This window comes from Rhodanobacter geophilus (assembly GCF_040812275.1).
In the GTDB taxonomy this organism is placed as follows: Bacteria; Pseudomonadota; Gammaproteobacteria; order Xanthomonadales; family Rhodanobacteraceae; genus Rhodanobacter_A; species Rhodanobacter_A geophilus.
In genome coordinates this window covers 172,035-223,094 of the sequence record NZ_JBFOHL010000007.1, presented here as the reverse complement: position 1 = coordinate 223,094, position 51,060 = coordinate 172,035, and the positions used below count along the sequence as shown (strand labels likewise).

The window sequence follows — 51,060 nt, the reverse complement described above, 5'->3', positions numbered from 1 at the left end:
CGGCGGGTAGGCTTCTTCTTGGCGTCGAAACTCAACGAGGCGAACGAACGTTGTTTCATCGGGAATGGGCTTCCTGGGGCTCGCCGCTATGATGCCTCGGATGGGGAATAGATCAGAGCATCCTTAGGTTGCATTGCGACTCTTCATGGCGTCCGAGTAGGCCTTGACCAGCTCTGGCGACATTTGAGTTTTTGGCTCATTGCGAGTGATGAGTGTAGCGATGATTGTCTCGAACGTCGGAGCGCGTCGCGGCTCTGGCAAATGAGCCACGAGCCCAATTGCGTAGAGGGTATCTTGAAGTTTGACGATTTGCTGAGAGAAGACATTGAGCTGCTTTAGATTCTTGCTGTAAAGGTAGAAGAAACCTGCACCAATGAACTGGGTAAGTACACCACTCACAGTCGCAATCTGAGCAGCAACAGAATTGCTCCCACGAAATATTGCGATGACACCAATAACTAGCACGGCAAGGCCGATGGCCAGAGCCCCCAAGCTCGACCAAAACGACCATTGCAAGTGGCTTCGGTTGACGTGGTAATAGTCTTCGAGAGCTTTTTGGTGCGGATTTTCATCCATTTACCTAACCTCTGGGTGCGTCCGCTGGATTGAGTTGTTAGCCGGCTTAGTGGCATACCTCGACCACCAGATTCGCGGTGTCGCGCGGCCGAAAAGAAGCTTCGTATGATCTGAGATCGGCGTGCGGTGAACTACCCATAGTCGGTCCGCAGTTGGATACGTAAACCCTAAACGCGGCTGTTTGGTCTAGGTCTCTAAGCAGCCGGCCGACGGTGGCCCCATCCAGAATTACCGGGTGCTCACGTGCGAGGCGCGCGGAAACGACGTGCTGCAGCTCGGCTATGCGGTACTTAAAGCCCTGCCCGGGCTCAAGGAATAGGTCTGTTTCGATTAACGTAACGTTGAAGTACCAAGCCAAGTACCTACCGAGCGTGGTTTTGCCGGAACCCGGCGCGCCATCAATTGCCACGACCACGGGCGGGAGATCGGTGAGGATGGGCGTGAGCGCGGCAATTGCCGCGTTATACGAATACGAAGAAATTGGCATTTCTAGTGCAGTGGCACGAGTATGAGTACGTTACTGTTCGGATTCTCTTGTCTGATTTTGCCAGGACCATACGAAACGACCTTGCCATCCTGCAAAATGACATAATAATCTGCACGGTCCCACGACCAGCCACTAATGAGTCTATTGGCATATTCTAGTGCCTGGTAGTCCCCACTCTGGCGAAAGCCATCAGGTTGCCCCAATGCCGCAATGACTTGTTGCTTGCTCATCCCGGCGTGAACATCACTTTTCACAATCTGCCCTGTTGCACATGCCGCTAGCAGCGCTGCAAGTAGCAAGATTGACAGTACTCTGCACATCGCGTGGCTCCCCTTTTGACGGCTAACTTAAATTCGGTTGTTGAATGAAGCCTAATCCGGCAGCCTAACCAGGCAAATCAGGCAGCCACCGTCGAAAGCTTCCTTCACAAATCAATGAGTTCCCCTGATCGCGCCGCCTAATCCTGCCGCCTAATTCCGCAACCTTTCCCGACGCGCGGGTCAAGTGACGATACTCCCATCCGAAGTCGGCAGCGGCAAGCGTGGCCCGCCCCCTCGCGCGGACCCTTGTGCCTTCATAGCCGATTCCCCCGCTTGATCGCCAGATACCTCTCGATCAACGCCCCCGACAATTCCGCACACCGCACATCCAGCACATTCACCCCCTCCCGCCGCAACGTCTCATGCACCCGCTCGCGCTCGGCGAGGTAGTGCATCGCCGAAGCACTGCGGATCGCCGTTTCCAGCTCCACGCCGGGTTCGTGGGCGGCATCGTCCAGCGCCTGCTCGCGCAGGCTGGCCAGCACCACCAGGTGCTGGCGGGAAAGCAGGCTCAGGGCCATGCGCAGCTCCTTGTCGTCCTCGTCGCGCACGTTGGTGACCACGATGACCAGTGCGCGCCGGCGCTGCTGCACCTGCAGGGCGTTCGCGGCGGCGAGGTAGTCGGTGGCCAGCGGCTGCGCATGCAGGTCGTAGCCCGCGCCGAGCAGCAGGTCCATGCCGCCGGCGCCCTGCTGTGGCGGCAGCCAGCGCTGCTGCTGGCCGAGGCAGGCCAGCAGGCCCACCGCATCGCCTTCGCGCAGCGCGATGCTGGCCAGCGCCAGCGAGGCGTTGAGCACGTGGTCGAAGTGGGCCAGCGGGCCGTCCTGCGCCAGCATGCGGCGGCCGCAGTCCAGCATCAGGATCACCTGCTGGCTGCGCTCCTCGCGGTACTCGCGCGAGATCAGCCGGTGGCTGCGCGCGGTGGCCTTCCAGTCGATCTTGCGCAGGCTGTCGCCGACGCGGTAGTCGCGCAGTTCCTGGAATTCGGTGCCTTCGCCGCGCCGCCGCTGCAGGCGCGCGCCCACGCTGCGCGAGGCCAGCTCCACGCTGAGCCCGGCCAGTTCGGCCAGCACGGCGAAGTTCGGGTACACGCGGGTGGAGGACGGCTCGCCCAGCACGCGCCGCCCGCGCCACAGCCGCCACGGCGACGGCAGCAGCGCGTGGCAGCCGCCGAAGTGGAACTGGCCGCGCGCGTCGGGCGTGGTGGCGTAGTCCAGCCGCAGCGCGCCGCCGGGCGGCAGGGTCACGCGGCGCGGCATGCCGCGCACCGCCCAGCCGCCGGGATGCAGGTCGTGCAGGCGCAGCGGCTGGCGATGCTTCGTGGGATTGCGCAGGTGCAGCGCCACCGTCGCCTCCGGCCCCAGCGGCAGCACCGGCGCGAGTTCGCGCTGCAGTTCGGGCGAGGCGGTGCGGCGCAGGCGCCAGGCATCGAGCACAGCCAGCACGGCGAGCGCGGCACCGGCGTCCAGCCACGCCGACAGCGGCAGTTGGCCCAGGCTGGCCGCGACGCCGAGCAGCGTCCAGGCCAGCAGCAGCCACAACATGAGCGGAGCGGGCCTCAATCGGCGTGCTCCAGTAAGTGGACTGCGCCACGGCTTTGCTCCTCCCCCTGCATGCAGGGGGAGGTCGGGAGGGGGTGTTTCCGGGGGCACCGGGCAGGCAAGAGCACCCCACCCCAACCCTCCCCTGCAGGCAGGGGAGGGAGCATCGAGGCTCGGCGCCGATCGGACACAGGAATGACGGGCAAAGGGGCGGTAGCTCGGAAGTTCTTCATTGCCGTGGCGCGACCACCTTGTGCAGCAGCGCCGTGAGCACGTCGTCCGCACGCTGGCGCTCCAGCAGCGCCTCCGGCGCCAGCAGCAGGCGATGGCGCAAGGCGGGCGGCACCACCGAGCGCACGTCGTCGGGCGTCACGAAGTCGCGGCCGTCGAGCGCGGCGCGCGCCCGCGCCAGCCGTGCCAGCGCCAGGCCGCCGCGCGGGCCGGCGCCGCCGATCACGCCCGGCCATTCGCGCGTGGCGCGCACGATGCGCACGGCGTAGTCGGTCACCGCGGCGTCCATGCGGATCGCGGCCACGCCGCGCTGCATGGCCAGCAGGCCGGCCTGGTCGACCACCTGTTCCACGCACGACACGTCGAGGTCGGCGGCCAGCTTGCCGCCGACCACTTCCGCCACCATGCGGCGCTCGTCCTCCAGCCCCGGATAGCCGATCAGCAGCTTGACCAGGAAGCGGTCGAGCTGGGCCTCGGGCAGCGCGTAGGTGCCTTCCTGCTCGATCGGGTTCTGCGTGGCGACCACCATGAACGGCGCGGGCAACGACATGCGGCGCCCTTCGATGGTGACCTGCCCTTCCTGCATCGCCTCCAGCAGCGCGGCCTGGGTCTTGGCCGGCGCGCGGTTGATCTCGTCGGCCAGCAGCAGGTTGGCGAACACCGGGCCGCGGCGCAGGCGGAAGCTTTCGGCCTTGGGGTCGTACACCGCGTGGCCGGTGACGTCGGCCGGCATCAGGTCGGGCGTGAACTGGATGCGCCCGAAGCTGCCGCCCACCGCGGCGGCCAGCGCGCGCACCAGCAGGGTCTTGCCCAGCCCGGGCACGCCCTCGACCAGCACGTGGCCGGCGGCGAGCAGGGCCAGCAGCGCCTGCTCGAACACCTCGGGCTGGCCGATGAAGGCCCGCCCCACCTGCTCGCGCAGCGCGCGGGCGCGCTCGCCCAGTTCGGCCATCGGCATCGGCTTCGCGGCATCCGGAGAGGCCGCCGCAGCGACAAGGGTTTCGGTGGTCATGGGCGGCTCCTGAGTCGCGCCAGGGTGATGAGGGATGCGCGGAACGCCTGCGCGTTCGCGGGTGACTGGAAGGCCTGCGCGACCTGCGCGGCGTCCAGCCCGCCGCGTTCGGCGAGGCGCGCGTACAAGGCTTCGCCGTTCAAGCGCGCGCTGGCGGGATCGCGCCGGCGCAACCGCGCCAGCACGGCCTGGCAGGCCAACTGGTGCAGGCTGCGGCCGCCGTCGCGGCGGTAGAGGAATTCGCCCGCGGCCTGCACGTGTTCGAGCAGTGCGCGGCGATGCGGCGCGGGCGCGGGCAGCAGCGGACCGAAGCGCGCACTGCGCATCGCCATCCACGCCGCCAGCAGCAGGGCCAGCGCCAGCAGGGCGGGCCAGCCCCGCGTCGCCAGCAGTTGCAGGAACGGCTGGCCGTCCAGCGCGTAGACCAGGTAGATCTGGCCGCGGCCGCGGTTCGGCGCCAGCAGGCGCCAGGCGAAGCGCTGCGCCTCGACCTGCTTCAGCCGCAGCCGTTCGAGCGGCGCGAAGCTGGCCAGCAGGCTGACGTGGCCACGGCCGAGCGCGGTGCGCGCGAACAGGTAGCCGCCGCCGGCGTCGCCGATCGCCGCGTCCACCGCCTTCGCGGCCGCGGGTTGCAGCCGGAAGCGCGGGCCGCACAGGCTGGTGGCCTTTTGCCCGTCGCCGAGGCGGCTGCAGGCGAAGGTGGCCGGCCTTGGATCGAGCAGGTCCAGCGCGGCGAACACCGGCGCGCGCGCGCCCGCATCGGGCATCAGCAGCAGATGGCCGCCCTGGCGCACCCAGGCGAGCAGCCGCGCGGCGGTTTCCGTATCGATGCGTCCCGCGTCGGCGTCCACCAGCACGGTGTCGCCCGGCCGCAGCGGCATCTGGCGCGGATCGAGCGTGGCGAGCGACGCCGCCGGTTCGCCCACGTCGCGCAGCGCCTGTTCGAGCGCGAACAGCGGGTTGGTCTGCGCCGCGCCGCTGGGCGGGGTCGGTTCCACCACGTCGCGCCGCTGGAAGCTGGCGAAAAACAGGCTGACCAGCAGCGCCGCGCCCAGCAGCACCAACCCGCCGACGAGCAGGCCGCGATGCTTCATGCCATGCCTCCCGCCTGCATCGGCCAGCCGTCCAGCAGTTGCTCGAACGCGGCCTGGTCGGGATAGCGGCCGGCGTAGGCGGCGTACTGCCAGGTGCGCACGATCGCGGCGGCGCGCCGCGTGCGCGCCGGGTCATCCAGCGCGGCGGCGTGGCGCAGCCAGTCCGCCTCGGTGGCATCGGCCGCGACGGGCAGTTGCAGCTGCAGCGCGATGCGCTCCGCGCAGCCGCGATAGAGCAGCGCCAGCGCCTCGCGCCGGCGCTGCGCCTGCCACAGCGCGCGGGCGGCGCCGGCCACGTCCGGCGGCAGGGTTTCGGGTGTCTCGTCCACCGTCGCCGCCAGGTTCGCCGCGGACGGCGGCGACGGCGCCTCGCCGCGCAGCCCGCTGCTCCAGCGCCACGCGAACCAGGCCAGCGCCACCACGACCGCGCCCAGCGCCAGCCACAGCAAGGCATTGAGCAGGCCCGAGAGCATGCCGAGCGGCGCGAAGTCCGCGCTCACTTTCTCCTGCGCTGGCGGGCGGCTGTACTTCAGCTCCCAGCGCCGCACGTGATGCTCGCCGCCGAATCGCGGATCGCGGTACACCTGCGCCGCGGCCGCCGCGAAACGCCGGTCGCCCTCGTCCAGCGGCTGGCGGAAGACCTCCTGCGGCGTGCTCACCACAGGCGCCGATGACGCGGCCGCCGCCGGCGTCGCGGCATGGCCGGCCAGCGGCAAGCCCAGGCACAGCAGCAGGCCGAGCAGCTTGCCCGCGCCCAGCAGGCGCGCGCGCAGGCGGCGGAACGCGAGGTCGATGTCCCAGCCTTCCAGCTGGGTGCGCCGGTTGAGGTACAGCGCGAAACCGCAGGCCACGTACAGCGGTTCGATCACGCTCATCGCGAGATAGGCCACGGCGGCTGCCGCGAACGTCCACGCGGTGCCCGCAGCGTGCACGTCGTGGCGCAGGAAATCGGCTAACGAGGCCGGCCGCCATTCGTTCGGCAGCAGCCACAGCGCCAGCATCCAGGCGCTGAGGAACAGCACCAGCTCGAACTGCAGGCAGCCCCAGGTGAGCAGGCTCGCTTCGCCCACCAGCTTGCGGCGCAACACCTTCCAGCGCGCGGCGCGCTGCTTGCGCGGCGCGCCTTCCAGCAATTCCAGCGGCAGGCGCAGCGCGCGATGGCTGTCCAGGCGCAGCCAGCCCAAGCTGGCGAGGGTCGGCCGCCACGGCAGGCCGCGCTGGCCACGCAGGGTCTCACGCCAGCGCGGCGCATGATCGAACACTGCGCGCGAGAGCACGTACAGCGGCACGCGGTCGAACAGCGGCTTCAGCCACCACGTCAGCAGCAGGCCCAGCCACGGCAGCCGCAGCAGCAGGCCCAGCGCATTGCACAGCAGGAACGCCGGCGCGGTGAAGGCGAACCATGCCGGCCACACGGCGCCGGCGTTCGCGCGCAGCAGCGCGGCGCCCAGGTCGAGCGCTTCGCGCGATTCGCGCGGGCGCAGGGCCACGCTGATCCGCTCAAGCTCCATGCCGCGCCGCCCTGCCGCCGAAACCCAGCCAGCCCAGCACCAGCAGCCACGCCAGCGCGGCCACGCCGAAGCGCAGCGGATCGGGCAGCGAAGCCCCCGACGACCAGTACGCCTCGATGCACGCCGCCGCCACCAGCATCGCGAACGCGCCCAGCGCCAGCTTCGCGCCGATCCAGCCGGCCTCGACCAGCGCCGGCCCGCGCCGCCGCCGGCCGGGCGCGAGCAGGGTCAATCCCAGCTGCAGGCCGGCGCCGCCGGCGATCACCAGCGCGCTCAGCTCGAACGCCGAATGCGTCACCACGAAGCGCCAGAACGGGCCGCCGTAGCCGATCGCGGTGAGGTGGCCGGCCACGCCGCCGACGATGATGCCGTTCGCGCCCAGCACGTAGATCGCGCCCACGCCGAACAGCAGGCCCGAGGCGAAGGTGCGGAAGGCGATGCCGACGTTGTTGAACACGTAGAAGCCGAACATCTGCAGGTTGGTGCCGCTGCTGCGGCCCAGGTGCGGATTGGCGGGGTCGTACATGCGCTCGAACCGGGCCAGTTGCGCGCTGCTGAACAGGGTGTGCGCCAGTTCGGGATGCACCTGCAGCCAGGCCAGCAGCACCAGCGCCGGCACATAGAACAGCGCCGCCGCCAGCGCCATGCAGCGCCACTGCGAGCGCACCAGGCGCGGAAAATCCGCGACCAGGAAGGCCGCCGCGCGATGCCAGCGCGGCGGCGGCGGGCGGTACAGCACGCGATGCCCGTGCTGCACCAGCTGCTGCAGCCGCTCGGTGACCTCGCGGCTGTAGCCGCGCCCGCGTGCCAGCGCGAGGTGGTGGCAGACGCGCCGGTACGCGGCCGGGAATTCCAGCGCCTGCTCGCGGCGCATGCCGCGCTTCGGCTCGCGGCCGAGTTCGCCCAGCCAGGCCTGCAGGCCGTCCCACTCCTTCGCATGCAGGGCCACGAAGCGTTGCTGTTTCATGGACGCCCCAGCAGGCCGTTCGCGTAGCCGAGCAGGCGCGCCACCGCGACGGTGTCGCGGCAGCCGGTCAGCGGCTCCAGCAGGTTCGCCAGTTCCTCCTGGCGCTGCACGGTGAGCTGGTCCGCGCGCTCGGCGAAGTCCACCAGCGCCGCCTGTTCCTCGGGCGCCAGCGGCACCGGCAGCGGCCGTGCCGGCGCCGACGGCACCTGGTGGCCGATCGACAGCTCCTTCGCGTGCACCACCAAGGTGCCGGCCACGATGTCGCCGAGCCGGCGCGCGCAGGGATCGACCAGGGTGCTGGCCAGGCCCACGCCGTACACGCCCGGCAACGCATCCACCACGCGCAGCAGGTTGCGCGTCACCGACGGCAGCCAGGTCACCGGCGTGCCGTCCATGTTCACCACGCGCAAGCCCAGCGCCCGCTTGCCCAGGCTCTGCCCGTCCAGCCACAGCTCGCAGGCCACCCAGTACGCCCACAGCAGCAGGAACATCGCCAGCATGACCAGGCCGCGGCCGCCGGTGCCGAGCAGCGACAGCGGAATCATCGCGAGCATGAGCAGCACGAGGCGGATGACCGTGTCGATCATCCACGCCTGCGCGCGCGGCAGCGGGCCGGCCGCGCGCAGGCGCAGCGAGATGCCTTCGGGCGTCTCGATCTCGCGGACCGAGTCCAGCATCAAGCGTCGACGACGATGGTGTCGGCGATCAGGTCATGCAGGCAGCGCCGCTCCTTGCCGAAGATCAGCAGCGGATCGACCAGGCCGATGAAACGCCCCACCAGCGGAATCATGCCGAGCAGCCACATCGGCACCACGCGCAGGAAGATGTAGCGGAGCAGCGTGATCGGGCTGCCGTCGCTGCGCACCACGGCGATGTCCAGCGCGCGCTTGCCGATGGTCTGGCCACTGCGATGCAGCATCACGCAGTTGACCACGAGCAGGCCGAGCATCAGCAGGATGCCGAGGAAGATCAGCATGCCGGCGGTCTGCGGCCTCGGCAGCTGTTCCCGGGCCGCACTGGCGTACATCACGTACGCCCCCACGAACAGGCCGACCCAGGGCAGGCTGGTCAGGCCATCGATGAGCGCCGCGCCGAGGCGCTTGCCGCGGCCGGCCTTGCGGCTTTCCAGATCGTCGGCGTAAGGCCCGCCCATGTCTTCCACGACCGCGGCTGGCGCCGCGTACGGATTGCTTTCCATACCTTGTCCCCGGTTGCTGTCCATGGCCGCCCGTCCCCCCGACGCGCGTGTCCGCGGAGTATAGGGGGGCTTTTTGCCGGCTGGCTAGGCACCGGAACGGCGGGAATCTTCGCCGCGGGAAGCGGTGGCGCCGGTGCGGAAACCGGCGCCCGCCGGGGCTGGCTCAGCGCTTGGACTTGAGCAGCGTGCCGGTGCAGTTCGGCGCGCCGCACAGGCACTTCCACAGCTTCTTCAGGCGCGCGGTGTGCGGCACCTCGAGGATGATGCCGTAGTCGTAGGTGAGCTCCTCGCCGGGCTTGATCGCGCGGATCGCCTCGATCAGCACCCTGTCGTGGCGCGGGTTGCCGTCGGCGGCTTCCTCCACCACCGCACGGCAGTTCGGCGCGCAGCTGTGGTTGATCCAGCGCGCGCTGTTGCCCTTGCGGTTGGCGTCGATGATGTAGTCGTCGTTGAGCGTGAACAGGAAGGTGTGGCCGGTCTCGCCGCCGTCGCCGTACATGTCGTCGGCCTCGGCATGGGTCATCAGCGTGCCCTTGTACTCGATGATTTCCTCGCCCTTGCGGATCGGGGCGGCGGCGAACACGCCATTGCCGTGGATGGGGGAGCGGCGGGCGGCGATGCGACGGGTCATGGCACTCGATATTGGCGGGGAACGCACCATGATGCCTGCAGTCCATGTCGGTGGAAACCGTCCGGAAACTCCGGGCGGCGGAAACCATCCAGGCCCCCGGCATTGACGCATGCGTCGGCTCCGGGTCAAGATTCAAACAATCGTTTGAGGAGTGGCCACAATGCGATTGCTCCGCTGTCTCGTGCTGCTTGCCCTCGCCGCCGGACTTGCCGCCTGCGGCCCGCAACGCAAGAGCGTGTTCCCGCCCTCGCTCACCGTGCAGCAGATGCAGGTACTGCCGAACGGCGTGTGGCGGCTCACCGTGCGCATCCAGAACAACAGCTACGGCGGCATGGATTTCAACGCCATCGAGGGCACGCTGCAGGTGGCCAACGGCATGCCGGTGCGCCTGCACACCACGTTCGACCTCGACATCCCCTCCTTCGCCGGCGACGTGACCACGGTGGACGTGCTGCCCACGCCGGCGATGGCCACCGCGCTCGCCGCCGTGGCCGCGAAAGGCAGCGCCGGTTCGCTGGCCTATGCCATCAACGGCACGATCCACGCCCAGCCGGACCTGGCCGACCACCCGGATAACAAGAACGCACAGGACTTCCCGTTCCGGCACGACGATTTCCTGTCGCCGGTGCCGGGCATAACCAACACCTACCGCTGATTCCCACTTCCCGAGAAAACGACCATGACCATCTACCAGGCACCGCTGGCTGACCAACGCTTCGCCCTGTTCGACCTGCTGGGCGCCGAGGCCATCCTCACCAGGCTGCAGGGCGGCGCGGAACACGGCCGCGACCTGCTCGACGCGGTGCTGGAGGAAGCGGGCCGGCTCGCCGAACAGGTGCTGGCGCCCACCAATGCGCCGGGCGACGCGGAGGGCTGCCACTACGACAAGGCCACGCAGACGGTGACCACGCCGAGGGGCTTCAAGGAGGCGTTCAAGGCCTACGCCGACGGCGGCTGGGCCGGACTCACCGCGAAGGAAGCGTTCGGCGGCCAGGCGCTGCCGGGCGTGCTCGGCATCGCCACCACCGAGCTGTTCCAGTCCGGCAACCTGGCGTGGAGCCTGTACCCGCTGCTGTCGGAAGGCGCCTGCCACGCGATGGAGCTGCACGGCACCGAGGCCCAGCAGCACACCTACATGAAGCCCATCGTGGAAGGCCGCTGGACCGGCACGATGTGCCTCACCGAGCCGCAGGCCGGCTCCGACCTCGGCCTGCTGAAGACGCGCGCCGAACCGAACGCCGACGGCAGCTACGCGATCAGCGGCACCAAGATCTTCATCAGCGCGGGCGAGCACGACCTCGCCGAGAACATCGTGCACCTGGTGCTGGCGCGCCTGCCCGACGCGCCGGCCGGCAGCCGCGGCATCTCGATGTTCATCGTGCCGAAGTTCAAGGTGAACGCGGACGGCTCGCCCGGTGCGCGCAATGCCGCCTTCGCCGGCGCCATCGAGCACAAGATGGGCATCAAGGGCTCGGCCACCTGCGTGATGAACTTCGACGGCGCCGAGGGCTATCTGATCGGCCAGCCGCACAAGGGCCTGGCCGCGATGTTCACCATGATGAATGCCGCGCGCCTGTCGGTGGGCGTGCAGGGCCTGGCGCTGGCCGAACGCGCGTGGCAGAACAGCCTGAACTACGCGCGCGAGCGCCTGCAGGGCCGCGCGCTGTCCGGCGCGAAGTTCCCCGACAAGCCGGCCGACAGCCTGCTGGTGCAGCCCGACGTGCGCCGCATGCTGCTCACCCAGCGCGCCTTCGTGGAAGGTTCGCGCGCCCTGCTCTACTACACCGCGCTGCAGACCGACATCGAGTCGCGCGGCGAGAGCGAGGCCGAGCGCAAGCAGGCCGGCGAGTTGGTGGCCTTCCTCATCCCGATCGCCAAGGGCGTGGTCACCGAACTCGCGCAGGAATGCACCAAGGAAGCGCTGCAGGTGTACGGCGGCCACGGCTACATCGGCGAGAACGGCATGGAGCAGTTCGTGCGCGACGCGCGCATCATCACGCTGTACGAAGGCACCACCGGCATCCAGGCCGCCGACCTGCTGGGCCGCAAGATCCTCCAGCTGCAGGGCGCGGGCTTCAGGCACTTCGCCGCCGAGATCGGCGCGTTCTGCAAGGCGCACGCGGGCGACGCGAAGCTCGCGGCCTTCGTGGCGCCGCTGGGCGCCGCGGTGAAGCAGTGGGGCGAGCTCACGCTGCAGCTCGCGCAGCGCGTGCAGGCCAACCCGGAGGAACTGGGCGCCGCCGCCGTGGATTACCTGTGGTACGCGGGCTACGTCACCCTCGCCTACTTCTGGGCGCGCAGCGTGGCCGCCGCCGAGGCCAGCCAGCAGTCCGCTGCGTTCAAGCAGGCCAAGCGCGACACCGCCGCGTTCTATTTCGCGCGCATCCTGCCGCGCACGCTGACGCACAAGGCGGCGATCGAGGCCGGCGTGGCGACGCTGCCCGACATCGCCTGAGCACGCTCCGCAGCGGCGTCGAAGCGAAGCCCGGCACTCGCCGGGCTTCGCGTTTTCGCGTCACGCCTGCATGCGGCGCCCTGCCGCCGTCGCAACGGGAAACTGAAAAAACTGAACGCAACCGTAGCGGTGGATCATCGACATGCGCGCTTTCGCACCGACATGGGTTAGGTTCGAAAAGGCAGCACACAACCGGGGGAATCCATGAACGGCCGGCGCCGTCGCTGTCGCTCGCGATGCCGGCACGCACACCAGGAGACCTCGATGAACATCCGAACCCCGCGAATCGCCGTACTGGCAGCGAGCCTCATGGCCGTCGGCCTGGCGGGCTGCTCGCAGTACGTGAAGAAGGACGAGCTCAATGCCGCCGTCCAGCAGCTCCAGCAGAAGCAGCAGGACCAGCAGCAGCAGATCGACGCCATCAAGCAGCAGATGCAGTCGCAGTTCTCCAAGTACGACTCGCAGATCACCGCGATGCAGGGCCGCGTCAGCGTGGACACCGTGGCGCACTTCGCCTTCAACAGCGCCGAGCTCAGCGACCAGGACAAGCCGGCGCTGCAGAACTTCGCCGAGACCATCAGCAAGTACCACCCGAACGTGCTGATCACCGTGGAAGGCTTCGCCGACCCGGCCGGCTCGCGCGCCTACAACCGCAAGCTAGGCATGAGGCGCGCCAAGGCCGTGCGCGATTTCCTGGTCTCCAGCGGCATCAACGCCGACCAGATCCGCGCAGTGAGCTACGGCAAGGATGCGAACCGCCAGGTGGTGAAGGGCGCCAGCCGCGACCGCGGCGCCGACAACCGCCGCGTCTCGCTGACGGTGGATTCCACCGGCGCCGGTGCGACGGCCTCGGCGGCGTCCTGACGCGGCTCCCGCCGGATACCGTCCCCACGGAAACGCCCGGGCCGCCCCGGGCGTTTCCGTTCATGGCGGCGCGCCGTCGCCCGGTTCCCGCCGCAGGTGCAGCCGCAGGATGCGGCGCAGTTCCAGGATCGCCGCCGGCGTCTCCTGCACGCTGTGCCAGGACGGGATCACCACCTCGGATGCCACGCCGGCCAGGTGCGCGCTGGCGTAGGGCACCACGCCGTCGCTGCTCTGCGCCAGCGGCCCGTGCGGCTTGTACAGGCCGATGATCGAGTGGTAGCGCACCGCGGGCGAGATCGGCAGGTTCCCGGTGGCGACGATGAAGGGGTCGGTGTCGCTGAGGTTGCCCACGCTGTTGGAGACGTGCAGCGGCGCACCCTTGCCGCCCTCGTCGCCGAGCAGGTCGGAGATGCTGGCCACTTCCTTGAGCACGCCTAGCGGCAGGCGGATCAGTTCGGCCACCCAGCGGGCCAGGGTGTGCCGCGCCGTCGGCGTGCCGCGATGCGGCGCGGCGAGGAACACCGCCTCATCCACCTGCGGCATCGGCGAGAACTGCAGGTAGGGCGCCAGCTGCCGACGCAGCCGCGCACGCTTCGCGGCGGACAGATTCCTGCCCTCCGGCACCAGGCTCCACAGCCTGTCGCCGCTGGACGACACCAGCAGGCGCGCGATCACCCCGCCCATGCTGTGTCCCACCAGCATCATGCCGCGCGTGGCCCGCGCGGTGCCGGCGGGGTCGAAGTGGCGGATGGTGGCATCCAGCGCGCGGCGGATCTGCACCAGGTTCACCGCGATCGGCGCGTTGGTGGGGTAGTAGACCTGCCACACCTGGTAGTTGTGGCGCAGCTGCTCGTCGCCCAGCAGCTCGTTCGCCACGTTCACCCAGGCTTCGGGGCTGCTGGCCAGGCCGTGCAGCATCACCACGGTGAGGCGGCCGGGATCGTATGGCTGCATCAGCAGCACGCGCGGCTCCTCGATACCGCCCTCGCGTCCCAGCAGCGAGCGGATCGACTGCATCGCGAAGCCCGAGCGGGCCAGCCACAGGCCGTAGGGTGCGGTGAAGTTCGCCCCCAGCGGCACGCTGCGGCCGGCGATGGTGACGCTTGCATCGCGGTAGGGATCGCGCGCCAGCAGCTGCACCTGCCGCGTGTCCAGCACCTCGTCCAGCGTGTGCCCGCCGAACACCAGCACGCCGGTCATCGCCACGTAGCGCGGCTCGCGCCATGGCACGGCCGGCGCATCCGCCGCGGCCGGCGGCGCCACGGCCACGAAGTCCGAGCCGAAGCCGTCGCGCCGGTAGACGTTGCGCAGGCCCTTGAAGCGCAGCGTCGAGGCGGAAATCAGTTCCGCGGTGGGGGCGCGCGTGCGCAGGTCGGTATCCGGCCGCAGCACGGTCCAGCCCGCCAGCCCGGTTTGCGTCCAGCCGGTGCCGAGCCTGGGCAGTTCCTGGAACCAGCGCCCCACCACGCGTTCCACCGCGTAGTCGTAGAACGCGATCACCTTGGCCTGGCGCTGGTCGAACACGCGCTCGGCCGGCGTGCGCCTCGTGTAGAACAGGTAGGCATAGGCGTAGCGCGCGCACTGCAGGTAGGCGTCCAGCGTGGCGTCGTCCATCGCCGGTCCGCGGTCGCCGCGCAAAGCCCGCTCCAGCCACAGCTCGGACAGCGCGGAGAGCCGCCGCTCCTCGTCGAGCCCGCTGGCGTGCTCGACGATCCCCGCGCAGCTGCCGAAGGACTTCGCGCACTGCTTCGCGCTCAGCGCCAGCACGTTCAGCGTCTGCACCGTGCTGTCGCTGAGCTGCCTGCTTCCGATCACGTCGGCGCGCTGCTCGCTCACCACGTCGCCGGGTTTCAACCGGCTCACGCCCACCATGGCGCAGGCGTTGAGGCACAGCAGCAGTACCGACACGAGAAAGCGCGCCAGCCAGCCGTGCCCGATCGGATCGCCCTGCATGCCCCGGCCGCCTCCGCCATGAGACCAGGCGCGATTGTAGTCACAGCCGCCGGTGCCCCGTTGTCTTCCCGCACGCATCGCGGCAGGCTGTCGGCATGGACCCTGGCATGGCGAACTTCCTGCGCGCGACGGGGCGCGGCCTGGCGTTGCTGCTGGGCGCGCTGGCCGCCTTCGTTTCCGGTGCCTGGGGCGCGCTGGCGCTGTGGTACCAGCTGCCCGGCGGCGGCGCGGTGCGCACGCTGGGCGCCATGCTGTGGGCCGTGCTGGTGCTGGCGCTGTTCGCCATCGCGATCCTGCGCCGCACGTGGTGGCCGCTGGGCGGCTACGCACTGGCCTACGCGCTGCTGCTGGCGTGGTGGTCCACCATCGCGCCGAGCAACGACCGCAGCTGGGCCGACGACGTCGCGCGCCTGCTCACCGGGGAAGTGCACGGCAACGTGGTCACCCTGCACAACGTGCGCGATTTCACCTGGCGCAGCGACGACGACTACGACGCGCGCTGGGAAACGCAGCGCTACGACCTCGGCCACCTGGTCTCCGCCGACGCGGTGCTGTCGCACTGGGGCAGCCGGGCGATCGCCCACGCGATGATCTCGTTCGGCTTCGACGATGGCCGCCACCTGGCGTTCTCGGTGGAGATCCGCAAGCGGCGCGGCCAGCAGTTCTCCTCGATCGGCGGCTTCTTCAAGGACTTCGAGACGACCCTGATCGCCGCGCCGGAGAGCGACCTGATCCGCGTGCGCACCAACGTGCGCGGCGAGGACGATTACCTCTACCCGCTGGCGATCGACCGCGAGGCGATGCGCGCGTTGTTCCTGTCCTACGTGCGCGCCGCCAACCGGCTCGCCGGCGCGCCCGCGTTCTACAACACCTTCACCTCGAACTGCGCCACGGTGGTGTACCGCATGGCGCGCCAGCTCGACCCGGGCCTGCCGCTGGACGCGCGCCTGCTGCTCACCGGCTACCTGCCCGGCTACCTCTACAAGATCGGCGCACTCGACCATCGCCGCACTCTGGACGAGTGGAACGCGCATGCGCGCATCACCGATCAGGCGCGCGCGAGCCGGCCGGGCGAGGACTTCTCGCGGGCGATCCGGGCGCCGCGAGCGGGCTGAGCGCGCTCAGCCCGCCAGCTCGAAGCGCACCATCCGCTTCACCGGGTCCGCCGCGGCCAGCCGCACCGTCACCTCCTGCCCCAGCGGCAACGGCGTCGCGGAAGTGACGCGCGCCTCGATCGCCGGATCGTGCAGCATCACCACGCCGCCGTGCGCGGCAGCGTTGCCGTGGCCATTGCCGCGCCCGCGTTCCGCGCCGTTCGCCTCCACGATCGCGCCCCGGAAGGTCTCGCCCACGCGCGGCGCCAGCAGCACGGCCTCGACCAGGTCGATCACCTGGCGCTCGTAATGCTTGGCGCGGCGGTCCGCTTCGGCCATCAGCTCGGGCAAGGCCGGCAGCGCGGCGCGCGCCCAGTCCGGCACCGGCTGGTTCGCGCACAGCGCCACGCAGACCTCGCCCACGTAGCGATCCACCAGCCGACGCAACGGCGCAGTGGCATGGGCGTATTCCGCCGCCACCGCGGACTGCATGGGCTGCGCCGGCAGCTCGCCGTCGAAGGCCACGTAGGCGGCACCACGCAGCACGGTGGTGCAGGCGGTGAGCATCGCGACATGGGTGTCCTTCGACGGATCGAGCGCGCGGATGAAATCGGGGTAGCTCTGCCCGTCCGGCCAGGCGATCGCCAGTGCCTGCGCCGTGCGCTTGAGCCGCGCGATGTCCTGCGGTTGCGGCGGCGGCAGCGTGCGCAGGATGCCTATCTTGCCTTTCACCATCAGCTGCGCCGCCGCCATGCCGGTGAGCAGCGAGACCTGCGCGTTCCAGTCCTCGTCCGGGTGGTTGGCGCGGTACGCCAGCTGCCACTGGCCGTCCACCACGCTGATCTCCTGCTCGGGCAGCGCGAGGCTGATGCCGCCGCGCGCCCGCTCGCGCTGCTGGCGCAACTCGCCCACTTCGCGCAGCAAGGTCCACAGCGGATCGGCCGTGCCGGCATCGAGCTGTTGCTGCACGCCGGCGTAGTCGAGCCGCGCGCGGCTCTTCACGCGGGCACGGCGCACGTCGACGGCGGCGATCTCGCCGCCGGCATCGAGATCGATCGTCCACAGCAGCGCAGGCCGCAACTGGCCCGGCAGCAGCGAGGCCGCGCCCTCGGACAGCACCGGCGGATGCAGCGGGATGCGCGACTCGGCGCCGTACAGCGTCTCGCCGCGACGATGCGCCTCCGCATCCAGCGCACCGCCCGGCGCCACGAACGCGGCCACGTCGGCGATGGCGTAATGCACGCGGTAGCCGCCGCCGTCGCGCCGCTCGAAGTGCAGCGCCTGGTCCAGGTCCATCGAACCGGGCGGATCGATGGTGACCAGCGGGATGTCGGTGCGGTCCAGCTCCGGCAGGCGCGGCTGCGCGGCCGCCTGGCCCGCCTCGGCCTCGACCGCGGGCGGGAACGCCAGCGGCAGCTTCATTTCGTCCTGGATCGCGGCGATGCCCTGCGCAAGCGTGGTGTCGTCGCCGGTCTGCAGGCGGATGCGGGTGGCGGGCATGGAGCGCTCCTCGGCGAAGACACGAATGCCGCACTATAGCCTTGCCGGGTACACTTTCGCCGCGTGTCGCCCGGGTGTAGAACCGGCGCAGGTTTCCGCATACACGACGACCATGAGCAACCCGTCCCTGCTGATCCGTCTGGCCGAAGACGACGACGACTTCATCCTGGCCCTGGTGCCGCGTTTCGCGGATTTCCCGCTGCCGGCCTGGCGGCGCCGGCACGAATGCATCGAGGGTATCCGCGACGAGCTGCTGCGCCACCTGGAAGACCAGCCGGCGAACAGCCACCTGTTCGTGGCCGAGGACGCCGACGGCACGCGGGTGGGCTTCATCCACCTGCAGCGCACCGAGGACTTCTTCACCGGGCGCAGCAACTGCCACATCTCCGACCTCGCTGTGGCGCCGGCGCACGAGGGCCGCGGCGTGGGCCAGGCGCTGCTGGCGCACGCCGAGCAATGGGCACGCGACCACCAGTGCCAGCTGGTGACGCTGGCGGTGTTCCCCGGCAACGAGCGAGCGCGCAAGGTGTACGAGGCCGCCGGTTTCGGTACGGACCTGCTGCGGCTGGCGAAGCCGCTGCGCTGAACAAGCTCCGGGTTCAGCGACTGCGGCCGTCGAACGGCACGCGCCTGAGTGCGTCCAGCGCCACGTCATCGAGGCAGCGCACGTTGATCGCCGCCATGGCCTTGCCGTCCGGGCCGGTGCCGATGCCGAACGGTGCGCAGCCGCAATGCGGGCAGAAGCGATGGTCGATCGCGTGCTTGTTGAAGCGATAGCTCGCCATGTCCGCTTCCGGCGTGCTCACGCGCAGGTGCTCGCGCGGCACGAACCACAGCAGATAGCCTTTGCGACTGCAGTGCGAGCAGTTGCACTCCATCGCGGCATCGAACTCGCCTTCGACATCGAACCCGATGCGCCCGCAGTGGCAGCTGCCGTGATGGGACATGGCGAAGACCTCGCAGTGACAGTGTCCGGAGTATTTCACGAGGCGGCATGCCTTGCATCGTTGCTTCGGCGGAAGTCGCCAAAGGGCCCCCTCTCTCCCAACCCTCTCCCGCCAGCGGGAGAGGGGGCGAGCGTGCCGGCGGGTTCGCAACCCTCAGCGATCGGCCACGCGCAGCGATCCGGCTTCGTGTGGCGGCGGGTTCTTTGGTGATCTACGCAGGACTGCGTAGATCACGGGCATCACCAGCAGCACCAGCGGCACCTGCACCAGCAGGCCGGCGATGATCGCCACCGCCAGCGGCTGCTGCATCTGCGAACCCCGGCCGAGCGCCAGGGCCAGCGGCAGCAGGGTGAGGATCGCGGCGAGGGTGGACATCAGGATCGGCCGCATGCGGTGGTGGCCGGCATGGAGAAGCGCCTCGCGCAGCGGCATGCGCCGCTCGGCGTCGGCCATCTCGGTGAAGTAGAAGATCGCGATCTCGGTGACGATGCCCACGATCATCGTCATGCCCATCATCGCCGAGATGTTGAGCTCGATGCCGGTGACCCACAGCCCCACGAACACCGCTGCCATCGCCAGCAGCGGCGCCGCCATGATCGCCAGCGCCACGCGGAAACTCTCGTAGAGGAACAGCAGCAGGGTGAACACCAGCGCGATCGCCGCCAGCATCACGACGCTGAGGTCGTGGAACGCGGTCTGCTGCTGCGCGTACAGGCCACCCAGCTCGTGGTACATGCCAGCCGGCAGCAGGCCGGGCGTGGCCAGCACCTGTTTCACGTCGGCCACGGTGGAGCCGAGGTCACGGCCCACGATGCGCGCGGTCACCGCCACCATGCGCTTGAGGTTGTCGCGGTCGATCTCCGGCTGGCCCTGCACCGCGCGGATCGTGGCGAGTGCGGACAGCGGCACCACGTGGCCATCGGCAGCGCGTATCGGCAGCGTGGCGAGTTGCTCCACCTGCGCGCGCGAAGCCGGCGGCAGCCACACGCGCACGGCCATCATCTTCGGCCCCTGCGGCAGCTGCGCGGCCACGTTGCCGGCCACCGCATCGGACACCTGCTGCGCCACCGCCACCGGATCGAGCCCCAGCAGGCCGGCCTTCACCGGGTCGACGCGCACGTCCAGCGCGTCGCCGGCGGGATTGATGCCGTTGCGCACCTCGGCCACGCCGTCGACCTTGGCGATCGCCGCGGCGACCTTCTTCGCGGTGGCGTCGAGTTGCGTCTCGTCGTCGCCGTACAGCTTGATCTCGATCGGTTGCGGCACCTCGGTGAGGTCGCCGATCAGGTCTTCCATCAGCTGCGCCACGTCCACGTCCAGCCCCGGCACCTGGGCCGCGATCTGCTCGCGGATCTGCTCCATCACGTCGGAGGTGGGGGGGCGTGCGCCGTCCTTCAGACGCACGAAGAAGTCGCCGGTGTTGGGCTCGGTGAGGCCGCCACCCAGCTGCAGGCCGGTACGCCGCGAATAGGTGTCCACGTACGGATTGGCGCGGATGATCTTTTCGACCTGCTGCAGCAGGCGATCGGTCTCGTCCAGCGAGGTGCCGGGCGGCGACAGGTAATCCAGCGTGAAGCCGCCCTCGTCCATCTGCGGCATGAAGCCGCTGCCCACCTGCCGGTACGCCAGCACGCCCACCAGCAGCAGCGGAACCACGCCGGCCAGCACCAGCACGGGTCGCTGCAGCAGTCGCCCCAGCGTGCGTTCGTAGCCGGCCAGCAGGCGCTGCGAGAAGCGGCCGGGCGGATGCTCCGCGGCATGGCGCTCGTCGATCAGCCATTCGGCCAGCAGCGGCACCGCCACCCAGGTCAGCAGGTACGAGATCACCAGCGCGCTGGCCATGGTCAGCGACAGCGCCTTGAAGAACGCGCCGGTGACGCCGCTGAGGAAGGCCAGCGGCAGGAAGATCACCACCGTGGCCGCGCTGGAGCCGGTGAGCGGACGGGTGAACTCCCAGGCCGCCCCGGCGATGCGCTCCCGCACCGGCCCGGAGCCGTCGCGCAGCCGGCGCATGATGTGCTCCAGCATCACGATCACGTCGTCTATCAAGAGGCCGACCGCGGCGGCCATGCCGCCCAGCGTCATCATGTTGAAGCTCATGTGCAGCAGGGCCAGCAGCAGCACGGTGATCGCCAGCGTGGCCGGCACCACGATCAGCGCCACCAGGATCACGCGCGCATTGCGCAGGAACACGAACAGCACCAGCCCCGCCAGCACGATGCCGATCAGGATCGCGTCGCGCACGCTGCCGGCCGCGCCCAGCACCAGCTGGGTCTGGTCGTACCAGTTGGCGATGTGCAGGCCCTGCGGCGCCTGCTGCTGGTAGTCGGCGAGGCGTTGCTTGACGTCGCGGGCGATCTGCACGCTGTTGCCGTCGGGTTGCTGGAACACCTGCATCAGCACCGCATCGTGGCCGTCGGCGGTGGTGCGCACCCATTGCGGCTGGTGGCTCATGCCCACGTTCGCCACGTCGCGCAGACGCAGCACGCCGTGCGCGCCGGCGCGCAGCACGATGTCGCCCAGCGCCGCCGCGGTGGCCGGCTGGTTGTCCGCCAGCAGCAGGTAGAGCTTGTAGTGGTCCTGCAGCCGGCCCATGGCCTGGATGGTGGCGGCGCTGGCCACCGCGTGATCGAGGTCGGCGAGCGTCAGGCCCTGCGCGCGCAGCTTCGCCGCGTCCACGTCCACGTGGAACTCCGCCACGTCGCCGCCCTGCACGTCCACCTGGGCCACGCCGGTGACGCCGGACAGCAGCGGGCGCAGCTGGAACTCGGCGATGTCGTGCAGCTGGGTGGGCGTGAGCGTGTCGGAACGCAGGCTGTAGGCGAGTATCGGGAATACCGTGGGGTCGAGCCGGATCGCTTCCACGTTCAGGCCGGGCGGCAGGTTCGGCAGCGCCTCGCCGATCGCGGCATCGACGTCGAGCAGGGCGCGCCCCATGTCCGCGCCCCAGTCGAAGCCGATGTTGATCTCGGCGCTGCCGCGGCTGGTGGTGGAACGCACCTCGCGCACGCCGCGCACGCGGCGGATCGCCTCCTCCACCGGTCGGGTGACGCTCACCACCATCTGGTCGGCGGGCTGGTCGCCGGCGTCCAGCGTCACCCGCACGCGCGGGAACGAGACGTTGGGGAACAGCGAGACCGGCAGGTTGAACGCGCCGGCGATGCCGCCGATGGCGAGGATGAGGGCGAGGAACAGCAGCGAACGCCGGTGCCGGTGCATCCACTGCGTGATCGTCGTCGGCGCGACCGTCACGGCTTGCTCTCGCGCACGCTGTCGCCGTCGCCCACTTCGTAGGCGCCCTGCACGATCACCGGCAGCTTCGCGTCGAGCTTGCCCAGTACGCCCACGGTGTCGCCGGCCGGCTGGCGCAATTGCACGTCCACGCGGCGCGCCTTGCCGTGGTCTAGCTGGTACAGGTAATCGCCCTGCCCGTCGTGCAGCACGGCGGCGCGCGGCACCGCCCACGCGGTGTAGTCGTCGCTCCGGATGCTGGCCTGCAATGCTGCGCCGGCCACCATCACGGCGTCGGCGGCAGCGGGGATCTCGGCCTGCACCGGCAGCAGATGGTCTTGCGGATCGATCGCGCGCCCCACCATGCCGAGCTTGCTCTCGAAGGCCTTGCCGTCACCGTACACGCCATGCAACTGCACGGGCATGCCGACGCGCAGCTGCGTGGCGGCGTCGGGCTGGACGCCCAACTCGGCGATCAGCGCATGGGCGGGCATGAAGCCCAGCAGCGGGGCGTTCGCGGCGAAGCGGTCGCCCAGCCCCGCCGACAGCGTGGTGACCACCCCGTCATCCGGCGCGGCCACGGTCTCCTGCGCCATGCCGCCGCCAAGCTCGCGTTGCGCCGCCAGCACGGCCCGTGCGTCGGCCAGCGCCTTGCGCGCCGTGGCGAGTTGCGACTGCGTGGCCAGGTGCTGCGCGGCCATCTGATCGGTGCGCTGCAGTTCGCTGCTGGCCAGGGCCAGCGCGGTCTGCGCCTGCCGGTACGCGCTGCGCGCCGCCGGATCGGGCGCGATCGTCAGCAGCGGCTGGCCACGCTTCACGGTCTGTCCCGCGCTCACCTTCAGCGCGATCACCTGGCCGCCGTGCGCGAGGCTGATCGTCCGCGCGCGATGCGGATCGGCTGCTGCACTGCCCCAGGCCATCACGCTGTCGTGGAAGCTGCGCTTCACCGGCATCGCCGTAGTGACCGACGCCACGCCCCTGGCGTCGTCGGAGGCGTCGTCGTCGCCGCCGCCCTTGCCGCAGGCGGCCAGCAGCAAGGCCGTGACGGCCAGCGCGGCGCAGCGCGCGAGCAAGACTCTTTTCATCGTTTGGACGTCCGTTGCATGACGAAATCCGTGCGGCCCAGCAAGGCCTCCAGCGCGATCGCGGCGGTGGACCGCGCCTGCTGCAGCGCGAGCAGGTCCGTGTCGGCGGCCAGCGCGTTGCCGCGGATCGAGAGATAGGTCGGCCAGTCGAGCAGGCCCTTCTGCCAGGCCCGCTCGGCGGCATCGCGTGCCGCATCGAGGCGCTGCGCGTGCGCGGCCTGCGTCGTCTGGCGGACATCCAGTGTCCGCAGGTCGGCCACAAGGCGCTGCATGTCGCTGCGCGTGGCCAGCAGGCGCGCCTCGTAATCGTCCTTCAGCTGCTGGCGGGTGGCCGTCTCGATCGCGATGTTGCCGCGATTGCGGTCGAACAGCGGCAGGCTGATGCCGATGGTGAAACCGTTGGACTTGATGCCGGTGTTGTCGCGCGCGTGGTCGAGGCCCAGGGTGATCGCGGGAAACTGGGCGAGGATGGCGCCGCGCAGCTTCGCCTCCTGCGCGCGGTAGCCCGCCTGCAGGGCCAGCAGGTCGGGCCGCCGCCGCGGCAGGTCGGCCAGCGCGGCCTGCAGCTGCGCGGCGCCGGGAGCGGTCTGGTAGGGCGCGCCCACCAGATCCAGCGGCGCGCCGGGGGCAAGGCCCAGCAGCTGGCGCAGGTCGCTTTCGGCCTGATGCAATGCCATGGCGTTGTCGGCCGCGCGCTGGCGTGCATCGGCCATCGCGTTGAGCCCTGCGCTGGCCCCGTCGTAGTCGAGATTGCCCGCGGCCAGCGCCGCCTGCACCGCCTTGTCCACCGGCGCCAGCGCCTGCTGCTCGGCGTCGAGTTCGACCTGCCGGGCGCGCAGGCTTCGCACCTGGTCGAACAGCAGGCGCGCCTGCGCGACGGTCTGCCATTCCGCCCACAGCAGGTCGAGGTTCACCTGTTCGGCCTGTGCGTTTGCCTCGTGCCGACGCGAAGAGCGCAGCAGCAAGGCGCTCACGTCTTCGCTGATGCCGAAGTTGTAGGCCGTGGTGGCACCCTCGCCGGAACCCTGCGGGAAGTCCTCGCCGAAACCCAGCTGCGGATCGGGCAGCAGGCCCGCGGCGAACGCCTGCGCGCGGGCGACGCCCAGCGCATCGCGCTGCACCTTGAGGTCGGGACTGTTCGCCACGGCCAGCATCGCCACCTCGGTGACGTCCAGGCCATCGGCGGGGTCGAAGCGATGCGCGGCCAGTTCCGGCAACGGCATCGTGCCGGCAGGCACGCTGAGCTGCGTGGCGCTGGCGGTGCCTTCGCCCTTGCCCAGCGGCAGGGGATGATACGTGGCGCAGCCGCACAGCCATGTCGCCGCGGCGAGCAGCATGACTCGGATGGATGAGCGCAAGCACGCGTCGAAGATCATCGGTACAGCTTGCCGAGGGGGGCTTAGGTCTTTCTTATCATGCTGCCCGTTGCCTTGTCGCAGTAAGCTGGGCCGGCCACTCCTCCAGGGGAATCCATCGCCATGACGTCACGCCGTATCGTCGCGGGACTGAAGCCCGCGCTGTTCGCCTTCCTGCTTGCTGCCAGCGGCGCCCTGCCGGCCACGGATGCGCAGGTCGCCAAGTACCCCGCCTACCCCAGCGAGACGCCGGCCAGCTTCAAGCCGGCCACCGCCAGCTTCGACTACGTCGAGCGCGACGTGATGATCCCGATGCGCGACGGCGTGAAGCTCAATACCGTGATCCTGGTGCCCCGGGGCGCGCAGCACGCCGGCATCGTGCTCACGCGCACGCCCTACGACGCCCACCAGCTCACCCACAACTTCATGAGCGGCCATCTCGAACCGCTGCTGGAGGGCTACGACAACGCCGCCGACGTGATCGCCGAGGACGGCTACATCCGCGTGATCCAGGACATCCGCGGCAAGTACGGCTCCGAGGGCGACTACGTGATGAACCGCCCGGTGCACGGCCCGCTCAACCCCACACCGGTGGACGACGCCACCGACACCTGGGACACCATAGACTGGCTGGTGAAGCACATCCCCGAGACGAACGGGCGCGTCGCCACCATCGGCATCTCCTACGACGGCTTCGAGCCGCTGATGTCGCTGGTGCATCCGCATCCCGCGCTGAAGGCGGCGGTGCCGATGAACCCGATGGTGGACGGCTGGATGGGCGACGACTGGTTCCACCACGGCGCCTTCCGCCAGCAGAACATGAGCTACATCTACGAGCAGGAGGCCAGCCGCGGCAACACGTACAAGTGGTGGACCGACTACCACGACGAGTACGACCTGTTCATGCACTACGGCTCCGCCGGCGCGCTGGGCGAGGCCTACGGCATGCGGCAGCTCGGCTTCTGGAACAAGATCCTGGCCCATCCCGCCTACGACGCGTTCTGGCAGCAGCAGGCGGTGGACAAGCTGCTCGCCGCGCAGCCGCTCACCGTGCCGGTGATGCTGGTGCACAGCCTGTGGGACCAGGAGGACATCTACGGCGCGCTGGCCGTGTATCGCGCGATCAAGCCGAAGGACACCACCGGCCGGATGGTGAAGCTGGTGATGGGCCCGTGGCACCACGGCCAGGAGATCGAGGAAGGCAGCTCGCTGGGTGCGATCCGCTTCGGCAGCGACACCGCGAAGTATTTCCGCGAGCACATCCTGCGGCCGTTCCTCGCGCAGTACCTCAAGGACGGTGCGCCGAAGGCGGACCTCGCCCCGGTCACCGCCTTCCAGACCGGCACCGACCGCTGGCAGCGGCTGCAGCGCTGGCCGCTGTCGTGCGGCAGCGGCTGCCCCGGCACGGACCGCGCGCTGTACCTGGAGTCCGGCATGCAGCTCGGCTTTGCCGCACCCGCGGACGGCAAGGCCTACGACGAGTACGTCTCCGATCCCGCCCACCCGGTACCGTTCCGCGCGCGCCCGATCCAGCCGATCGGCTACGACCACGGCCTCACCTGGTCGCAATGGCTGGTGGACGACCAGCGCGAGGCCTCCGGCCGCACCGACGTGCTCAGCTACGAGACCGCGCCGCTCACCGCGCCGCTGGCCATCGCCGGCGTGCCGGTGGTGCACCTGGTCGCCTCCACCAGCGGCACCGACAGCGACTGGGTGGTGAAACTGATCGACGTCTATCCCGACCAGGTGGCCGAACAGCCCGACATGGGCGGCTACCAGCTCGCGGTGGCGATGGACATCTTCCGCGGACGCTACCGCAACGGCTGGGACAAGTCCGCGGCGCTGACGCCGGACAAGCCGCTGGCTTACCGCTTCGACCTGCCCGCCGCCAACCACGTGTTCCTGCCCGGCCACCGCATCATGGTGCAGGTGCAGTCGAGCTGGTTCCCGCTGTACGACCGCAACCCGCAGACCTTCGTGCCCAGCATCTTCGAGGCCCGGCCGGCGGACTACGTGAAGGCCACCCAGCGCGTCTACCACGCGCCGGGCGAGGCCAGCTACATCGCGTTGCCGGTGGTGGCGCACTGATCCCGGCAGGCAGGTCGCGCTGCCGGCGACTGGAAAGTGCGGCCATGGATGGCCGCCCGCCTGGCCCTCGTGTTCAAGGGCGATCGCAAAAGCAGACGCCGCGACAGTCACCTGTCGCGGCGCTTTTTTCCAGGCGCGCAAGGCGCCCGGGCAGCCTCAGTTCCTGGAAGCGCCCGCCTCGCTGTCCTCGCGCTCGCCCAGGCGCTGGCCCAGGCGGTCGATGTTGTTCATCGACATCAGGTGCGCGTAGATCCAGCCGAGCACGCCCTCGCGCAGGAACTCCTGGGCGGTCTTCTCGTCGAGCTGGCGCAGTTTTTCCTCGTTGACCACGAACAGGCCGTTGAGGTTGATCACGTTGCCGTTCGGGTTGTCCGGCGCGCCCTTGCGCAGGCTCACGTTGCGCGGCTCCAGCAGGTTGTGCTTGCGCAGCTGCTCCACGAACCAGCGGGTGCGCGCCACATGCTGCTGGAACTCGCCGAGGAAGCCCACGGCACGGGTCAGCATCTCGGTGTCGCTGCCGTCCTCGTTGAACAGGCGGTCGCCTTCGGCGGTGTTGAAACCCTCGTAGCCTTCGTCGAGGAACACGGCGAAGTCATCGCCTTCCTGTCCGGCCGGCTTCTCCGCCAGCACGAACGGGTAGCGGCGCACGAAGGCGGGGACGTAGACGTTCGGCGCCCACTGGCCCTCGGCGTCCACGAACAGGTTCTCGTTCTGGCGCAGGCCCAGCAGCGCCACCGGACCGACGTCGCTGATGTCGTTGCCGGCGAACACGATCGGCAGGTCGCGCGCGGCCAGGCCGAACTCCACGCCGGTGAGCGGCACCGAATGGGCGCTCAGCGCGAACTTCATGTTCGGGATCGGCTTCAGGCGCAGATCCTTGTGGTCGTTGCGGTTGAGCGGCACCGGGCGCTCGTAGAAAAGAACTTCAGCCACGTCATTTACCTCTGCCCCGCCGTGCCGGGGTTGCCACCATCGGCTTCCCCTCCCAAACCCGGCGTCGGGTCTACAGATGAACGATCACTATATCAGCGCCCGGGCCGCTCCGCGAACCCCCGGCCCCTGGGCCTATCTGCTTGACCGCAAAGAGATACCGGTACTTTTGCGATCGTCCCTGATCGCGAGGATCACACGGGCGGCCATCCATGGCCGCACTTTCAGATACCTTTGCGATCGTCCCGGATCGCAAGAATCAAACGGGCGGCCATCCACGGCCACACTTTCAAATACCCTTGCGATCGTCCCGGATCGCGAAAATCAAATGAGCGGCCATCCATGGCCGCACTTTTCAATTTATTGGTCTATGCTGCGGTGCATCCGAGCACCGTTGCATGGTCGCAGCGCTCTTTCTGATGAGGAAGGACGAACCGCATGCTGATGGAAGTCACGAACCGGGCCGATCTCTGTTCGACCCGCGTGCTGTCGCTGGACGCCGCCGGCCGCATCCTGGACTGGATCAGCTGGCAGGACGCCGTGTGCCTCTATGTGCGCGGCGCGGTGGCCTGGACGCTGGGCGATCCCTGCCTCACCGTGCACGGCGGCCACAACCGTGCGCTCGGCGCGCAGAGCCTGCTTGAGCTGCATCCCATCGTGGCCAGCACCGGCCACTGCCACGAGCATGCGATCGACCCCGCCCCCGCGCTCACCAACAGCGCCCTGTTCGCCCGCGACCGCCACCTGTGCCTGTACTGCGGCGAGCATTTCAACCGCGGCGAACTGACCCGCGACCACGTGCAGCCGGTGTCGAAGGGCGGCCGCGACGAGTGGGAGAACGTGGTCAGCGCCTGCCTCGCCTGCAACCTCAGGAAAGGCAGCCGCACCCCGCAGCAGGCGCACATGCCGCTGCTGGCCGTGCCCTACCGGCCGAGCTGGGTGGAGCACCTGATCCTGTCCAACCGCAACATCCTCGCCGACCAGATGGAGTTCCTGGTCAGCCACCTGCCGCGCGACCGGCGGAACATGCTCAGCTAGGCAAGGCGGCCCCGGCCCCGGGCAGCCCGCCTTTCCCCAGCTGCTCCAGTTCGCGGTCGATTTCCTTCGCTTCCTCGCAGGCTTCCTCGGCTTCGTCCCCGCGATCGCTGCCGACACCCCCGTCCGGCTCGCTCGCCGCCTCGTCCTGGCGCCGGTGGGCCAGCTTGCGGTAGGCGCCGCGGATGCGCTCCAGCGTCTCCTCGTCGGCGTTCTCCAGGTCGAGCAGGCTGTTGCGCGCCTCGGTGGCGCGGATCAGCTCGTTCAGCTTGATCTGCAGCGCCGCGCTGTCGCGGTTCTGCGCGTTCTGGATCAGGAACACCATCAGGAAGGTGACGATGGTGGTGCCGGTGTTGATCACCAGCTGCCAGGTGTCGCCGTAGTGGAACAGCGGACCGGACAGGGCCCACGCAACCACGACCGCCACGGCCAGCAGGAAGGCGGCCGGCCGGCCGGTGCAGCGGGAGGTGGCCTCGGCGAAGCGGCGGAACAGCGATGGCTGGGCGCTCATGGCGGCTACTCGGCAAGGGCAGAAGCCGGGTTGGTGGTGGAAGCGTCGTCCGCGGCACGTGTGCGCCGCGTGCAGGCGATGCCGAAGCCGTCCGCCACCTGGCCTGGATGAGGCAAGCGGCCGTCCTTCCTGGGGTTTTTCACCGCGCCTGCTTGCCCCGCCCGCCCGCTGGACCAACAATACGCGGATGACCGACCTTTCCCGCTACCCCCACCTGGCGCAGATCGACGCCCCCGCCGACCTGCGCCGCCTGCCCGACGAGGAGCTGCCCGCCGTTGCCGACGAGCTGCGCCAGTACCTGATCGAGTCCGTGGCCAGTTCCGGCGGCCACTTCGGCGCCGGGCTGGGCGTGGTGGAGCTCACCGTGGCGCTGCACCACGTGTTCGACACGCCGGACGACCGCCTGGTGTGGGACGTCGGCCACCAGTGCTACCCGCACAAGATCCTCACCGGCCGTCGCGACCGCATCACCACGATCAAGAAGAAGGACGGCCTCGCCCCGTTCCCGCGTCGCGAGGAGAGCGAGTACGACACCTTCGGCGTCGGCCACTCCTCCACCTCGATCTCGGCCGCGCTGGGCATGGCGATCGCCGCGCAGCGCAAGGGCGACCCGCGCAAGGTGGTGGCGGTGATCGGCGACGGCGCGATGACCGCCGGCATGGCGTTCGAGGCGCTGAACCACGGTGGCGACGTCGAGCCTGACATGCTGGTGGTGTTCAACGACAACGGCATGTCGATCAGCGAGAACGTGGGGGCGATGACCCGCATGATGTCGCGCGCACTGGCCAGCCGCCGCCTGAACGCGGTGCGCGAGCGCGCCAAGCGGGCGATCCCCAAGCAGTCCTTCGCCGGCCGCTTCTTCAAGCGCTGGGAGGAACACGCCAAGGGCATGTTCGTGCCCTCCACGCTGTTCGAGGAGCTGGGCTTCCACTACACCGGCCCGATCGACGGCCACAACATCCCGCAGCTGCTGGCCGCGCTGCGCACGGTGAAGAACCTGCCCGGCCCGCAGCTGCTGCACGTGATCACCACCAAGGGCAAGGGCTACGCCCCGGCCGAACAGGCGCAGATCGAGTACCACGCGGTAGGCCCGTTCGACCCCGAGGCCGGCCTGGCGAAGAAGAACGCGCCTGCCAAGCCCAGCTACACCGACATCTTCAGCGACTGGCTGTGCGACCAGGCCGCCGCCGACGAACGCCTGCTCGGCATCACGCCCGCGATGCGCGAGGGCTCCGGCCTGGTGCGCTTCTCCAAGGAATACCCCGAGCGCTACTTCGACGTGGCGATCGCCGAGCAGCACGCGGTGACCCTGGCCGCGGGCATGGCCTGCGAGGGCGCCAAGCCGGTGGTGGCGATCTACTCCACCTTCCTGCAGCGCGCCTACGACCAGGCGATCCACGACGTGGCGCTGCAGAACCTCGACGTCACCTTCGCGATCGACCGCGCCGGCGTGGTCGGCCCGGACGGCGCCACCCACGCGGGCAGCTTCGACCTCAGCTTCCTGCGCTGCCTGCCGAACATGGTCATCATGGCGCCCGCCGACGAGAACGAATGCCGGATGATGCTGAGCACCGGCTTCCGGCATGCCGGCCCCGCCGCGATCCGCTACCCGCGCGGCACCGGCCCCGGCATCGCCATCCGTCCCGAACTCGACACCCTGCCGATCGGCAAGGCCGAGCTGCGCCGCCGTGGCCGCGGCGTGGCCCTGCTCAGCTTCGGCGCGATGCTGCCGCCCGCCGCGGTGATCGCCGGCGAGCTGGATGCCACCCTGGTCAACATGCGCTTCGTGAAGCCGCTGGACGAGGCGCTGATCGTGGACCTCGCGAAGACCCACGACGCCTTCGTCACCCTGGAAGACAACGCCATCGCCGGCGGCGCCGGCAGCGCCGTGGCCGAATGCCTCGCCGCGCACGGCATCGTCAAGCCCATCCTCCACCTCGGCCTGCCGGACGCGTATCTCGAACACGGCAGCCGCGAGGAAGTGCTGAGCATGGCCGGGCTCGACCTGCCCGGCATCCGCCGCGCGATCCACGCGCGCTTTCCGCAGCTGTCCGGCGGCAGCCTCGCCAACGCGGGCTAGAGTCCGGCAAGTCGCGACGCAGTGGTCCCGACTGCCGGCGCTTCGCCGGTGCCGAAACGTGGCGTAGCCGCGGCCAGGCCCGGCTGGCAAACGCGTGCGACCCGATGTGCAGGCAACGCCGCACGGGCCACTGCCGCGACCGTGCCGATGCGCGCAATTGCACGGCAACGAGCTGCGGCAGCGGGCCGCATTCCAGCCGCCATGCGCGCCCGGCATCGATCCCGATGAGCCTTTCGCGCATGAATGCTGCTTGATCCATTCGACGAACCATTCACCCCCGCCTAACTCCCCGCCCTCTATCACTGCAACCGTCCGGTTTCGCTGCGCACGCGAATCGGTCGCGAAACAAGGCATGCGCAAGGATCCCTCCGATGCCTCCGGCATCGCATCGCCAACGGCCCATGCCGCTGCTTCACGCGCCGTCGGAAAAATCCACTTTCGAGATGGGAGGTCATCATGAAAGCCTCAGTCATCCTGTCAGTCGTGGCTTTTGCAGTCGCCACCGCCATGGGCTCGTTCGCCGGCATGGCACAAGCGCAAGACAGGCCGGCCAGCGACCACTCCACCAGTCTGGGCCAGGCTGGCAGCGATACCTGGATCACCACCAAGGTGAAAACCGAGCTGGCAACCACCAAGGGAGTCGCCAGCAGCGAAGTTTCCGTCAACACCGTCGATGGTGTGGTCACCCTCACCGGCGTGCTTCCCACCCGGATCGCAGTGAACAAGGCGGTGGCCGCGGCCAAAAGCGTCAAGGGCGTGAAGAGCGTCGATGCCTCGGGTCTGAAAGTGAAGTGACCCGCTTCCCAACGTGGAGAACCTCTGATGAACGAAGACAAGCTGAAGGGCCAGTGGAAACAGCTCCATGGCAAGCTCAAATCCCGCTGGAGCAAGCTGACCGACGACGACATCGGCGTGGCCGACGGCAATGCCGAGTATCTCGTCGGAAAACTGCAGGAGCGCTACGGCATTGCCAGGGACGAAGCGATGAGGCAGCTGCGGGACTTCGATTCCGGCCTGTGAAGGACATCCGCTTCGGGATGCCGGAGAGAAAGGAGGCCCTCAGCCACCCACCACGAAGTCTCTCGCATTGTCGGCATGGACGGGCACGAACCCGCGATTACGACACCGGAATCCACCTGATGGGCCACGGGAGAAAACCATGCTCTATTACGCCATTGTCTTTCTGATCATCGCGCTGATTGCCGGCTTCTTCGGATTTTTCGGCATCGCCGGCCTCGCCGCGAGCATCGCCAAGATCCTGTTCGTCGTCTTCCTCATCCTGTTCATCGTGTCGCTGATCTTCGGGCGCCGCCGGCCACTCTGAGGAAGGCCGCACGGCTTGCGATTCGCCGCCCCGGGAATCGCGGAAAGCCGCCGTCCCCCGCCACGCGTGGGGACGGCGGCTTTCTCATGGCGCAATCCTGGCGCTGAAAATGCCGGCAGTCTGGATCGCCCGCCCGTTTCCGCGCTGCCTGCGCGCGATCGACGTCGGCCACGCAGGGGAGAGGCGGCGGCACCGAAGAACCATGCCGCGCTGGCCCGGGATCAACCGCCGACTTTTCTTCCGCCGCTGGCCCGGTCGCGTGCTTCCAGATCCTGCGCGGTGAACACCTGCGCATAGCCAGCCGCGCGCAACAACGCGCGGGCGGCGTCGCCCTGATTCCAGCCGTGTTCGAACAACAGCCAGCCGCCAGCCTCGAGATGCGCGGGTGCACCGGAGACGATGCGGCGGATGTCGTCCAGGCCGTCCGCACCCGAGGCCAGCGCCGTGACCGGCTCGTAGCGCAGATCGCCCCGCGCGAGATGCGGATCGGTGGCTTCGATGTACGGCGGGTTGGAAACGATCAGCGCGAAGCGTTCCCCCGCCAGCGGCGCCAGCCAGTCGCCCCCGGCAAAGCGCACGTTGTGGATGCCGAGGCGCTGCGCGTTGCGCCGCGCCACCGCCAGTGCCTCCGCGCTTGCGTCCGTGGCCAGCACCTGCGCGCGTTGGCGCTCGCTGGCGATCGCCAGCGCGATCGCGCCGCTGCCGGTGCCGAGATCGGCCGCGCGGATCGCCGCGTCGTGCGGCAGGCGCTCCAGCGCCAGCTCCACCAGCAGCTCGGTCTCCGGGCGCGGGATCAGCGTGGCCGGCGTCACCTCCAGCTCCAGCGTCCAGAAGCCGCGTCGCCCGGTGAGGTAGGCCACCGGCTCGCCGGCCGCGCGGCGCGCGACCAGCACCTCAAAAGCCGTCTGGGCGTCCATGTCCAGCGGGTCGGCGGCGTGCGCGAACAGCCAGCTGCGCGGCTGCCGCAAGACATGCAGCAGCAGGGCCTCGGCATCGGCGCGTTCGCCCAGCCTTGCCGTGGATTTGTTGAGCGACTGGCGCACCGTGGTCATCGGCGCAGTCTACGCGATGCCCCCGGCACCGCGATTTACGGAATCCGCCGGGCTCACTCCGAAACCGCCAGCACGCACTCGTCCGCGCCGCAACTGCGGCAGCAGACGGGAAAGATCGACAAGCCGCCTGGCGCGATGGCCGGACCGACCAGGCCCTCCAGCAAGCCGCTGAAGAAGCTGCAGCCCGAGCGGCCGTCTTCGGTGCACAGCGGGCTGTGCCGGATATGCAGCTGCCTCCCCTGCAGGTGGATCTCGGCGAACGCGTGCAGAGCAGGCACGCCGATGGCAGCGAGCGCCGCATCCAGCTCCATCCCGGTGTCCAGCGCGTACCCGCGCGCGAACAGCCACGCGCCCACGCGCTGCCCCGCCAGTTGCAGCGAGGATTCGCGCGCACCGGCGGCGACGGCGCGATCCAGTGCCAGCAGGCGCGGCAGGATGCGCGGGTAGTCGTGTTCCAGCGCGGCCAGCGCCTGTTCGACCGCCGGCGCATCCGCTTCCAGCATCGCCACTTCGACGAACGGCGCGGGCGCCGGCTCGGAGACGGGCGGCGGCGTGCGCGGCTGGACCGGAACGAAATCCTCGAATGATTCCGGCGATGGCTTCTCCGCCGCCGTTTCGGCAGGTGGCGTCGCCGCATCGGCACCCGCTTCCACCACGCACTCGGCGACGGCTTCCCCCGTCGGCGCCGCGACCGGCGCGGGCGGCGGCGCCGGCGGCGGCAGGTAGCCGCTGGTGACCTTGTGCGTGGCGGCGAAATGCGGACGCGACTCGCCGTCCGTCGCGGGCAGCAGCTCGAAACTGACCAGGCGGTCGCAAGCCTCCAGCGCGCTGCGCAGGGCCCGCTTCTTGAACCACGAACCACGCACCACCATGGCCAGCAGGATGCCGTGCGGGTCCTGCACCAGGCGTTGCCGCAACAGGGCGAAGCCGCAGCCGGCGGCCAGCCGGCCGACCTCGATGAGCAGGCCCTCGCGTTGCAGCGCGAGCGCCTGGATTTCCAGCTCGACCATCAGTCCCCCTGTGTGCGATGCCGGTGCGTCGAATTGTGCGCCCATGCTACGACAGAGCGACCCATGCCTGAAAACGACCAGCCCCGCCGAGGCGGGGCTGGTCGGGCCGGCTGACGGGAAGGTCAGCGCAGGATCGAGGCCGGGTCCTGCTTCGCACGCAGCGCCGCACACAACTCGATCGACTCGCTGGTCTGCGCCAGGCCACGCGAGATGCCGGCGGCGTCGTTGAGGCGCGGCTTGAAGAACGCCTGCACGCGCTGCGCCTCGGCGGTGGAGCAGCCACCGCCCGCGGCCAGCATCGGCAGGTAGCCGCCGGCGAAGCTGCCGGTACGCTTGAGGATCTGCGGGTAGTGGCCGGTGAACCAGGTCCACATCGCATTGCGCCGGGCTTCGGTGTCGCGGCCGGCACGCAGCAGCGAGGCCATCTCGCCCACCTTGACCGGCTTGCTCAGCGCGAAGTCGCGCACCTGGTCGGTGAGCGCCGGGTCCTCGACGTTGGCCAGGCCGCCGAGCATGCCGTTGCGCAGCGCCGGATCGCTGGTCTGCGGCAACTCGGCGATCAATGCATCCACCGCAGGCTTGCCTTGCGTCTGCACCGCCACGCCCAGCGCGTCGCCGAGCAGGTCGGGGTTGGCGGCGGCGAGGTCGAGGTGACCGGAGGCGTTCTTCTTCAGCGCCGCCTCGCCCTGTTCCAGCAGGGCCGCGCGCACTTCAGGCAGCTTGTAGTCGAAGGCCAGCGCCGCGGCGAGCGTGCTGCGCAGCAGGGAATCGTCCTCCGACTCGCCAGGCTTGCGCTGGTAGCCCAGCGATTCGAGCTTCGGCAGGTAGGCGGCCTTCACCCAGTCCGTGATGCGCGCGCGCTGGGCGTCGGTCTTCGCCACGTGGTGGTAGATCCAGTTCAACTGCCCCAGCGGCGCGGTGAACACCTGGCTCGTCCTGGACTCGGTGAGCGGCTTCAGCGCGGCGAGCACCTGGCCGGCGTCGAGGTCGCCGTGCTGGAAGCTGGCGTTGATCGCGTCGGCGTAGGCCAACTGCTCGGTGTCGCTGAGCTTGGCGACTTCCTTCACCAGCGCGGCGAGCTCGCTCTTGTCGAGGCTGAAGCGGTAGTAGCCGGCGGCGTTCGCGTTCGGCATCACCCAGGTCGGATTGCTGGCGCCGGCAAGCACCATCGAGCCGGCGGCCTTGTCCAGCATGTCGCAAGCCACCTTGCTGCCGTCGGCGGTGCCGTAGCGCACGCACACCGGCACGCCCCAGATGCGCTGGCTGTCGCCGCGGCTGCCCAGCGGCAGGTAGCGGCTCTGCTTCAGCTCCAGCACGGTCTGGCCATTCGCGTGCTCCAGCTTCGTCTGCACGTAGGGCACGCCGGACTGGTCGAGGAAGCTCTTGAACGCCTGCTTGAACGCATCGCCCTTGCCGGCGGCGGTGGCGATCGCGTTCACGAGATCGTCCGCATCCGCGTTGGCGAACTTGTGCGCCTGGATGTAGGCGCGCATGCCCTTCTGGAAGGTCTGCTCGCCCACGTAGTTCTCGAACATGCCGATGACGGCGGCACCCTTCTGGTAGGTGATGCCGTCGAACGCGGTCTCGATGTCGCCGTTGCCGGTGATCGGCTGGCGGATCTTGCGCGCGCTGACCAGGCTGTCGTTGCCCATCGCGCCCTGCGCGCCGCGCACGCGGTCGAGGTCGGCGCGGTATTCCGGATGCACCTCCTCGGTGACTTTTTCCTGCATCCAGGTGGCGAAGGCCTCGTTGAGCCAGATGTCGTTCCACCAGGCCAGCGTCACGGTGTCGCCGGTCCACTGGTGGGCGAGCTCGTGCGCGGTGACGTTGAACGAGCCGCGCACGTTGCGCGCCGGTGAATCCTTGTCGAGCAGCAGCAGCCAGTCGCGGAAGGTGACCAGGCCCGCGTTCTCCATCGCGCCGGCGGCGAAGTCCGGTGCGGCGAGCACGTCGAGCTTGTCCCACGGGTAGCCGAAGCCGTAGTAGTTCTCCAGCGCGTGGATGATGCTCGGCGTCTCGGAGATCACGTGGCTCATGCGATGCGCCTCGCCGGCGGCGGCGATGCCGCGCAACGGCAGCGGCTTGCTGCGGTAGGCGTCGGGCGAGATTTCCGCGGTCGGCGTGATGTCCCAGGGGCCGACGCCGAAGGCCACCAGGTAGGTGGGCAGCGGCAGGGTCCGCGCGAAGCTCACCGTCTTCCAGCCCTTGCCGGCGGGCTTTTCGCTCACCTGCTGGGTGTTCGCCACCGCCACGTCGCTGTCGGGCAGGGTGATCGAGATGTCGAACGGCGTCTTGAAGCCGGGCTCGTCGAAGCTCGGGAAGGCGAAGCGCGCGCTGATCGGCTCCATCTGCGTCATCGCATAGGGCTGGCCCTTGGCGCTGACCTTGTAGAGGCCCTGCAGCTGCGCGTTGAGCGGCGCGCTGTACTCGAACTTCAGCGTGATCTCGCCGGCCGGCAGCGTGCTGCCGAAGTCCACGCGCACCACGCCGGCCTTGGGGTCGGCTTCCACATACTTCGCGTCGTGCGCCTTGCCCGCGGCGTCGGTGACCGTCGCCTTCGACACCTTCAGTTCGGCGCCGTCCAGCCACACGTGGTCGGAGGCCTTGGCCAGTTTCACCTTGATCGTGGTGGTGCCGGAGAAATCGGTTTGCGCCGGATCCACCTTGAACGCGATCTGGTAGGACTGCGGCACCGCCCAGCCCGGCAGGCGGCCCTTGGGCGCCTGCTCGGCACCGGCGGCGAGGGCCACGCCGCAGCTTGCGGCCAGCGCGGTGAACAGGAGAGGACGGACGTGACGACGCATGGCAGGTTCCCCATGGAGTGGAAGGCAGACCGCAAGCTAGGCCCGGCATGACTTTCCACACAGTGCCATAAGGCATGTCGACGCCGGCGAAGCAGGCCCGCTTGCGTCAGGCGGATCAATCGCTAATATGGGCTTTCATAGTCCACATCTATGGTGAGGCTCGCCATGAACCTGCGCGACCTGCACTACCTGGTGGCCCTCGCCGAGCAGCGCCATTTCGGCCGCGCGGCGGAAGCCTGCTTCGTCAGCCAGCCCACGCTGTCCACCCAGATCAAGAAGCTGGAGGATGAGCTGGGCGTGGCGCTGGTGGAGCGCACGCCGCGCAAGGTCCTGCTCACCGACGTGGGCCGCGAGATCGTGGCGCGCGCACGCGACGTGCTGAACGAGGTGGAGCAGATCAAGGGCATCGCGCGGCGCACGCTGGACCCCGAATCCGGCACGGTGCGGCTGGGCATCTTCCCCACGCTGGGACCTTACCTGTTGCCGCACGTGGTGCCGCAGCTGCGCCAGCGCTTCCCGCGGCTGGAGCTGCTGCTGGTGGAGGAGAAGACCGAGGAAGTGCTGCGCCGCCTGCGCGAAGGCCGGCTCGACGCCGGCATCCTCGCCCTGCCGGTCCACGACGACAGCCTGCACGCGGAATCCCTGTTCGAGGAGCCGTTCGTGCTGGCGGTGCCGCAGTCGCATCCGCTGGCGCGGCGCCCTTCGCTGAAGCTGGCCGACCTCGGCGACCAGAGCCTGCTGCTGCTGGAGGACGGCCACTGCCTGCGCGACCAGGCGCTGGAGGTCTGCCACCTCGCCGGTGCCGGCGAGAAAACCGGCTTCCGCGCCACCAGCCTGGAGACGCTGCGGCAGATGGTGGCTGCCGACGTGGGCATCACCCTGCTGCCCACGCTCGCCGTGAAGCCGCCGGTGGCGCAGGCACCGAACGTGCAGCTGGTCGAATTCCGCGGCAGCCATCCGCCGAGCCGGCGCATCGCCATGCTGTGGCGCAAGAGTTCGGCGATGGGCGGCTTCCTCAGGCAGCTCGCCGGGGTGTTCCGCGAACTGCCGAAGGGCCTGCTCGACCCGCGTGGCGTGGCGGTGCCGCCGCCCGCGGCAAACGCGCGCGGCAAGCCGCGCGGCGATAGCCGGCAACAATCGTCCTGATAAGCACAATCAATTTCAACGAAACCCGCCGCGGCGCTAGGCTCGGTGGGTCGCGACCGCCAGGCCGCTCCCGCATTGCCCTCCCAGCCCGACGCCACGAGGTGATGTCATGAGCAAGCTGAAAGGCTCGAAGACCGAGCAGAGTCTGAAAGACGCGTTTGCCGGCGAATCCATGGCCAACCGCCGTTACCTCTACTTCGCCGCCAAGGCGGACGTGGAGGGTTACAACGACGTCTCCGCCGTGTTCCGCTCCACCGCCGAAGGCGAGACCGGCCACGCCCACGGCCATCTGGAATACCTCGAACAGTGCGGCGACCCGGCCACCGGCCTGCCGTTCGGCGAGACCCACGCCAACCTGAAGAGCGCGATCGCCGGCGAGACCCACGAGTACACCGACATGTACCCCGGCATGGCCAAGACCGCGCGCGAGGAAGGCTTCGAGGAAGTGGCCGACTGGTTCGAGACCCTGGCCAAGGCCGAGCGTTCGCACGCGAACCGCTTCACCAGGTCGCTGAACGAACTGGGCTGAGCCACCTGCCGGCAACCCGCGGGTTGCCGGCACGGTCCTCGCAACGCCATGGGGCGCCGCGCCGCGGCGTCCACGGAGACGCCCATGTCGGAACCGGTCGACAGCAGCCGCGAAGGCAACCTCGAAGCGCCCACCCGGCACCCGCTGGGCCAGGACGATCCCGCATTCTGGAACCGGGCCGCGCTCGACGCGGAACTGGAGCGCGTGTTCAACATCTGCCACGGCTGCCGCCGCTGCGTGAGCCTGTGCCATGCCTTCCCCACCCTGTTCGACCTCATCGACGAATCGAAGACGATGGAGATCGACGGCGTGGACAAGGCCGACTACCCCAAGGTGGTCGAGCAGTGCTACCTGTGCGATCTCTGCTACCAGACCAAGTGCCCGTACACGCCGCCGCATCCATGGAACGTGGACTTCCCGCACCTGATGCTGCGCGCCAAGGCGGTCGAATTCCGCGAGCACGGCGCGCCGCTGTCGGCGAAGATCCTTTCCAACACCCGCGCGGTGGGCAAGCTCGCCTCGATCCCGGTGGTGGTGCAGACCATCAACGCCGCCAACCGCAACAAGACCGCGCGCAAGCTGCTCGAGAAGACCATGGGCGTGGACGCAGCAGCACGCGTGCCCGAATACCACGTACCCACCGCGCGCAAGCGCCTGAAGAAGCTCGACGGCGCGGGCAATGCACAAGCGACCGGCCGCACCCGCGGCAGGCTGGCGATCTTCGCCACCTGCTACTGCGACCATTCCGAGCCGGGCGTGGTGGAGGACCTCGCCGCGGTGCTCGCGCACAACGCCATCCCCAGCCGGCTGGTGGAGCAGGAAAGCTGCTGCGGCATGCCCAAGCTGGAACTGGGCGACCTAGCCACCGTGCGCAAGTACAAGGAGCGCAACATCCCGGTGCTGGCGAAGATGGCGCACGAGGGCTGGGACTTCACCGCGGCGATCCCCTCCTGCGTGCTGATGTTCAAGCAGGAGCTGCCGCTGATGTTTCCCGACGACGCCGACGTGGCGCTGGTGCGCGAACGCTTCTTCGATCCGTTCGAGTATCTCGCCGAGCGCCACAAGGCCGGCTTGCTCAGGACCGGCTTCAAGACCTCGCTGGGCAAGGTCGCGTGGCAGGTGCCCTGCCACCAGCGCGTGCAGAAGATCGGGCCGAAGACGCGCGAGATCCTGCAGCTGGTGCCCGGCACCGAGGTCGTCACCATCGAGCGCTGCTCCGGCCACGACGGCACCTACGGCGTGAAGCACAAGACCTACGCGTTGTCGCGCAAGCTGGCCAAACCGGTGGAGAATCGCGTGGCGCAGGCCGAGCCCGCGCACTTCACCAGCGACTGCCCGATGGCCGGCGGCCACATCGCGCACGGCCTGGGCGACCAGCCGCAGGCCGAGCACCCGCTCAGCCTGCTGCGCAAGGCCTACGGGATTTGAGAGCCTGTTCATGATCTCCAAGCACTCCGCGTTGTCATCGAGTGGCCGTCAGGTGGTAGGGCGTGGCGCCGGCCTGACTGGCCGTCAGGCCAAGCCGCGCGCTGCCGCATGGCGGCCACTCGATGGCAACCCTTCCTCGCTCCTCAAAGCCGAGTCCATCCATGGACTCTCCCCGCGTGCGGGCCGGGTCTGTTTGCCCACAGTCCTGCGTCATCACTCGGTCGTGGACGGACGTCCACTCCTCGCTCCTCAAAACCGAGTCCATCCATGGACTCTCCCCGCGTGCCCTCCTTCTTCCTTGGCCTGCGCGCAAACAGCTTCCGGCGCGGAGCGCTTGGAGACCATGAACAGGCTCTAACCATGGACAAGCTCGAACGCGGCGACCTGCTCGGCCTCGAGAACTACGCACTGGAGCGCGCCGAATTCCGCGCCCGCGTGATGGCGCACAAGAGGCGGCGCACCGTGCACCTGGGCGGCCACCTCACGCTGATCTTCGAGGACCGGCTGAGCATCCAGTACCAGGTGCAGGAGATGCTGCGCATCGAACGCATCTTCGAGGCCGCCGGCATCCAGGACGAGCTGGACGCCTACAACCCGCTGATCCCCGACGGCGACAACCTCAAGGCCACGCTGCTGATCGAGTACGACGACGTGGAGGAACGCAAGCGCGAGCTGGTGCGCCTGCGCGGCATCGAACACGCGATCACGCTGACCGTGCACGGCCACGCGCCAGCCATCGCGGTGGCCGACGAGGACATGGAGCGCAGCAACGCGGAGAAGACCGCCGCGGTGCACTTCCTGCGCTTCCCGCTCGGCGCCGCGCGCATCGCCGCATGGAAGGCCGGCGTGCCGGTGACCCTCGCCTGCAGCCTGCCGGCGATGCCGGTCGAAGTGGCGCTTGCGCCCGAGCAGCGCGACACGCTGGCCGCGGACTTCGACTGAATGCGTCGCCCCTGGCTGGTCGTGGCCGCCCTGCTGGCGCTGTGGGGTGGCTGGTCGTGGTGGCACGCGCGGCCGCTGCATCCGCCACCGGGCGTGCTCGCGCCGGACGATCCCGTGCAGACGCCGCTGGACACGCCGATGGCGACGATCCGCGTGGGCGACTTCACGCTCACTCCGCGCGCACGGTTCGACCTCACCGCGCGCGTGCTGTCCACCGAGCGCTACCGTTTCGACGCCGGTGCCGCGCTGGTGCCCGAGGACTTCGCGCTGGGCTGGGAGCGCATGTCCGACAGCAGCGTGCTCAAGGACATCGACATCTCGCAGTCGGGACGCTTCTATCACTGGAGCGTACGGCGGTTCCCGATCCCTCGCCGCGAGATCGAGACGCACAGCGCGAACATGCACCTGATTCCCGCCGACGCGAACGTGCGCCGTGCGCTGGGCCGCGTACGGGTGGGCCAGCTGGTGACGCTGGACGGCTACCTGGTCGACGCCGACCGCGCCGACGGCTGGCGCTGGCGTACCTCGCTGACCCGCGACGATACCGGCGACGGCGCCTGCGAACTGTTCTACGTGACGTCGGCCGACGTACCCGCCGGGCAGGTGCCGTCCAGCCTGCCATAGCCGCCCGGATACCGGGATGATCCGTCGCCGGCATGTCCGCCGGCGGCCTGGCGATCAGTAACGCAACAGCGCGTGCAGCGGTGGGCCGTCGAGCCAGCGCGTACGCCCGCGCAACGCCTCCAGCTCGATGACGACGGCGGCGCCGGCGAGTTCGGCGCCGAAGCGCCCGACCAGCGCCTGCGCCGCGGCGAGGGTACCGCCGGTGGCCAGCACGTCGTCCACCAGCAGCACGCGTTCGCCGCGCTTCAGCGCGTCGCTGCGTGCCTCCAGCCGGTCGACGCCGTACTCCAGCTGGTAGTCCACCGCCAGCACCGGGGGTGGCAGCTTGCCCGGCTTGCGCAACGGCACGAAGCCCGCGCCCAGCGCCTGCGCCAGTGCGGCACCGAAGATGAAACCGCGCGCCTCGATGCCGCATACCGCCTGCACGCCGGCGTCCCGCCATGGCGCGGCCAGTGCGGCGATGCAATCGGCAAAACCGTCGGCATCGGCCAGCAGCGGGGTGATGTCGCGAAACAGCACACCGGGCTTGGGGAAGTCCGGCACGGTGCGGATCAGGTCGCCGAATGCATGCATCGCGTTCTCCATGATGAGCGTTCGCGGCGCGGCCCGCCGGCACGGGCGCGTCGACGCGGAAGCGGGTAACGGCATTGCTCAGCAGGGCGCAGCCAACGGACCGTCCGGCACGTCGCCATCACCCAGCTCGCGCATCGCCTCGCGCGCCTCGGCCAGCCGTGCCTCGACCTCGCGCACGATGCCCTCGGCGATCGCCACGCTGGAGTCCGGCACCATCACGGCGAGATAGTCCAGCGCCGGCAGCTGCCCCACTCCGCCGGTGAGGTACTCACCGGCGATGAAGGCGGGAATCTGCACATGTTCCAGCGCATCCTTGACCAGGTGCGCGTCGAACAGGTTTTCGGCGTGATAGACGGTATGCATGCCGGCAAGCTAGCCCCGCCGCGCGCCGACGGCAAGCCCCGTCAAAGGGCGGCCCCGCCAGTAGCGGGGCGACGGCCATCTGCTCTATCGTCGCGCCTGCGGTGCCGGTAGCACCGCAGGGCGACACGGGGGTGGTCATCCGATGGGCAAGCGCGACGAAGGCCTGAGGTTCGTGCGCGTGGCCCATCGCCTGCGCACGCTGGGGCTGGGGCTGGGCATGTTGCCGGTGGCGGCCGTGCTGCACCAGCAGCACGCGCCGGCATGGCTGTGGTCGCTGCTGTTCGCCAACGGCCTGCTGTGGCCGCACCTGGCCTGGCTGCATGCCGCGCGCGCCAACCGGCCGGTGCAGCACGAGCAATTCAACCTGATGGCCGATTCAGCCATGCTGGGGGCGTGGCTTGCGCTGATGCGCTTCAACCTGCTGCCCTGCGTGATGCTGGCCTCGATGATGGCGATGGATCGCATCAGTGCCGGCGGCTGGCGGGTGCTGGTCCGCGCGCTGCTGCTGCAGATCGCGGCCTGTGCCCTGGTTGCGTGGCTGACGGGCTTTGCCTGGCAACCGACCAGCAACATGTTCGATATCGTCGCCTGCCTCCCGATGATGGCGATCTACCCGGTCTGGCTGAGCACGGTGAACTACGGGTTCGGCCGCCGCATCCGCCAGCAGAACCGCCTGCTGGAACAGCTCAACCGCACCGACACGCTCACCGGCCTCGCCAACCGCGCGCACTGGCTGGAAACGGCCGCGCACGAGATGCAGCGCTACCTGCGCAACCAGCGGCCGGCCACCCTGATCCTGCTCGACATCGACGGCTTCAAGCAGGTCAACGACCGCCATGGCCATGCCGCCGGCGACGTCCTGCTGCAGGAACTGGCCGCGGTGCTGCGCGAGAGCCTGCGCAGCGTGGACATGCCCGGCCGCCTCGGCGGCGACGAATTCGGCGTGGTGCTGCCGGAAACCGGCCTCGAACGCGCCCGCGAGGTGGCCGAACGGATCCGCCAGCGGGTCGAGCGGATCGGCCGCGGCGACGGTTCGCCCGTGCTGCCGTGCACGCTCAGCCTGGGCGTGGCGGAAGTCGGGCCGCGCCACGTCAACGTGGAAGCCTGGATCAAGCAGGCCGACATCGCGCTGTATCTGGCCAAGGAACGGGGCCGCAACCAGGTCTGCGCCAATCCGGCGCAAGTCGCGGCGCGCTGAGGCACGGCGCCGGCGCCTGCGGTCGCTGTCTCCGACAAGGTAAACTTCGCGGATTCTTTCGCCCTTTCCGCGAGTCGTTCCCGATGTCGAGCCCGTCCAGCCCCGCCGAGTCCGCCGCCGCCGTCGCAACGGCCGACGGCCCGCGCGACTTCATCCGCCAGATCGTCCGCGAGGACCTGGCCGCGGGCAAGCACGTCGCGATCCACACCCGCTTCCCGCCCGAGCCGAACGGCTACCTGCACATCGGCCACGCCAAGGCGATCTGCCTCTCTTTCGGCATCGCCCGCGAGTTCAACGGCTGGTGCAACCTGCGCCTGGACGACACCAACCCCGGCAAGGAAGACCCGGAGTTCGTGCAGGGCATCAAGGACGACGTGCGCTGGCTGGGCTACGACTGGCACAACCTGCGCCACGCCTCGGACTACTTCGACGTGTTCTACCGCGCCGCACTCAAGCTGATCGGGGACGGCCTGGCCTACGTGGACGACCTCAGCGCCGAGGAGATGCGCGCATACCGCGGCACGCTCACCGAGCCGGGCCGCAACTCGCCGCACCGCGGACGCAGCATCGAGGAGAACCTCGACCTGTTCCGGCGCATGCGCGCGGGCGAGTTCGCCGATGGCAGCCGCACCCTGCGCGCGAAGATCGACATGGCCGCGGGCAACATCAACCTGCGCGACCCGGCGCTGTACCGCATCCGCAAGGTCACCCACCAGAACACCGGCGACGCCTGGCCGATCTACCCGATGTACGACTTCGCGCATGCGCTCTCCGACGCGATGGAGGGCATCACGCATTCGCTGTGCACGCTGGAGTTCGAGGACCACCGCCCGCTGTACGACTGGTGCGTGGACAAGGTCGACCTGCCGAGCCATCCCGAGCTGTGGCAGTCGGTGGTCGCTGCCGGGCTGGAAGCGAAGCCGGCCAAGCCGCGCCAGATCGAGTTCTCGCGCCTCAACCTCAGCTACTGCATCACCAGCAAGCGCAAGCTCGCGCAGCTGGTTAACGAGGGTTTCGTGGACGGCTGGGACGACCCGCGCATGAACACCCTGCGCGGCCTGCGCCGGCGCGGCTTCACCGCGGCCGGCATCCGCCTGCTGATCGAGCGCGTGGGCGTGTCCAAGCAGAACAGCGTGATCGATTATGCGATCTTCGAGAACTGCGTGCGCGAGGATCTCGACGCCACCGCGCCACGCCGCATGGCCGTGCTCGATCCGCTGAAGCTGGTCATCACCAACCTGCCGGAAGGCCATGCGGAAACGCTGGTCTTCGCCAACCATCCCAAGGACGAGGGCTTCGGCACACGCGAAGTGCCGTTCGCACGCGAGCTGTGGATCGAGCGCGAGGACTTCGCCGAGGTGCCGCCCAAGGGCTGGAAGCGCCTGGTGCCCGGCGGCGAAGTGCGCCTGCGTGGCGTGGGCATCGTGAAGTGCGACAAGGTGCTGAAGGACGCCGACGGCAACGTCGCCGGGCTGCACTGCACGCTGGACCCCGAATCGCGTGCCGGTCTGCCCGGCGCCGACCGCAAGGTGAAGGGCACCATCCACTGGGTCAGCGCGGCGCACGCGGTGGCCGCCGAGGTGCGCCTCTACGACCGCCTGTTCAACGTGCCCGCGCCGGACGCCGAGGCCGACGGCCGGCCGTGGACCGCCCACATCAACCCGGACGCCAAGCGCGTGGTGCAGGGCTGGATCGAACCCGCCGCGGCGCAGGCGGAACCGGAGCAACGCTGCCAGTTCGAGCGGCTGGGCTATTTCGTGGCCGACCGTGTCGACCATCGCGTGGACGCGCCGGTGTTCAACCGCGTGGTGACCCTGCGCGACACCTGGGCCGCGAAGGCCTGAGCGCCATGTTCCTGCCGATGCAAATCCACCTCACCCTGCCGCCCTGGGTCGAGGAGCTGGTCGACGACAGCCGCCGCTACGTCAGCGACGAGGAGCGTGTGGGCCTCGCCATCGCGCTGTCCCGCCGCAACATCGAGCACGGTCCGGGTGGCCCGTTCGGCGCCGCGGTGTTCAACGCGGAGGGCCGTGTGGTCTCGGTGGGCGTGAACCGCGTGGTGCCGCAGACCTGCTCGGTGGCGCACGCCGAGATGATGGCCTACATGAGCGCGCAGCAGCGCCTCGCCAGTTTCCGCCTCAACGCCGGCGGCGGCCGCTACGTGCTGGCCACCAGCGCCCAGCCCTGCTGCCAGTGCTACGGCGCCACGGTGTGGGCCGGCGTGGACGAACTGCTGATCGGCGCGCGCGCCGAGGACGTCGAGGAGCTCACCGAGTTCGACGAAGGCCCGTTGCCCGCCGACTGGATCGGCGAGCTCGCGCGCCGCGGCACCGCGGTGCGCCGCGACATCCTGCGCGACGAGGCACGCAGCGTCCTCGCCGCCTACGGCACCCGCGGTGCATCGTATTGAAACGCCTGCGCGCCACCCTGCCGCTGATCCTGCTGCTGCTTGCCGGGATCGTGCTGTATGCCTCCGGTGCGCTGGACCGGCTGAGCCCGCAGCACCTGGTCGCCCATCAGCGCGAGTTGCACGCGCACATCGCCGAACACCCCTGGCTGAGCCGGCTGGCCTACATCGGCCTGCTCACGCTGGCGATGTCCACCGGCATCCCGGGCACCATCGTGATCATCCTCGCAGGTGGCTTCGCGTTCGGCGTGGTGGACGGCACGCTGTGCTCCTCGGCAAGCCTGACCCTGGGCTCGCTGATCCTGTACCTGGCCAGCCGCTATGCCTTCGGCGCGGGCACGCGTCCGCCGCCGCCGTTCGCGGCCCGCCTGCACCACGGCTTCGAGCGTCACCCGGTGAGCTACACGCTGTTCCTGCGCTTCGTGCCGGTGATGCCGTTCGGCGCGGTCACCGTGGGGCTGGCCTGGCTGCGCTGCCCGCTGTGGCTTTTCCTGGGCGCCAGCTGGCTGGGCGGCACCGTGTCGCTGGTGTTCGAGTGCTCGATCGGCGCAGGGCTGGGCGAGGTGCTGGGCCGCGACAGCACGCTCGGCATCGGGCTCTTTCTGCATCCCGCCGTGCTGCTGCCGATGGGCGCGCTGGCCCTGCTGGCACTGCTGCCGCTGCTCATCGAACGCCTTACCCGACGCTGGCGGCAGGCCCCGCCGCCAGGCCAGCGGGACTGAACGGGCACAGCGTTTGCTAATCATCCGGCGCGCATGCTTGGCGGACCCGTGCCACCCATCCCGCTGGAGTCCGCCATGAAGTCTCTCGCCTCGCTGCTCTTCCTCGCCGTCGGCAGTGCCGCTGCCGCATCGGCCTTCGCCGCCACGCCGGATTACGCCGTGCTGCAGCGCCATCCGCTGGGTGGCAGCGGCGGATGGGATTACCTCACCATCGACCCGGCCGCGCACCATCTGCTGATCGCCCGCAATGACCGCGTGATGGTGGTGGACACCCGCGACGGCAAGCTGGCCGGCGAGATTCCCGGCATGCAGCACATCCACGGCATTGCGCTGGTGCAGAAGCTGCGGCGCGGCTACGTGAGCGACGGCGCCGCCAACAGCGTCCACGTGATCGACCTGGACAGCCTGAAGAACCTGCGTGACATCCCGATCGAGGGCCAGGGCCCCGACGCCATCGTGTTCGATCCGGCCAGCGGCCACGTGCTGACCATGAACGGCCACAGCGGCAACGCCAGCGTGATCGACCCGGCCAGCGACAAGGCCATCGCCGACATTGCCCTGCCCGGCCGGCCCGAGTTCGCGGTCAGCGACGGCCATGGCCACGTGTACGCCAACCTCGAGGACAAGAGCGAACTGGCGCGCATCGACACGAAGACCGACAAGGTCGATGCCGTGTGGAAGCTCGCGCCCTGCGATTCGCCCAGCGGCCTGGCCATCGATACGAAGTCCCGCCGCCTGTTCTCGGTCTGCGACAACCGGCTGATGGTGGTCACCGACGCCGACGACGGCCACCAGGTCGCCACCGTGGCGATCGGCAACGGACCGGACGCAGCCCGCTTCGATCCCGCCACCCGGCTGGTCTACAGCTCGAACCACGATGGCACGCTGACCATCGTGCACGAGGACGATGCCAGCCATTACCACGTGGTGGCGAACGTGCCCACCCAGGTCGGCGCGCGCACCATGGCGCTGGACCAGGCCACCCATCGCATCTGGCTGGTCGCCGCCGCGCCCGCGCCGCGTCGTGCCCCGGTGAAGGACTTCACTGCGCTGGTGGTGGGCGCGCGTTGAAGATGCCGCAAACCAAAGGAGCGCCCATGGGCGCTCCGAATTTCATTGTGTCTTGCCGTTCTGACCCAAGCCAGCGAGGGAGCGAAGAAGTTCGCTCCCTCGAGCTTAAGCGACGAGTGTGAAAATTTTCACGCGACCGCAAGTCAGAAAAATCCGCCGTATCCAATGTGAGTGGCGACACCGAGTGAACCTGCCACGTAACCTGCATGAATGCCGGTACACATGGTGCTCAGGCCCGGGCCAGTACCCCTGCCGATCAGGGGCTGATTCCGACCCGATGCGAATATAACCCACTGCTCCCACTGAGCTTTTTGCTGGTGCGGACGGCAACACTGATGGTGATTGAATGCCGGGTACAAGCCGGTGCCGTGCTCAGCTCGCCCTGATGAACGCCAAAAGGTCAGCATTGATCAGGTCGGCGTGCGTCGTTGGCATGCCATGCGGCAACCCTGGGTAGGACTTCAACGTCCCATGTTTGAGGAGCTTCCAGGAGACCGCACCCGTGGTCGAGAACGGACAAATCTGGTCGTCCTCGCCATGCATGACCTGCACGGGAACATCGATCACCGCGAGGTCATCGTAAAACTCAGTTTCGGACAAAACACGCACACACTCGGTATGGGCCAAGATGCTCCCCATCATGCCCTGGCGCCACCAGTTCTCCCGAACGCCTTCGGAAACGTCGGCGCCCGGTCGGTTGTAACCGTAAAATGGAATGGTGATGTCCTTATAAAACTGTGCGCGGTGCTTAGCCGTTCCATCACGAATGCTATCCACGACCTCCTGGGGAACACCGTTCGGGTTTTTCTCGGTCTTCCTGAAAAGAGGTGGTACCGCGCTGATGAGCACCGCCTTTTTCACGCGCCCCTTTCCATGGCGAGCAACGTACCGCGTCACCTCGCCACCTCCGGTGGAGTGCCCGATGTGCACGGCATTTTTGAGGTCAAGCGCTTCCACCACTGCCGCCACATCAGCCGCATAGGTGTCCATGTCGTGCCCCTTGTCTGTCTGCGTTGAACGCCCATGCCCTCGGCGGTCATGTGCAATGACGCGGTAGCCTTCTTTCAGGAAAAACATCATCTGAGCGTCCCAGTCATCCGCGCTCAAAGGCCAGCCGTGGTGGAAGAAGAGTGGCTGGCCGCTGCCCCAGTCTTTGTAAAAGATCTGGGTCCCGTCACTGACTGTAACGAACGAACTGCCTGTACCCGTGGCATCGCCAAACTGCTGATTCATGTCATCACCCATCGTGGACAGTGGAGGAATGGGACGGTTGATTTGGGCGGCATGGAGAGGGACGTCCCGACTTTCGGTGCTCCATCCTTTTTGCATATGCCCCGAGTAGCTCGTGCATCGGGAAGATCGCTCCGAGGACTTACCGGGGGATCCGACACCCGAGCAAGAACGACTGCGCCATCGTGGTCCAGGCGGCCCCGATATTCCCGGCGAGCGCGAGCAGCAGGTGGACCGGGCGGGTAGCGAGGAATCTGAGCCACTCGGCTGCCCCGAGCGTATTCTCGGATAGCGCGTCGCTACAACGGACAAATCGGACAAAGATCATGGCAAAAACGGCAACATTCCTTGCCCCGGATCTGGAGATCGGGCTGGTCTGCGACGCTGGTACATCGCTTGCCGGCGTCCATGGCTTGACCGACCTCTTTACCTACGCTGCAGAGATGTCGGCGAAGCTGCGAGGGAACGGCGGCTCGACGTCTATCCGCATCGTCCATTGGCTCGCCCGTGATGGCGAAAGCAACGTCATCAGCGCCACCGATAGTCACCCCTGGCTGCCGCATGCGCCGAATGTGCTCATCCTTCCCGGCAATCTTCGCGCTACCCAGCAGAGCCTGGCGTCGAGTGCTCTCATTCCATGGCTTCGCCAGCACCACGCAGCCGGCGTGGTCATGGCTGCGGTCTGCGGCGGGGTATTCCTGTTGGCGGAGACGGGGCTCTTGACCGGGCGCCAGGCGACGACACATTGGGCGCTTGCCGACCACTTCGCCGCCCGGTTTCCGGACGTGCTGGTGGAGAGCGATCGGATGGTGATTGATTATGGCGACGTGATGACTGCGGGGGGTGTACTTGCATGGGCCGATCTTGGCCTACGCCTGACGGAGCGATTCCTCGGCCTCACCGTGATGCTGGAAACCGCCCGCTACATGCTCGTCGACCCACCGGGGCGAGAGCAACGGTTCTACAGCGACTTCAACCCCAAGACCAAACACGGCGACGCGGCCATCCTAAAGGTCCAACAGTGGCTATGGACGCAACGCGAGTGCTCACTGTCCGTTGCCGACATCGCCGACTACGCCTGTCTTCAGCCAAGAACCCTATTGCGCCGCTTCACCAGCGCAACCGGCATGCGGCCAAGCGAATACCAGCAGAGGCTGCGTGTCACGCGGGCAAGGGAAATGCTGGAATTTTCCCGAAGAAGTATCGACGACATAGCCGAAAGCATTGGATACGACGATACCGGCAGCTTTCGCCGCGTGTTTCACAAAATCATGGGCCTGACGCCGTCGGACTATCGACGTCGCTTTTCGCGCGTCGAAACCACCAAATTCAAAGCCATCGCTGAGCATCGGTGATCGATGGCAGCTTCCGGGCTTCGTCACGCCTGCCGCGCGCGTCGGCCAGGCCGAGGTCGGGGTAGATGCCCAGCGCTAACCGCTTTTCCTTGCCGTTGATCTGCTACTTCCAGCGCCCTCGTCTGGGGGCAGATTGCAACGGATGCCGTTGGACGGTATCGGACAAGAAAAGGGCCAGAACCCTTACTGTTGCCAGGGTTTCCGGCCTTCGTCGAGTGCCGTTGGACGGCTATTTGGTGGGTCGTCCGGGACTCGAACCCGGGACCAATGGATTAAAAGTCCAGTGCTCTACCAGCTGAGCTAACGACCCGACATGCAAGTGGATTGGCGATTTTAGGGATTGCGCCGCATGCGCACAAGCAACGGATGCCTCAGACGTAGCGCGTAGGGTCGGGCAGCCCCGCCTCGCGAAAGCCCTGCGCGCGCAGGCGGCAGGCGTCGCAGTGGCCGCAGGCGCGGCCCTGGGGGTCGGCCTGGTAGCAGCTCACGGTGACGGAAAAGTCCACGCCCAGCCGCGCGCCTTCGCGCGCGATGTCCGCCTTGCTCATGCGCATCAGCGGCGCATGGATGCGGATGCCCGCGCCTT

At 68.9% G+C, this 51,060-nt stretch carries 46 protein-coding genes, 1 tRNA gene and 1 pseudogene (1 of these 48 cut by a window edge); 22 read left to right on the top strand and 26 right to left on the bottom strand.

Going from position 1 to position 51,060, the window contains the following annotated elements:
• Positions 1–123 precede the first annotated feature (123 nt).
• The 9 genes from ABQJ56_RS09715 to ABQJ56_RS09675 form a co-directional block, all read right to left on the bottom strand.
• Positions 124–576, bottom strand: a complete 453-nt coding sequence (locus tag ABQJ56_RS09715; RefSeq protein WP_367844809.1) for a TRADD-N-associated membrane domain-containing protein — start codon at positions 574–576, stop codon at positions 124–126.
• A gap of 1,061 nt (positions 577–1,637) precedes the next feature.
• The gene (locus tag ABQJ56_RS09710) at positions 1,638–2,945 is read right to left on the bottom strand and encodes a DUF58 domain-containing protein (RefSeq protein ID WP_367844808.1); all 1,308 of its coding nucleotides are present in this window, start codon (positions 2,943–2,945) and stop codon (positions 1,638–1,640) included.
• A gap of 208 nt (positions 2,946–3,153) precedes the next feature.
• The gene (locus tag ABQJ56_RS09705; protein WP_437343414.1) at positions 3,154–4,113 is read right to left on the bottom strand and encodes an AAA family ATPase; all 960 of its coding nucleotides are present in this window, start codon (positions 4,111–4,113) and stop codon (positions 3,154–3,156) included.
• 50 nt (positions 4,114–4,163) lie between these two features.
• Positions 4,164–5,261: a DUF4350 domain-containing protein gene (locus ABQJ56_RS09700; RefSeq protein WP_367844806.1), complete on the bottom strand. Its 1,098-nt coding sequence runs from the start codon at positions 5,259–5,261 to the stop codon at positions 4,164–4,166.
• Positions 5,258–6,772 carry a DUF4129 domain-containing protein gene (locus ABQJ56_RS09695; protein WP_367844805.1) on the bottom strand — a complete coding sequence of 505 codons (1,515 nt, stop codon included), beginning with the start codon at positions 6,770–6,772 and terminating at the stop codon, positions 5,258–5,260. Before ABQJ56_RS09695 ends, ABQJ56_RS09700 begins: the two co-directional genes overlap by 4 nt.
• The gene (locus ABQJ56_RS09690; RefSeq protein WP_367844804.1) at positions 6,762–7,739 is read right to left on the bottom strand and encodes a stage II sporulation protein M; all 978 of its coding nucleotides are present in this window, start codon (positions 7,737–7,739) and stop codon (positions 6,762–6,764) included. Before ABQJ56_RS09690 ends, ABQJ56_RS09695 begins: the two co-directional genes overlap by 11 nt.
• The gene (locus tag ABQJ56_RS09685) at positions 7,736–8,416 is read right to left on the bottom strand and encodes an RDD family protein (RefSeq protein ID WP_367844803.1); all 681 of its coding nucleotides are present in this window, start codon (positions 8,414–8,416) and stop codon (positions 7,736–7,738) included. The genes ABQJ56_RS09690 and ABQJ56_RS09685 overlap by 4 nt, the downstream gene beginning before the upstream one ends.
• Entirely contained in the window at positions 8,416–8,937 is a 522-nt protein-coding gene (locus tag ABQJ56_RS09680) for an RDD family protein (RefSeq protein ID WP_367844801.1), read from the bottom strand. The genes ABQJ56_RS09685 and ABQJ56_RS09680 overlap by 1 nt, the downstream gene beginning before the upstream one ends.
• Before the next feature lie 163 nt (positions 8,938–9,100).
• Positions 9,101–9,568 (bottom strand): SET domain-containing protein, encoded by a 468-nt coding sequence (locus ABQJ56_RS09675; protein ID WP_367844800.1) that lies wholly within the window; start codon positions 9,566–9,568, stop codon positions 9,101–9,103.
• 160 nt (positions 9,569–9,728) lie between these two features.
• Between ABQJ56_RS09675 and ABQJ56_RS09670 the strand changes: the two genes are divergently transcribed.
• From ABQJ56_RS09670 to ABQJ56_RS09660, 3 genes are all read left to right on the top strand, one after another.
• The gene (locus ABQJ56_RS09670; protein ID WP_367844799.1) at positions 9,729–10,223 is read left to right on the top strand and encodes a hypothetical protein; all 495 of its coding nucleotides are present in this window, start codon (positions 9,729–9,731) and stop codon (positions 10,221–10,223) included.
• A 24-nt stretch (positions 10,224–10,247) separates the two neighbouring features.
• The gene (locus ABQJ56_RS09665) at positions 10,248–12,023 is read left to right on the top strand and encodes an acyl-CoA dehydrogenase C-terminal domain-containing protein (protein WP_367844798.1); all 1,776 of its coding nucleotides are present in this window, start codon (positions 10,248–10,250) and stop codon (positions 12,021–12,023) included.
• A 264-nt stretch (positions 12,024–12,287) separates the two neighbouring features.
• On the top strand, positions 12,288–12,887 hold the full coding sequence (locus tag ABQJ56_RS09660; protein ID WP_367844797.1) for an OmpA family protein: 600 nt from the start codon (positions 12,288–12,290) through the stop codon (positions 12,885–12,887).
• 60 nt (positions 12,888–12,947) lie between these two features.
• Here the strand turns inward: ABQJ56_RS09660 and ABQJ56_RS09655 are convergent, their stop codons facing one another.
• Entirely contained in the window at positions 12,948–14,840 is a 1,893-nt protein-coding gene (locus tag ABQJ56_RS09655; protein WP_367844796.1) for an esterase/lipase family protein, read from the bottom strand.
• A 107-nt stretch (positions 14,841–14,947) separates the two neighbouring features.
• Between ABQJ56_RS09655 and ABQJ56_RS09650 the strand changes: the two genes are divergently transcribed.
• Positions 14,948–15,955, top strand: coding sequence for an Lnb N-terminal periplasmic domain-containing protein (locus ABQJ56_RS09650; RefSeq protein ID WP_437343413.1), 1,008 nt, complete (start codon positions 14,948–14,950; stop codon positions 15,953–15,955).
• A 6-nt stretch (positions 15,956–15,961) separates the two neighbouring features.
• On the opposite strand, the gene ABQJ56_RS09645 is transcribed toward ABQJ56_RS09650, so the two are convergent.
• On the bottom strand, positions 15,962–17,434 hold the full coding sequence (locus ABQJ56_RS09645) for an RNB domain-containing ribonuclease (RefSeq protein ID WP_367844794.1): 1,473 nt from the start codon (positions 17,432–17,434) through the stop codon (positions 15,962–15,964).
• A 112-nt stretch (positions 17,435–17,546) separates the two neighbouring features.
• Between ABQJ56_RS09645 and ABQJ56_RS09640 the strand changes: the two genes are divergently transcribed.
• Entirely contained in the window at positions 17,547–18,020 is a 474-nt protein-coding gene (locus ABQJ56_RS09640; RefSeq protein WP_367844793.1) for a GNAT family N-acetyltransferase, read from the top strand.
• A gap of 13 nt (positions 18,021–18,033) precedes the next feature.
• Here ABQJ56_RS09640 and ABQJ56_RS09635 read toward each other — a convergent pair whose 3' ends face one another.
• From ABQJ56_RS09635 to ABQJ56_RS09620, 4 genes are all read right to left on the bottom strand, one after another.
• Positions 18,034–18,381 (bottom strand): GFA family protein, encoded by a 348-nt coding sequence (locus ABQJ56_RS09635; RefSeq protein WP_367844792.1) that lies wholly within the window; start codon positions 18,379–18,381, stop codon positions 18,034–18,036.
• Positions 18,382–18,534: 153 nt separating this feature from the next.
• On the bottom strand, positions 18,535–21,600 hold the full coding sequence (locus ABQJ56_RS09630; RefSeq protein WP_367844822.1) for an efflux RND transporter permease subunit: 3,066 nt from the start codon (positions 21,598–21,600) through the stop codon (positions 18,535–18,537).
• 29 nt (positions 21,601–21,629) lie between these two features.
• The gene (locus tag ABQJ56_RS09625; protein ID WP_367844791.1) at positions 21,630–22,697 is read right to left on the bottom strand and encodes an efflux RND transporter periplasmic adaptor subunit; all 1,068 of its coding nucleotides are present in this window, start codon (positions 22,695–22,697) and stop codon (positions 21,630–21,632) included.
• A complete protein-coding gene (locus ABQJ56_RS09620; RefSeq protein ID WP_367844790.1) occupies positions 22,694–24,034 on the bottom strand; it encodes a TolC family protein in 1,341 nt (446 codons plus the stop codon). Before ABQJ56_RS09620 ends, ABQJ56_RS09625 begins: the two co-directional genes overlap by 4 nt.
• A 141-nt stretch (positions 24,035–24,175) precedes the next feature.
• Between ABQJ56_RS09620 and ABQJ56_RS09615 the strand changes: the two genes are divergently transcribed.
• On the top strand, positions 24,176–26,140 hold the full coding sequence (locus tag ABQJ56_RS09615; RefSeq protein ID WP_367844789.1) for a CocE/NonD family hydrolase: 1,965 nt from the start codon (positions 24,176–24,178) through the stop codon (positions 26,138–26,140).
• 156 nt (positions 26,141–26,296) lie between these two features.
• On the opposite strand, the gene ABQJ56_RS09610 is transcribed toward ABQJ56_RS09615, so the two are convergent.
• Positions 26,297–27,073, bottom strand: a complete 777-nt coding sequence (locus tag ABQJ56_RS09610; protein ID WP_367844788.1) for a SapC family protein — start codon at positions 27,071–27,073, stop codon at positions 26,297–26,299.
• 435 nt (positions 27,074–27,508) lie between these two features.
• On the opposite strand from ABQJ56_RS09610, the gene ABQJ56_RS09605 reads away from it, so the two are divergent.
• Positions 27,509–28,108 (top strand): HNH endonuclease, encoded by a 600-nt coding sequence (locus ABQJ56_RS09605; RefSeq protein WP_367844787.1) that lies wholly within the window; start codon positions 27,509–27,511, stop codon positions 28,106–28,108.
• A gap of 88 nt (positions 28,109–28,196) precedes the next feature.
• Here the strand turns inward: ABQJ56_RS09605 and ABQJ56_RS09600 are convergent.
• A pseudogene (locus ABQJ56_RS09600) lies at positions 28,197–28,616 on the bottom strand (low affinity iron permease family protein); the annotation flags it as partial.
• A 187-nt stretch (positions 28,617–28,803) separates the two neighbouring features.
• Between ABQJ56_RS09600 and dxs the strand changes: the two are divergent.
• From dxs to ABQJ56_RS09580, 4 genes are all read left to right on the top strand, one after another.
• A complete protein-coding gene (dxs, locus tag ABQJ56_RS09595; RefSeq protein ID WP_367844786.1) occupies positions 28,804–30,696 on the top strand; it encodes a 1-deoxy-D-xylulose-5-phosphate synthase in 1,893 nt (630 codons plus the stop codon).
• Between the two features lie 456 nt (positions 30,697–31,152).
• Positions 31,153–31,491 carry a BON domain-containing protein gene (locus ABQJ56_RS09590; protein ID WP_367844785.1) on the top strand — a complete coding sequence of 113 codons (339 nt, stop codon included), beginning with the start codon at positions 31,153–31,155 and terminating at the stop codon, positions 31,489–31,491.
• A 27-nt stretch (positions 31,492–31,518) separates the two neighbouring features.
• A complete protein-coding gene (locus ABQJ56_RS09585) occupies positions 31,519–31,716 on the top strand; it encodes a CsbD family protein (protein WP_367844784.1) in 198 nt (65 codons plus the stop codon).
• A gap of 139 nt (positions 31,717–31,855) precedes the next feature.
• On the top strand, positions 31,856–32,020 hold the full coding sequence (locus ABQJ56_RS09580) for a DUF1328 domain-containing protein (RefSeq protein WP_367844783.1): 165 nt from the start codon (positions 31,856–31,858) through the stop codon (positions 32,018–32,020).
• A gap of 221 nt (positions 32,021–32,241) precedes the next feature.
• On the opposite strand, the gene prmC is transcribed toward ABQJ56_RS09580, so the two are convergent.
• The 3 genes from prmC to ABQJ56_RS09565 all read right to left on the bottom strand — a co-directional run bounded on the left by prmC (position 32,242) and on the right by ABQJ56_RS09565 (position 36,886).
• Positions 32,242–33,072 (bottom strand): peptide chain release factor N(5)-glutamine methyltransferase, encoded by an 831-nt coding sequence (prmC, locus tag ABQJ56_RS09575; protein ID WP_367844782.1) that lies wholly within the window; start codon positions 33,070–33,072, stop codon positions 32,242–32,244.
• A gap of 53 nt (positions 33,073–33,125) precedes the next feature.
• Positions 33,126–34,082, bottom strand: a complete 957-nt coding sequence (locus ABQJ56_RS09570; protein WP_367844781.1) for a hypothetical protein — start codon at positions 34,080–34,082, stop codon at positions 33,126–33,128.
• Positions 34,083–34,204: 122 nt separating this feature from the next.
• Entirely contained in the window at positions 34,205–36,886 is a 2,682-nt protein-coding gene (locus ABQJ56_RS09565; RefSeq protein WP_367844780.1) for a M1 family metallopeptidase, read from the bottom strand.
• A gap of 165 nt (positions 36,887–37,051) precedes the next feature.
• On the opposite strand from ABQJ56_RS09565, the gene oxyR reads away from it, so the two are divergent.
• The 5 genes from oxyR to ABQJ56_RS09540 all read left to right on the top strand — a co-directional run bounded on the left by oxyR (position 37,052) and on the right by ABQJ56_RS09540 (position 41,555).
• A complete protein-coding gene (oxyR, locus tag ABQJ56_RS09560) occupies positions 37,052–38,032 on the top strand; it encodes a DNA-binding transcriptional regulator OxyR (protein WP_367844779.1) in 981 nt (326 codons plus the stop codon).
• Positions 38,033–38,141: 109 nt separating this feature from the next.
• Positions 38,142–38,561, top strand: a complete 420-nt coding sequence (locus tag ABQJ56_RS09555; RefSeq protein WP_367844778.1) for a rubrerythrin family protein — start codon at positions 38,142–38,144, stop codon at positions 38,559–38,561.
• Between the two features lie 84 nt (positions 38,562–38,645).
• Positions 38,646–39,989 carry a heterodisulfide reductase-related iron-sulfur binding cluster gene (locus ABQJ56_RS09550; RefSeq protein WP_367844777.1) on the top strand — a complete coding sequence of 448 codons (1,344 nt, stop codon included), beginning with the start codon at positions 38,646–38,648 and terminating at the stop codon, positions 39,987–39,989.
• Between the two features lie 360 nt (positions 39,990–40,349).
• Positions 40,350–40,931: a DUF3501 family protein gene (locus ABQJ56_RS09545; RefSeq protein WP_367844776.1), complete on the top strand. Its 582-nt coding sequence runs from the start codon at positions 40,350–40,352 to the stop codon at positions 40,929–40,931.
• On the top strand, positions 40,932–41,555 hold the full coding sequence (locus ABQJ56_RS09540; protein WP_367844775.1) for a hypothetical protein: 624 nt from the start codon (positions 40,932–40,934) through the stop codon (positions 41,553–41,555).
• Between the two features lie 54 nt (positions 41,556–41,609).
• Here the strand turns inward: ABQJ56_RS09540 and ABQJ56_RS09535 are convergent, their stop codons facing one another.
• Positions 41,610–42,128: an adenine phosphoribosyltransferase gene (locus ABQJ56_RS09535; protein WP_367844774.1), complete on the bottom strand. Its 519-nt coding sequence runs from the start codon at positions 42,126–42,128 to the stop codon at positions 41,610–41,612.
• A 78-nt stretch (positions 42,129–42,206) separates the two neighbouring features.
• Positions 42,207–42,491, bottom strand: coding sequence for a putative signal transducing protein (locus tag ABQJ56_RS09530; RefSeq protein ID WP_367844773.1), 285 nt, complete (start codon positions 42,489–42,491; stop codon positions 42,207–42,209).
• Positions 42,492–42,633: 142 nt separating this feature from the next.
• Here ABQJ56_RS09530 and ABQJ56_RS09525 point away from each other — a divergent pair, with 142 nt between their 5' ends.
• From ABQJ56_RS09525 to ABQJ56_RS09505, 5 genes are all read left to right on the top strand, one after another.
• On the top strand, positions 42,634–43,689 hold the full coding sequence (locus tag ABQJ56_RS09525; RefSeq protein ID WP_367844772.1) for a diguanylate cyclase: 1,056 nt from the start codon (positions 42,634–42,636) through the stop codon (positions 43,687–43,689).
• Positions 43,690–43,772: 83 nt separating this feature from the next.
• Positions 43,773–45,533 carry a glutamine--tRNA ligase/YqeY domain fusion protein gene (locus ABQJ56_RS09520; protein ID WP_367844771.1) on the top strand — a complete coding sequence of 587 codons (1,761 nt, stop codon included), beginning with the start codon at positions 43,773–43,775 and terminating at the stop codon, positions 45,531–45,533.
• Positions 45,534–45,538: 5 nt separating this feature from the next.
• Entirely contained in the window at positions 45,539–46,099 is a 561-nt protein-coding gene (locus ABQJ56_RS09515) for a deaminase (protein WP_367844770.1), read from the top strand.
• Positions 46,096–46,818: a TVP38/TMEM64 family protein gene (locus ABQJ56_RS09510; RefSeq protein ID WP_367844769.1), complete on the top strand. Its 723-nt coding sequence runs from the start codon at positions 46,096–46,098 to the stop codon at positions 46,816–46,818. The genes ABQJ56_RS09515 and ABQJ56_RS09510 overlap by 4 nt, the downstream gene beginning before the upstream one ends.
• 75 nt (positions 46,819–46,893) lie before the next feature.
• A complete protein-coding gene (locus ABQJ56_RS09505) occupies positions 46,894–47,889 on the top strand; it encodes a YncE family protein (RefSeq protein WP_367844768.1) in 996 nt (331 codons plus the stop codon).
• 372 nt (positions 47,890–48,261) lie between these two features.
• Here the strand turns inward: ABQJ56_RS09505 and ABQJ56_RS09500 are convergent, their stop codons facing one another.
• The gene (locus ABQJ56_RS09500) at positions 48,262–49,122 is read right to left on the bottom strand and encodes an alpha/beta fold hydrolase (protein WP_367844767.1); all 861 of its coding nucleotides are present in this window, start codon (positions 49,120–49,122) and stop codon (positions 48,262–48,264) included.
• Positions 49,123–49,445: 323 nt separating this feature from the next.
• Here ABQJ56_RS09500 and ABQJ56_RS09495 point away from each other — a divergent pair, with 323 nt between their 5' ends.
• Positions 49,446–50,474 (top strand): GlxA family transcriptional regulator, encoded by a 1,029-nt coding sequence (locus ABQJ56_RS09495; protein WP_367844766.1) that lies wholly within the window; start codon positions 49,446–49,448, stop codon positions 50,472–50,474.
• Here the strand turns inward: ABQJ56_RS09495 and ABQJ56_RS09490 are convergent.
• From ABQJ56_RS09490 to queC, 3 genes are all read right to left on the bottom strand, one after another.
• Positions 50,449–50,574, bottom strand: a complete 126-nt coding sequence (locus tag ABQJ56_RS09490; RefSeq protein ID WP_437343412.1) for an Arm DNA-binding domain-containing protein — start codon at positions 50,572–50,574, stop codon at positions 50,449–50,451. The two genes, ABQJ56_RS09495 and ABQJ56_RS09490, sit on opposite strands and share 26 nt — an antisense overlap.
• Before the next feature lie 134 nt (positions 50,575–50,708).
• A tRNA-Lys gene (locus ABQJ56_RS09485) sits at positions 50,709–50,784 on the bottom strand.
• Positions 50,785–50,845: 61 nt separating this feature from the next.
• Positions 50,846–51,060 carry the 3' end of a 7-cyano-7-deazaguanine synthase QueC gene (gene queC / locus ABQJ56_RS09480; RefSeq protein WP_367844765.1) on the bottom strand. The gene runs 481 nt beyond the window's last position, so the window shows 215 of its 696 coding nt (coding positions 482–696); the start codon falls outside the window, past its right edge — the gene reads right to left on this strand; the stop codon is at positions 50,846–50,848.

Bases quoted from the DNA above. Each gene is read 5' to 3' on its own strand.
- ABQJ56_RS09715 (WP_367844809.1), bottom strand. From the start codon at position 576: ATGGATGAAAATCCGCACCAAAAAGCTCTCGAAGACTATTACCACGTC.
- ABQJ56_RS09705 (WP_437343414.1), bottom strand. From the start codon at position 4,113: ATGCCGATGGCCGAACTGGGCGAGCGCGCCCGCGCGCTGCGCGAGCAG.
- ABQJ56_RS09700 (WP_367844806.1), bottom strand. From the start codon at position 5,261: ATGAAGCATCGCGGCCTGCTCGTCGGCGGGTTGGTGCTGCTGGGCGCG.
- ABQJ56_RS09695 (WP_367844805.1), bottom strand. From the start codon at position 6,772: ATGGAGCTTGAGCGGATCAGCGTGGCCCTGCGCCCGCGCGAATCGCGC.
- ABQJ56_RS09690 (WP_367844804.1), bottom strand. From the start codon at position 7,739: ATGAAACAGCAACGCTTCGTGGCCCTGCATGCGAAGGAGTGGGACGGC.
- ABQJ56_RS09685 (WP_367844803.1), bottom strand. From the start codon at position 8,416: ATGCTGGACTCGGTCCGCGAGATCGAGACGCCCGAAGGCATCTCGCTG.
- ABQJ56_RS09680 (WP_367844801.1), bottom strand. From the start codon at position 8,937: ATGGAAAGCAATCCGTACGCGGCGCCAGCCGCGGTCGTGGAAGACATG.
- ABQJ56_RS09675 (WP_367844800.1), bottom strand. From the start codon at position 9,568: ATGACCCGTCGCATCGCCGCCCGCCGCTCCCCCATCCACGGCAATGGC.
- ABQJ56_RS09670 (WP_367844799.1), top strand. From the start codon at position 9,729: ATGCGATTGCTCCGCTGTCTCGTGCTGCTTGCCCTCGCCGCCGGACTT.
- ABQJ56_RS09665 (WP_367844798.1), top strand. From the start codon at position 10,248: ATGACCATCTACCAGGCACCGCTGGCTGACCAACGCTTCGCCCTGTTC.
- ABQJ56_RS09660 (WP_367844797.1), top strand. From the start codon at position 12,288: ATGAACATCCGAACCCCGCGAATCGCCGTACTGGCAGCGAGCCTCATG.
- ABQJ56_RS09655 (WP_367844796.1), bottom strand. From the start codon at position 14,840: ATGCAGGGCGATCCGATCGGGCACGGCTGGCTGGCGCGCTTTCTCGTG.
- ABQJ56_RS09650 (WP_437343413.1), top strand. From the start codon at position 14,948: ATGGCGAACTTCCTGCGCGCGACGGGGCGCGGCCTGGCGTTGCTGCTG.
- ABQJ56_RS09645 (WP_367844794.1), bottom strand. From the start codon at position 17,434: ATGCCCGCCACCCGCATCCGCCTGCAGACCGGCGACGACACCACGCTT.
- ABQJ56_RS09640 (WP_367844793.1), top strand. From the start codon at position 17,547: ATGAGCAACCCGTCCCTGCTGATCCGTCTGGCCGAAGACGACGACGAC.
- ABQJ56_RS09635 (WP_367844792.1), bottom strand. From the start codon at position 18,381: ATGTCCCATCACGGCAGCTGCCACTGCGGGCGCATCGGGTTCGATGTC.
- ABQJ56_RS09630 (WP_367844822.1), bottom strand. From the start codon at position 21,600: ATGCACCGGCACCGGCGTTCGCTGCTGTTCCTCGCCCTCATCCTCGCC.
- ABQJ56_RS09625 (WP_367844791.1), bottom strand. From the start codon at position 22,697: ATGAAAAGAGTCTTGCTCGCGCGCTGCGCCGCGCTGGCCGTCACGGCC.
- ABQJ56_RS09620 (WP_367844790.1), bottom strand. From the start codon at position 24,034: ATGCTGCTCGCCGCGGCGACATGGCTGTGCGGCTGCGCCACGTATCAT.
- ABQJ56_RS09615 (WP_367844789.1), top strand. From the start codon at position 24,176: ATGACGTCACGCCGTATCGTCGCGGGACTGAAGCCCGCGCTGTTCGCC.
- ABQJ56_RS09605 (WP_367844787.1), top strand. From the start codon at position 27,509: ATGCTGATGGAAGTCACGAACCGGGCCGATCTCTGTTCGACCCGCGTG.
- dxs (WP_367844786.1), top strand. From the start codon at position 28,804: ATGACCGACCTTTCCCGCTACCCCCACCTGGCGCAGATCGACGCCCCC.
- ABQJ56_RS09590 (WP_367844785.1), top strand. From the start codon at position 31,153: ATGAAAGCCTCAGTCATCCTGTCAGTCGTGGCTTTTGCAGTCGCCACC.
- ABQJ56_RS09585 (WP_367844784.1), top strand. From the start codon at position 31,519: ATGAACGAAGACAAGCTGAAGGGCCAGTGGAAACAGCTCCATGGCAAG.
- ABQJ56_RS09580 (WP_367844783.1), top strand. From the start codon at position 31,856: ATGCTCTATTACGCCATTGTCTTTCTGATCATCGCGCTGATTGCCGGC.
- prmC (WP_367844782.1), bottom strand. From the start codon at position 33,072: ATGACCACGGTGCGCCAGTCGCTCAACAAATCCACGGCAAGGCTGGGC.
- ABQJ56_RS09570 (WP_367844781.1), bottom strand. From the start codon at position 34,082: ATGGTCGAGCTGGAAATCCAGGCGCTCGCGCTGCAACGCGAGGGCCTG.
- ABQJ56_RS09565 (WP_367844780.1), bottom strand. From the start codon at position 36,886: ATGCGTCGTCACGTCCGTCCTCTCCTGTTCACCGCGCTGGCCGCAAGC.
- oxyR (WP_367844779.1), top strand. From the start codon at position 37,052: ATGAACCTGCGCGACCTGCACTACCTGGTGGCCCTCGCCGAGCAGCGC.
- ABQJ56_RS09555 (WP_367844778.1), top strand. From the start codon at position 38,142: ATGAGCAAGCTGAAAGGCTCGAAGACCGAGCAGAGTCTGAAAGACGCG.
- ABQJ56_RS09550 (WP_367844777.1), top strand. From the start codon at position 38,646: ATGTCGGAACCGGTCGACAGCAGCCGCGAAGGCAACCTCGAAGCGCCC.
- ABQJ56_RS09545 (WP_367844776.1), top strand. From the start codon at position 40,350: ATGGACAAGCTCGAACGCGGCGACCTGCTCGGCCTCGAGAACTACGCA.
- ABQJ56_RS09540 (WP_367844775.1), top strand. From the start codon at position 40,932: ATGCGTCGCCCCTGGCTGGTCGTGGCCGCCCTGCTGGCGCTGTGGGGT.
- ABQJ56_RS09535 (WP_367844774.1), bottom strand. From the start codon at position 42,128: ATGCATGCATTCGGCGACCTGATCCGCACCGTGCCGGACTTCCCCAAG.
- ABQJ56_RS09530 (WP_367844773.1), bottom strand. From the start codon at position 42,491: ATGCATACCGTCTATCACGCCGAAAACCTGTTCGACGCGCACCTGGTC.
- ABQJ56_RS09525 (WP_367844772.1), top strand. From the start codon at position 42,634: ATGGGCAAGCGCGACGAAGGCCTGAGGTTCGTGCGCGTGGCCCATCGC.
- ABQJ56_RS09520 (WP_367844771.1), top strand. From the start codon at position 43,773: ATGTCGAGCCCGTCCAGCCCCGCCGAGTCCGCCGCCGCCGTCGCAACG.
- ABQJ56_RS09515 (WP_367844770.1), top strand. From the start codon at position 45,539: ATGTTCCTGCCGATGCAAATCCACCTCACCCTGCCGCCCTGGGTCGAG.
- ABQJ56_RS09505 (WP_367844768.1), top strand. From the start codon at position 46,894: ATGAAGTCTCTCGCCTCGCTGCTCTTCCTCGCCGTCGGCAGTGCCGCT.
- ABQJ56_RS09500 (WP_367844767.1), bottom strand. From the start codon at position 49,122: ATGAATCAGCAGTTTGGCGATGCCACGGGTACAGGCAGTTCGTTCGTT.
- ABQJ56_RS09495 (WP_367844766.1), top strand. From the start codon at position 49,446: ATGGCAAAAACGGCAACATTCCTTGCCCCGGATCTGGAGATCGGGCTG.